The organism is Rugosimonospora africana (genome assembly GCF_016862975.1).
GTDB lineage: Bacteria > Actinomycetota > Actinomycetes > Mycobacteriales > Micromonosporaceae > Rugosimonospora > Rugosimonospora africana.
On sequence record NZ_BONZ01000023.1, the window covers coordinates 57,672 to 115,342 of the forward strand.

The 57,671-nt window shown below is 71.2% G+C and carries 48 protein-coding genes (1 of these 48 only partly in view); 27 read left to right on the forward strand and 21 right to left on the reverse strand.

Features of this window, described 5'->3' with window-relative positions; all coding sequences use genetic code 11:
• Positions 1 to 286: 286 nt before the first annotated feature.
• On the reverse strand, positions 287 to 2,434 hold the full coding sequence (locus Raf01_RS12685; protein ID WP_203918025.1) for a beta-glucosidase: 2,148 nt from the start codon (positions 2,432 to 2,434) through the stop codon (positions 287 to 289).
• Between the two features lie 185 nt (positions 2,435 to 2,619).
• Here Raf01_RS12685 and Raf01_RS12690 point away from each other — a divergent pair, with 185 nt between their 5' ends.
• Complete coding sequence (locus Raf01_RS12690; protein ID WP_203918026.1) at positions 2,620 to 3,741, forward strand: toprim domain-containing protein; 1,122 nt, start codon at positions 2,620 to 2,622, stop codon at positions 3,739 to 3,741.
• Here the strand turns inward: Raf01_RS12690 and Raf01_RS12695 are convergent.
• The 5 genes from Raf01_RS12695 to Raf01_RS12715 all read right to left on the reverse strand — a co-directional run bounded on the left by Raf01_RS12695 (position 3,695) and on the right by Raf01_RS12715 (position 8,438).
• Positions 3,695 to 4,372: a thymidylate synthase gene (locus Raf01_RS12695; protein WP_203918027.1), complete on the reverse strand. Its 678-nt coding sequence runs from the start codon at positions 4,370 to 4,372 to the stop codon at positions 3,695 to 3,697. The two genes, Raf01_RS12690 and Raf01_RS12695, sit on opposite strands and share 47 nt — an antisense overlap.
• A gap of 45 nt (positions 4,373 to 4,417) precedes the next feature.
• Positions 4,418 to 5,077, reverse strand: coding sequence for a response regulator (locus Raf01_RS12700; RefSeq protein ID WP_203918028.1), 660 nt, complete (start codon positions 5,075 to 5,077; stop codon positions 4,418 to 4,420).
• On the reverse strand, positions 5,065 to 6,405 hold the full coding sequence (locus tag Raf01_RS12705; RefSeq protein WP_203918029.1) for a sensor histidine kinase: 1,341 nt from the start codon (positions 6,403 to 6,405) through the stop codon (positions 5,065 to 5,067). Before Raf01_RS12705 ends, Raf01_RS12700 begins: the two co-directional genes overlap by 13 nt.
• Positions 6,406 to 6,592: 187 nt before the next feature.
• Positions 6,593 to 7,258: a response regulator transcription factor gene (locus tag Raf01_RS12710; RefSeq protein ID WP_203918030.1), complete on the reverse strand. Its 666-nt coding sequence runs from the start codon at positions 7,256 to 7,258 to the stop codon at positions 6,593 to 6,595.
• A 13-nt stretch (positions 7,259 to 7,271) separates the two neighbouring features.
• Positions 7,272 to 8,438, reverse strand: a complete 1,167-nt coding sequence (locus Raf01_RS12715) for a sensor histidine kinase (RefSeq protein WP_203918031.1) — start codon at positions 8,436 to 8,438, stop codon at positions 7,272 to 7,274.
• Between the two features lie 279 nt (positions 8,439 to 8,717).
• On the opposite strand from Raf01_RS12715, the gene Raf01_RS12720 reads away from it, so the two are divergent.
• Positions 8,718 to 10,910, forward strand: a complete 2,193-nt coding sequence (locus Raf01_RS12720; RefSeq protein ID WP_203918032.1) for an MMPL family transporter — start codon at positions 8,718 to 8,720, stop codon at positions 10,908 to 10,910.
• On the opposite strand, the gene Raf01_RS49490 is transcribed toward Raf01_RS12720, so the two are convergent.
• Positions 10,882 to 10,992 (reverse strand): LuxR C-terminal-related transcriptional regulator, encoded by a 111-nt coding sequence (locus tag Raf01_RS49490; RefSeq protein ID WP_239133562.1) that lies wholly within the window; start codon positions 10,990 to 10,992, stop codon positions 10,882 to 10,884. The two genes, Raf01_RS12720 and Raf01_RS49490, sit on opposite strands and share 29 nt — an antisense overlap.
• 159 nt (positions 10,993 to 11,151) lie before the next feature.
• Here Raf01_RS49490 and Raf01_RS12730 point away from each other — a divergent pair, with 159 nt between their 5' ends.
• Positions 11,152 to 12,318, forward strand: coding sequence for a low temperature requirement protein A (locus Raf01_RS12730; protein ID WP_203918033.1), 1,167 nt, complete (start codon positions 11,152 to 11,154; stop codon positions 12,316 to 12,318).
• A 162-nt stretch (positions 12,319 to 12,480) separates the two neighbouring features.
• The gene (locus Raf01_RS12735; RefSeq protein WP_203918034.1) at positions 12,481 to 13,719 is read left to right on the forward strand and encodes an MFS transporter; all 1,239 of its coding nucleotides are present in this window, start codon (positions 12,481 to 12,483) and stop codon (positions 13,717 to 13,719) included.
• A 122-nt stretch (positions 13,720 to 13,841) separates the two neighbouring features.
• Here the strand turns inward: Raf01_RS12735 and Raf01_RS12740 are convergent, their stop codons facing one another.
• Together Raf01_RS12740 and Raf01_RS12745 are read right to left on the reverse strand one after the other, a co-directional pair.
• Positions 13,842 to 15,179, reverse strand: coding sequence for an extracellular catalytic domain type 1 short-chain-length polyhydroxyalkanoate depolymerase (locus Raf01_RS12740; RefSeq protein ID WP_203918035.1), 1,338 nt, complete (start codon positions 15,177 to 15,179; stop codon positions 13,842 to 13,844).
• Positions 15,180 to 15,794: 615 nt separating this feature from the next.
• Entirely contained in the window at positions 15,795 to 17,363 is a 1,569-nt protein-coding gene (locus Raf01_RS12745) for an alpha/beta hydrolase domain-containing protein (RefSeq protein WP_203918036.1), read from the reverse strand.
• A 305-nt stretch (positions 17,364 to 17,668) separates the two neighbouring features.
• Between Raf01_RS12745 and Raf01_RS12750 the strand changes: the two genes are divergently transcribed.
• A complete protein-coding gene (locus Raf01_RS12750) occupies positions 17,669 to 18,343 on the forward strand; it encodes a TetR/AcrR family transcriptional regulator (protein WP_203918037.1) in 675 nt (224 codons plus the stop codon).
• Between the two features lie 139 nt (positions 18,344 to 18,482).
• Here the strand turns inward: Raf01_RS12750 and Raf01_RS12755 are convergent, their stop codons facing one another.
• The 5 genes from Raf01_RS12755 to Raf01_RS12775 form a co-directional block, all read right to left on the reverse strand.
• Entirely contained in the window at positions 18,483 to 19,976 is a 1,494-nt protein-coding gene (locus Raf01_RS12755; protein ID WP_203918038.1) for an alkaline phosphatase family protein, read from the reverse strand.
• 283 nt (positions 19,977 to 20,259) lie between these two features.
• Positions 20,260 to 21,381, reverse strand: coding sequence for a nitronate monooxygenase (locus tag Raf01_RS12760; RefSeq protein ID WP_203918039.1), 1,122 nt, complete (start codon positions 21,379 to 21,381; stop codon positions 20,260 to 20,262).
• Between the two features lie 210 nt (positions 21,382 to 21,591).
• Entirely contained in the window at positions 21,592 to 21,870 is a 279-nt protein-coding gene (locus tag Raf01_RS12765) for a cellulose binding domain-containing protein (RefSeq protein ID WP_203918040.1), read from the reverse strand.
• Positions 21,871 to 22,131: 261 nt separating this feature from the next.
• On the reverse strand, positions 22,132 to 23,082 hold the full coding sequence (locus tag Raf01_RS12770; RefSeq protein WP_203918041.1) for a BtaA family protein: 951 nt from the start codon (positions 23,080 to 23,082) through the stop codon (positions 22,132 to 22,134).
• A gap of 94 nt (positions 23,083 to 23,176) precedes the next feature.
• Positions 23,177 to 23,476 (reverse strand): STAS domain-containing protein, encoded by a 300-nt coding sequence (locus tag Raf01_RS12775; protein WP_203918042.1) that lies wholly within the window; start codon positions 23,474 to 23,476, stop codon positions 23,177 to 23,179.
• A 432-nt stretch (positions 23,477 to 23,908) separates the two neighbouring features.
• Between Raf01_RS12775 and Raf01_RS12780 the strand changes: the two genes are divergently transcribed.
• Positions 23,909 to 24,526, forward strand: a complete 618-nt coding sequence (locus Raf01_RS12780) for an HD domain-containing protein (RefSeq protein WP_239133563.1) — start codon at positions 23,909 to 23,911, stop codon at positions 24,524 to 24,526.
• Between the two features lie 22 nt (positions 24,527 to 24,548).
• Entirely contained in the window at positions 24,549 to 25,094 is a 546-nt protein-coding gene (locus Raf01_RS12785; RefSeq protein ID WP_203918043.1) for a GNAT family N-acetyltransferase, read from the forward strand.
• Here Raf01_RS12785 and Raf01_RS12790 read toward each other — a convergent pair.
• Positions 25,039 to 26,250: an MFS transporter gene (locus Raf01_RS12790; RefSeq protein ID WP_203918044.1), complete on the reverse strand. Its 1,212-nt coding sequence runs from the start codon at positions 26,248 to 26,250 to the stop codon at positions 25,039 to 25,041. The two genes, Raf01_RS12785 and Raf01_RS12790, sit on opposite strands and share 56 nt — an antisense overlap.
• A gap of 265 nt (positions 26,251 to 26,515) precedes the next feature.
• Here Raf01_RS12790 and Raf01_RS12795 point away from each other — a divergent pair, with 265 nt between their 5' ends.
• The 4 genes from Raf01_RS12795 to Raf01_RS12810 all read left to right on the forward strand — a co-directional run bounded on the left by Raf01_RS12795 (position 26,516) and on the right by Raf01_RS12810 (position 30,986).
• Positions 26,516 to 27,451: a MurR/RpiR family transcriptional regulator gene (locus Raf01_RS12795; protein WP_203918045.1), complete on the forward strand. Its 936-nt coding sequence runs from the start codon at positions 26,516 to 26,518 to the stop codon at positions 27,449 to 27,451.
• A 239-nt stretch (positions 27,452 to 27,690) separates the two neighbouring features.
• The gene (locus Raf01_RS12800) at positions 27,691 to 29,010 is read left to right on the forward strand and encodes an extracellular solute-binding protein (RefSeq protein WP_203918046.1); all 1,320 of its coding nucleotides are present in this window, start codon (positions 27,691 to 27,693) and stop codon (positions 29,008 to 29,010) included.
• Between the two features lie 75 nt (positions 29,011 to 29,085).
• A complete protein-coding gene (locus Raf01_RS12805) occupies positions 29,086 to 30,060 on the forward strand; it encodes a carbohydrate ABC transporter permease (RefSeq protein WP_203918047.1) in 975 nt (324 codons plus the stop codon).
• Positions 30,060 to 30,986, forward strand: coding sequence for a carbohydrate ABC transporter permease (locus tag Raf01_RS12810; RefSeq protein ID WP_203918048.1), 927 nt, complete (start codon positions 30,060 to 30,062; stop codon positions 30,984 to 30,986). The genes Raf01_RS12805 and Raf01_RS12810 overlap by 1 nt, the downstream gene beginning before the upstream one ends.
• On the opposite strand, the gene Raf01_RS12815 is transcribed toward Raf01_RS12810, so the two are convergent.
• Positions 30,976 to 32,181 carry an ROK family transcriptional regulator gene (locus tag Raf01_RS12815; RefSeq protein WP_203918049.1) on the reverse strand — a complete coding sequence of 402 codons (1,206 nt, stop codon included), beginning with the start codon at positions 32,179 to 32,181 and terminating at the stop codon, positions 30,976 to 30,978. The two genes, Raf01_RS12810 and Raf01_RS12815, sit on opposite strands and share 11 nt — an antisense overlap.
• 358 nt (positions 32,182 to 32,539) lie before the next feature.
• Between Raf01_RS12815 and Raf01_RS12820 the strand changes: the two genes are divergently transcribed.
• The 6 genes from Raf01_RS12820 to Raf01_RS12845 are packed head-to-tail and all read left to right on the forward strand — an operon-like array spanning position 32,540 to position 39,254.
• Entirely contained in the window at positions 32,540 to 33,469 is a 930-nt protein-coding gene (locus tag Raf01_RS12820; RefSeq protein ID WP_203918050.1) for an ROK family protein, read from the forward strand.
• A 40-nt stretch (positions 33,470 to 33,509) separates the two neighbouring features.
• Complete coding sequence (locus Raf01_RS12825) at positions 33,510 to 35,195, forward strand: ABC transporter substrate-binding protein (RefSeq protein WP_203918051.1); 1,686 nt, start codon at positions 33,510 to 33,512, stop codon at positions 35,193 to 35,195.
• 54 nt (positions 35,196 to 35,249) lie between these two features.
• The gene (locus Raf01_RS12830) at positions 35,250 to 36,239 is read left to right on the forward strand and encodes an ABC transporter permease (protein WP_203918052.1); all 990 of its coding nucleotides are present in this window, start codon (positions 35,250 to 35,252) and stop codon (positions 36,237 to 36,239) included.
• A gap of 3 nt (positions 36,240 to 36,242) precedes the next feature.
• Entirely contained in the window at positions 36,243 to 37,181 is a 939-nt protein-coding gene (locus Raf01_RS12835; RefSeq protein ID WP_203918053.1) for an ABC transporter permease, read from the forward strand.
• A complete protein-coding gene (locus Raf01_RS12840) occupies positions 37,159 to 38,163 on the forward strand; it encodes an ABC transporter ATP-binding protein (RefSeq protein WP_239133564.1) in 1,005 nt (334 codons plus the stop codon). Before Raf01_RS12835 ends, Raf01_RS12840 begins: the two co-directional genes overlap by 23 nt.
• Entirely contained in the window at positions 38,160 to 39,254 is a 1,095-nt protein-coding gene (locus Raf01_RS12845; RefSeq protein WP_203918086.1) for an ABC transporter ATP-binding protein, read from the forward strand. The genes Raf01_RS12840 and Raf01_RS12845 overlap by 4 nt, the downstream gene beginning before the upstream one ends.
• A gap of 118 nt (positions 39,255 to 39,372) precedes the next feature.
• On the opposite strand, the gene Raf01_RS12850 is transcribed toward Raf01_RS12845, so the two are convergent.
• Positions 39,373 to 42,258, reverse strand: coding sequence for a glycoside hydrolase family 2 protein (locus tag Raf01_RS12850; protein WP_203918054.1), 2,886 nt, complete (start codon positions 42,256 to 42,258; stop codon positions 39,373 to 39,375).
• A 394-nt stretch (positions 42,259 to 42,652) separates the two neighbouring features.
• Between Raf01_RS12850 and Raf01_RS12855 the strand changes: the two genes are divergently transcribed.
• Entirely contained in the window at positions 42,653 to 45,058 is a 2,406-nt protein-coding gene (locus Raf01_RS12855; protein ID WP_203918055.1) for a GPP34 family phosphoprotein, read from the forward strand.
• A gap of 12 nt (positions 45,059 to 45,070) precedes the next feature.
• Here the strand turns inward: Raf01_RS12855 and Raf01_RS12860 are convergent, their stop codons facing one another.
• Complete coding sequence (locus Raf01_RS12860) at positions 45,071 to 45,274, reverse strand: hypothetical protein (protein ID WP_203918056.1); 204 nt, start codon at positions 45,272 to 45,274, stop codon at positions 45,071 to 45,073.
• A gap of 267 nt (positions 45,275 to 45,541) precedes the next feature.
• Here Raf01_RS12860 and Raf01_RS12865 point away from each other — a divergent pair, with 267 nt between their 5' ends.
• The 3 genes from Raf01_RS12865 to Raf01_RS12875 all read left to right on the forward strand — a co-directional run bounded on the left by Raf01_RS12865 (position 45,542) and on the right by Raf01_RS12875 (position 48,941).
• The gene (locus tag Raf01_RS12865) at positions 45,542 to 45,934 is read left to right on the forward strand and encodes a hypothetical protein (protein WP_203918057.1); all 393 of its coding nucleotides are present in this window, start codon (positions 45,542 to 45,544) and stop codon (positions 45,932 to 45,934) included.
• Between the two features lie 189 nt (positions 45,935 to 46,123).
• Positions 46,124 to 47,731 carry an ABC-F family ATP-binding cassette domain-containing protein gene (locus tag Raf01_RS12870; protein ID WP_203918058.1) on the forward strand — a complete coding sequence of 536 codons (1,608 nt, stop codon included), beginning with the start codon at positions 46,124 to 46,126 and terminating at the stop codon, positions 47,729 to 47,731.
• 256 nt (positions 47,732 to 47,987) lie between these two features.
• Positions 47,988 to 48,941, forward strand: a complete 954-nt coding sequence (locus Raf01_RS12875) for a DUF6745 domain-containing protein (RefSeq protein WP_239133565.1) — start codon at positions 47,988 to 47,990, stop codon at positions 48,939 to 48,941.
• 70 nt (positions 48,942 to 49,011) lie between these two features.
• Here the strand turns inward: Raf01_RS12875 and Raf01_RS12880 are convergent, their stop codons facing one another.
• Complete coding sequence (locus Raf01_RS12880; RefSeq protein WP_203918059.1) at positions 49,012 to 49,278, reverse strand: acylphosphatase; 267 nt, start codon at positions 49,276 to 49,278, stop codon at positions 49,012 to 49,014.
• Between the two features lie 179 nt (positions 49,279 to 49,457).
• On the opposite strand from Raf01_RS12880, the gene Raf01_RS12885 reads away from it, so the two are divergent.
• Positions 49,458 to 50,315 (forward strand): sulfite exporter TauE/SafE family protein, encoded by an 858-nt coding sequence (locus tag Raf01_RS12885; protein ID WP_203918060.1) that lies wholly within the window; start codon positions 49,458 to 49,460, stop codon positions 50,313 to 50,315.
• Positions 50,316 to 50,361: 46 nt separating this feature from the next.
• Here the strand turns inward: Raf01_RS12885 and Raf01_RS12890 are convergent, their stop codons facing one another.
• Positions 50,362 to 51,891 carry an MFS transporter gene (locus tag Raf01_RS12890; RefSeq protein ID WP_203918061.1) on the reverse strand — a complete coding sequence of 510 codons (1,530 nt, stop codon included), beginning with the start codon at positions 51,889 to 51,891 and terminating at the stop codon, positions 50,362 to 50,364.
• Between the two features lie 125 nt (positions 51,892 to 52,016).
• On the opposite strand from Raf01_RS12890, the gene Raf01_RS12895 reads away from it, so the two are divergent.
• The 5 genes from Raf01_RS12895 (at position 52,017) to Raf01_RS12915 (ending at position 56,671) form a co-directional block, all read left to right on the forward strand.
• Positions 52,017 to 52,748, forward strand: a complete 732-nt coding sequence (locus Raf01_RS12895; RefSeq protein WP_203918062.1) for a TetR/AcrR family transcriptional regulator — start codon at positions 52,017 to 52,019, stop codon at positions 52,746 to 52,748.
• A 383-nt stretch (positions 52,749 to 53,131) separates the two neighbouring features.
• Positions 53,132 to 53,959 (forward strand): aminoglycoside adenylyltransferase domain-containing protein, encoded by an 828-nt coding sequence (locus tag Raf01_RS12900; RefSeq protein WP_203918063.1) that lies wholly within the window; start codon positions 53,132 to 53,134, stop codon positions 53,957 to 53,959.
• 236 nt (positions 53,960 to 54,195) lie between these two features.
• Positions 54,196 to 54,819 carry a hypothetical protein gene (locus tag Raf01_RS12905; protein WP_203918064.1) on the forward strand — a complete coding sequence of 208 codons (624 nt, stop codon included), beginning with the start codon at positions 54,196 to 54,198 and terminating at the stop codon, positions 54,817 to 54,819.
• A 113-nt stretch (positions 54,820 to 54,932) separates the two neighbouring features.
• Positions 54,933 to 55,457, forward strand: coding sequence for a SigE family RNA polymerase sigma factor (locus Raf01_RS12910; RefSeq protein WP_203918065.1), 525 nt, complete (start codon positions 54,933 to 54,935; stop codon positions 55,455 to 55,457).
• Positions 55,454 to 56,671, forward strand: a complete 1,218-nt coding sequence (locus Raf01_RS12915) for a hypothetical protein (RefSeq protein ID WP_203918066.1) — start codon at positions 55,454 to 55,456, stop codon at positions 56,669 to 56,671. The genes Raf01_RS12910 and Raf01_RS12915 overlap by 4 nt, the downstream gene beginning before the upstream one ends.
• A gap of 67 nt (positions 56,672 to 56,738) precedes the next feature.
• Here Raf01_RS12915 and Raf01_RS12920 read toward each other — a convergent pair whose 3' ends face one another.
• On the reverse strand, positions 56,739 to 57,671 hold the final stretch of the coding sequence (locus tag Raf01_RS12920) for a heavy metal translocating P-type ATPase (RefSeq protein ID WP_203918067.1). 1,428 nt of this gene lie beyond the right edge of the window; only the last 933 of its 2,361 coding nucleotides appear in the window; the start codon falls outside the window, past its right edge; the stop codon is at positions 56,739 to 56,741.

Consider the following 57,671-nt stretch of genomic DNA (forward strand, 5'->3'; position numbering starts at 1 on the left):
CGGCCTCCGCAAGGTCCAATGTGGACACATACGCGCTGGTCAGCCGCTGCACCTTGTGACCCAGCCGCTACGCCGGCCGGTCGTCCACGCGTACCACATACTCCATTCAGGACAGTAGCGCGAGCAGCCGGACCCGTAGTTGGCCGATGCGGTCTCGTGTCGGCATGGCTAGGCGGTGACGTCGCCATCGGCGACCACCCGCGGCTGTGGCCCCGACACAATCGGCCGGCCGGAGGCGCGTCACGGGCCTGGCCGCGAGTCGAGGCCCGGCCGGACTCGCGAGGGGTCAGGGCGTGGCCGGCATGGTGACCGACGCGTGCAACGGCAGGTCCGCCGAGCTGTCGCCGACGCTGAGCGGGTACGTGCCGGCGACCGTGCGCCACGCCTGCGCGGACGAGTTCCAGACCGTGAACGCGTCGCGGTCCAGCGTCAGGCTGACCGTCCGGGTCTGGCCCGGGTCCAGGGACACCTTCCGGAAGGCCCTCAGCTGGTTCGGCGGTTCACCGGCGGCAGGCGGGTAGCTCAGGTAGACCTGGACGACGTCGGCGCCGGCCCGGTCGCCGGTGTTCGTCACGTCGACCGTGACCGTCACGTCGTGGTGGTCCGCGGCGGGGGAGACCGTCAGCTGGCCGTACCGGAACGAGGTGTACGACAGCCCGTACCCGAACGGGAACAGCGGCCGCACGTGCTGGGCGCCGTACCAGCGGTAACCCACCCGCAGCCCTTCGGTGTACGACACCGTGCCGTCGACGCCCGGAAACTGCGCCCGGCTGCCCAACGGCCCGGTCGCGTCCGAGGCGGGGAACGTGACCGGCAGCTTGCCCGACGGGTTCACGTCGCCGAACAGTACGGCCGCAAGAGCGTTGCCGGCCTCCTCGCCCGGGTACCACGCCTCCAGCACCGCCGGTACCGCGCCGAGCCACGGCATCAGCACCGGCCCGCCGCTGTCCACCACGACCACGGTATGCGGGTTGGCTGCCGCCACCGCCGCGACCAGTTGGTTCTGGTTGCCGGGCAGGGCCAGGCTCATCCGGTCGCTGCCCTCGGACTCCTGGTCGCTGACCACCACGACGGCGACATCGGCCGCGGCGGCCCGTTGCACGGCGGTGCCGGTGTCGCTGCCGTCGTAGGAGGTCACGGTGACCGCCGAACCGGCGCGCCGCCGGATGCCCTGCGCCGGGGTGACCGTGTACAGCGGGTTCACGTGCGAGCTGCCGCCGCCGGCAGGCGGCGGCGACTGCGCGCAGCGGCCGATCACCGCGATCGAGTGCACGGTCGCCGGGTTCAGCGGCAGCTGCTTGCCGGAGTTCTTGAGCAGCACCGTGCCCTGCTCGCTGACCGCCCGGGCGACCCGACCGCCGGCCGCCGCGTCGATCGGACCGGGCCTGACCGGGTGGTCGAACAGGCCGAACCGGATTTCCGTGGCCATCCGGCGCTCGATGAGGGTGCTCAGGCTCGACTCGCTGACCTTGCCGTCGAGCACCGCCTGCCTCAGATCGCGGTGGTACGGCCCGGCGGCGGCCAGCTCCAGATCCTGCCCGGCCTGTACCGAGCCGACGGCGGAGTGCGTGGCGCCCGCGTCGGACTGGACGAACCCGCCGAATCCCCACTGGCCGCGCAGCACGCGGTTCAGCAGGGGCGCGTTCTGGCACATGAACTCGTCGTTGACCGACGGGTACGCGCACATGACCGCCGCCACGTCGCCCTGCTTCACGGCTGCCTCGAACGGTGGCAGGTAGATCTCGTGGAGCGTGCGGTCGTCGACCTTCTCGTTGATGGTCAGGCGGTCGGTCTCCTGGTCGTTGGCGACGAAGTGCTTGACCTCGGCGAGCACACCCTGCGACTGGATCGCGTGGATGTTCGCGACGGCGAGTTGCCCGGCCAGGTACGGATCCTCGCCGTAGTTCTCGAAGGCCCGGCCGCTGCCCGGTACCCGGACGATGTTCACGCTCGGCGCTTCCAGCAGGCTGTACCCGGAATTCGCCGTCTCCCTGCCCTCGACCGTGCCGTACCGGCCGGCCAGGTCCGGGTCGAAGCTCGCGGCCAGGGCGACCGGCGCGGGCAGTGCCGTCGCGCTGGCCTGCTTCGGTGTCGTTCCGCTGCCGAGCCCGGCCGGCCCGTTGGCGATCCGGAAATCCGGGACGCCCAACCGGGGGATGCCGGGCACCAACCGGGCGATTCCCCCGCCGCCCCTGCCCGCCGCGCTGGTACTGACTTGCGAGAGCTTCTCGTCGAGCGTCATCCGGGCGACGAGCTGCCGGGCGCGCAGCTGCGGCGACTCCGTCGTGCGCAGCCACGGGCGGTCATTCGAGGAGGCGCCGTTCGACGAGGTGGCGTCGGACGAGGTGACTCGGTCGATGACGACGCCACCCGCGGCCAGGACGAGACACCCGGCCACGACCGGGACGAACCTGAGGTACGTGCTCTTTTTCATCCTGGCCGCCTCGCAGGTGTCCGGGGTGAACCCGATTCGCGGTTCCCGCCTGGCGGACGGACTCCGAACGCTGTCGAGGGACACACTAAGGGGCGTGTCTGGGAGCCGCCGGCCGCCGGGCTCCGGTAGCCACCGCGTCACCGCTGACGGTGGGCGCCCGCGCGGCCGGGTGGGAGCATGGGGGAATGCCAGCCATGGCCGGTGGCTACGACTCGAATGGACCGGGACCGGCCCGGCGGTTGCTTGCCGCGCACCGGGCGGCCACCGACTTCTATCGCGGGCACCTGCTGGACGAGCCCCGTGCGACGGCGTACCTGGACAGTCGCGGCATCGCCCCGGCCGTGGCCGTCGCGCGACCGTGGACGGTCGGGTACGCGCCGCGGGGCTGGACCGGCCTCCGGGACCACCTGCGCGGCATCGGCTTCACGGATGCCGAGTTGCTGGCCGCCGGGCTGATCACGACCGGCCCCCGGCGCGGCCCCATCGACGCGTTCCGCGACCGGGTGGTGTTTCCCATCCGCGACTCCGACGGGTACGTGGTGGCCTTCATCGGCCGGGACCTGTCCGGCCGGCCGGGTACCCCGAAGTACCGCAACACCGCCACCACACCGATCTACCGCAAGAGCGAGCTGCTCTACGGGCTGGCCGAGCAGTTCGGCGGTGGCCGCCGGCCGGACGCCCTCCTCATCGTGGAGGGGCCGGCCGACGTGGTCGCGGTGGCCGGGCTGTCCGCGACTGGGTCGGTCGATGCCCACCGGGATCCCGCCGACCGGTATTGCGCCGTCGCCCCGTGCGGTACCGCGCTGACCGCGGCACAGGTCGCGCTGCTCGCGTCGGCGGTGGAGCCGGGTACCCCGGTGGTGTGCGCCTTCGACGCCGACGTGGCCGGTGCCGCCGCGACGGAGCAGGCGTACCGGCTCCTGCGCGACTGGCCGGGCCCGGTGGAGGCGGTCGTGTTGCCGGACGGCGCGGACCCCGCGTCGGTGGTGGCCGGCGGGCCGGCCGGTGCCCTGGCCACCCTGCGGCGGGCGCGGGTGCCGCTGGCCGACCTGATCCTGGACCGCCGCCTCGCACCGCACCTGGCCCGCCTGGAGGCCCGGCTGACCGAGCTGGCCCGCCTCGGCCGCGACCCGTCGTCCGAGTCCCGGCAGCTGGGCGTGGACGCGGTGCACGCGCTGGCCGCGCTGCTGGCCGAGGTCGCCGACGCCGAACCGCTGCACGCGGCACAGTTGCTCGCCCGGATGAGCGTCCGGCTGGACCTCAATCCCCTGACGGTGTTCGAGGCGGTCTACCCGCCGTCGCCGTGATCCGCCGCATCAGGTCCAGTTCGGTGTCGTAGATGTGCGCCGACTTCACGGTCATCGTGAGCGTGCCGATCCCGGCGCCCAGCTCGCCGGCCACGCGGCTGTGCAGCGCGGCCAACTCGACGAGGTTGGCGTAGCCCTTCGTGCCGAAGTCGATACCGTGCGCGTACACGGCCAGTTGCAGCCGGCCGTCGACGATCCAGAAGTCGAGCAGGCTCACGCACGGGACGTAACTGGTGTCGGTCAGCGGCTGGAACGTGGTGATCGTCGCGTCGCGCGCCCACGGGTTGGCGGCCAGCCGGTCGATGACCCACCGGACCTGGTCGCGGCCCGAGCGGGCGTAGTCGTACAGGCGGGTCGCGTAGCTGTCGGCGTCACCGAGTTCGGCCACCCGGGAGTGGTCCGTGAAGTTGGTGTGCATCCAGGCCAGGCGCTCGGGGTCGGCGTGGGCCGCGATGATCGGATCGTCGGCGCTGGGGGAGCGGACGTCGAGGGTCGCCCGGAACACCTCGGTGAGAGGCGCGCCCTCCCAGTTCCCCGGGACGCCGTCGGCCAGGATCTCCGTCGCGATCCCGAGCCATGCCTCGCCCAAGGTTGTCACGTCGATCCGTACCGGTCCGTCGATCTTGCCCATGAAGGAAATGTACTGGCAAAGCGGCACCACGAGCGGTGCGGGGGCTCACGCCGTGGCCCGCAGGTACGCCAGTACCGCCAGCACCCGGCGGTTGGCGTCCTCGGTCGGCGGAAGTCCGAGCTTGGCGAGGATGTTCCCGACGTGCTTGACCACCGCCGCCTCGGTGACGAACAGCCGCCGCGCGATGGCCGCGTTCGAGTGTCCCTCGGCGACCAGGGCCAGCACCTCGCGTTCCCGGCCGGACAGCTCCGCCAGCGGATCGCGGGGCCGGCGCAGCAACTGCCGGACCACCTCCGGATCGATGACGGTTCCGCCGTCGCACACGGTACGCAGCGCCGTGACGAACTCCGCCACCTCGACCACCCGATCCTTGAGCAGGTACCCGACGCGCCGCCCGTCGCCCGCGTCCAGCAACGCCGAGGCGTACTCGTACTGGATGTACTGGCTGAGCACCACGACGGCCAGCCCGGGGTGCCGCGCCCGCAGGCCGACGGCGGCGCGCAGTCCCTCGCTGGTGAAGCCCGGCGGCATCCGGATGTCGGTCAGCACCAGGTCCGGCCGGTGCTCCTCGACGGCCTCGACCAGCGCCTCGGCGTCACCGACCGCGGCCACCACCTGGAAGCCGAACCGCGCCAGTACGCCGGTGAGCCCCTCGCGCAGCAGGACTCCGTCCTCGGCGAGGACCACCCGGGTCACCGGTTCCACGGCAGTTCCACCCGGACCACGGTGGGGCCACCGGCGGGGCTGGCCAGCAGCAGCCGGCCGCCCACCGCGGCGGCCCGGTCGGCGAGGCCGGCCAGCCCGCTGCCCGCGTCCGGATCCGCTCCGCCGCGACCGTCGTCGCGGACCTCGACGACCAGGAGGCCGCCGGCGCGGGACAGGTTCACCGCCGCGCTGGTCGCCCGGGCGTGCCGCACCACGTTGGCGAGCGCCTCCGACACCACGAAGTACGCCACGCTCTCCACCCCCTCCGGCGGCCGTTCGGTGAGTACGCCCAGCACGGTCACCGTCACCGGTACGGCCGAGCCGCCGGCCAGCTCCCGGATCGCGGCCGGCAGCCCGAGATCGGTGAGCACCTGCGGGTGGATGCCGTGGATGAGGTCGCGCAGCACCACCATCAGGTCCTTGGCCTGCTCGTGCGCGGTGGCCAGCGGTGCGGCCGCGGGCGAGCCCTCAGGCAGGTCGAGACGGGCCATGCCCAACTGGAGCGTGAGGCTGGTCAGCCGGTGCTGGGCGCCATCGTGCAGGTCGCGTTCGATGCGCCGCCGCTCGGCGTCGAACGCGTCCACCAACCTGGCCCGGGACCGGGCGACCTCGCGCAGTGCCTCGTGCCCCCCGTCGCCGAGCAGGGCCCGCGCCACCGTGCCGTGCACCCCGGCCAGCAGCCCGAACACGTACGGGACCAGCGGCAGCACGACGAGGCCGGCAATCGCGTACGGTGCGGCCTGGCTGGGCCTGGTGACCGTGGCCATCCAGATGGTGATCTGGTCCCCGGAATGGCCGACCAGCCACGGGCTCGCGACGAGGATGAGGTCGAGGAACACCGCGAACGCCACGACGCCGTACCCGACCGGGACCACGAACGCGAGGAACGCCGCGTACCCCAGTTCCCGCCAGGTGGCCGGCTCGGCGTACCGGGTACGCAGCCACGCGGCCAACCCGGGCGGGGCCGGCCGGTGCCCGGACGGGACCGGGTGGGCGTCGATGAGGACCAGCCGCCGGCGCTCCAGGGCGGCCAGCGGTACGGCCAGCGCCGGCCCGAGCGTGGCGACCAGCACCGCCCCGACGAGTACTGCCGCGACGAGCGTCGGTACGCCCACCGCTCCGGTGCTCCGGTGTTCGCTGGCCGCCCGGGCGAGCAGGGCCAGCCAGGGCAACGTGACGCAGGACATCGCGACCGACACCGGTGCCGCGACGGCGACGGTGCTCGCCAGGTAGGCCAGCGACCGCCAGGGCCAGGCCGAGATCAGGTATCCGCTGTGGCGCAACGCTCTCAGCAGCTGGCCCGGCCGCTCGGGTTCTGTGGTGGACATGCGGCTCACGCTAGCCAGCGGGAAGCGGCCGGCCCCAGCCATCGGGCCGTACTCCTCGGGTAGGGCTGGCCATACCTTTCCGGCGGGCGCCGGAAAGGTCGCCCGGGCCGGGTCGCTCGGGCCGGGTCGCTCGGGCCGGGTCGCCCGGGTCGGGTCGCCCGGGTCGGGTCGCCCGGGGCCCGCCCGCTCAGGTCAGGTCGTGATCGCGGGCGTAGCGGATCGCGGCGGCGCGGTCCGGCGAGCCGGTCTTCGCGAAGATCCGGTTGATGTGGCTCTTGACGGTATGCGTGGTCAGATACAGCTCGGCCGCGATGCCGGGGTTGGTCATCCCCCGGGCGATCATCGACAGGATCTCCGCCTCGCGCTGGGTCAGCCCGTCCGGCGGCTGCGCGGGTGGTTTCCGGGTACCCGCCGTCGCGCAAGCGACCAGCGCCGCGTGGACGGCCGGGTCCAGGACCGTCAGCCCGGCGGCAGCGCTGCGCAGGGCGTGGGCGATGTGCGTCCGGTCGGCGTCCTTGGTCAGGTAGCTGCGGGCGCCCTCGCGCAGCGCGGCCAGGACCGACACGTCGTCGGCGTAGGTGGTGAGCACCACGACCGCGACACGGGGATACTCCCTGACCAGGCGGCGGGTCGTCTCGATGCCGTCGAGCACCGGCATGCGCAGGTCGAGCAGGATCGCGTCCGGGCGCTTGTCGGCCACCACCCGGATGGCCTCCTCGCCGTTGGCCGCCGACCCGACCACCTCGATGTCCGGGAGCAGATCGAGCAGGACCACCAGCCCCTCGCGCACGCTTGCCTGGTCGTCGGCGACAACGATCCGCAGCGACTCGACGGCGCTGCCCGGCGCGGTCACCGAGGCACCCCGGTCACTGAGGCACCTTCGCCACGACCACCCACTGCGTACCGGTCCGACCGGCGCTCAGCGTGCCGTCCAGCAGGAGCAGGCGCTCCCGCATCCCGGCCAGCCCGTACCCGCCGTCGACCGTGCCGAACCCGGGCTGCGGCGTCCCGGCGCCGTCCAGCCGGTTGCTCACCACGAGGCTGGTGGCCCGGTCGGCATAGGCGAGGCGGATCTCCACGGGCTGGTGCGGGGCGTGCTTGGCCGAGTTCACCAGCGCCTCCTGGGCCACCCGGGCGATCGCCAGCCGGGCGTCCGGTGACAGCTCCCGGGGCTGGCCGGTGACCTCCACCAGCACCCGGGCGCCGTGCCGGCGCTGGTGGTCGCTGCTCAGCACGACGAGTCCGTCGGCCAGCGGCGGGATCTCGCCGCGCAGTGCCTGCACCGCCCGGCGGGTCTCGGTGAGCCCGTCGGTCGCCATCCGGCGGGCCTGCCCGAGCACGTCCACCGCCCGGGACACATCGTGCTGGTCGGTCAGGGCCGCCTGGGCAACCTGGATGTTGACCGCGAGGGCGCCGAGCGAGTGGGCGAGTACGTCGTGGATTTCCCGGGCGATGCGGGCCCGCTCGTCCAGCGTCGCGACCAGCGCCTGCTCCTTCCGCAACTCCTCGGAGCGGGCGAGCAGCGCCGCCGCCTGCTCGGCCGCGACCCGGTGCGCTCCCCGGTTGAACCCGAGCAGGAGACCGAGCAGGAGCAGGCAGGGAAACTGGACCGTGATCCACGGGCTGGCGTCCTGGGGCAGGCCGGCCGCCTCGGTTCCGGCCGTCCCGAGCACGACCAGGATCCAGCCGACCGACAGGCGCAGATTGGTGCCGGCCGAGATCATCGCGATGACGCTGAGGTAGATGAGGGCGTCGGCGGACGGTACCGCCGCGGCCACCGTGGCGCACAGCACCGTGATGGTGCCGAGCAGGTAAGGCAGCAGGAAGGCGTAGCGCTCACGGGTCGCCGTCGACAGTTCCACGAGACTGGCCGCGGCCATCAGCACCGCCGTCGTGGTGAACGCCACGATCTCCACGGCGATCGCGGTGCGGCCCGGCCAGTCGGCGATGAATGTCACGACCCCGACGATGGCCAGCGCGAGTATCCGCGCAGACACGTTCGCGACCCGTAGCACCTGCCGAGTATCCGTCACCGGAAAAGCGCACCCACCAATCAGAACCGCACCCGCCGTCGCCGGAATCGAATGAGCCAGCCGACGGTAACCCGGACCGCGCGATCGCGGCACCGGCCCGAGGGTTGGTCACGGCATGAATTCTGGTACCAGAAAACGGTCGGCGGCTCATACCGGCGGCGGCCGGAGACCGGCTCGCGGGGTGACGCCACGGCGCACGGGCGGCGGCAGCGTGAACGAGCACCCACGCGAACGAGCACCCACGCGAACAAGTACGCACGCGAACGAAGGAGCCGCCAGATGCAGCCCGCCGCCGACACCACCGAACCCGGACGAACCGCCGTGCCCCAGCGGGAGCCGACCCCCGGCCGGTTCGTCCGGGCGCTACGTCGGTGGCGCTGGCCGGTACTCGCCGGCTGGGTGGTCGCCGCCGTCCTGCTGTTCCCGTACTCGAACGGCCTGTCGAGCGCGACCCACGACACCGCCGCCGCCAACCTGCCGTCCTCGGCGCCCTCGACGCGCGTCGCCGAACTCCAGGAGTCGGCCGAGCGCGGGCAGCCACACAGCGACCAGGTGACCGTCGTCTTCGTCCGCGATACCGGACTGACCGCCGCCGACCTGCGGACGATCGAGTCGGAACGGGAGGCGGTGACCGGCCTCGCCGGCCCCATCGGCTCTGGCGGCTCTGTCAGCGCTGGCGGCGCTGCCGGCCGGGGCGACCTGGGCGCGGCCGGGCCGGTGCAGCGGTCGGCAGACGGGACGGCCGCGGGGTTCACGGCGGATGTCACCGCGTACCCGGCAGATCTGACCGGCTCCGACACCGACGCGGTGAAGGCCGTCCGCGCCGCGGTGGCCGGCTCGGCCGGTGACGGGCTGCGGGTCGCGGTGACCGGATCGGCCGCGGTGACCGCCGACAGCGGGATCGGGAACCAGAGCACGCTGCTGCTGACCTCGCTCGCGATCGTGCTGATCATCCTTCTGATCGTGTACCGCAGTCCGCTGCTCTGGGTGTTCCCGCTGCTCGGTACGCTCGCCGCGCTCATCCTGGCCAAGGCTGTCACCCACGCGCTGGCCGGCGCCGGGCTCACCGTGACGTCGCTGTCCACCGCGATCCTGACCGTCCTGGTTCTCGGAACGTCCACCGACTACGCGATGCTGCTGATCCACCGGTACCGGGAAGAATTGCGGTTGCACCCGACCCCGGCGGAGGCGATGGGCGTCGCGCTGCGCCGCACGCTGCCCGTCGTGGGCGCGTCCGCCGCGACAGTCGTGGCCGCCATGCTCTGCCTGCTGGCGGCGCAGTCCGCCGCGCTGCGCGGTCTCGGCCCGGTCGCCGCGGTGTCCGTCGTCTCGGCACTGCTCGCCCAGGTCACCCTGCTGCCCGCGGTACTGCTCGTCGTCGGGCGTCCGGGATTCTGGCCCTCGGTACCGCGCCGGGCCGCGGCTGGCCGGGACGAGTCCCGGATCTGGGCGGCCGTCGGTCGCCGGGTGGCCCGGCGCCCGCTGCCGGTCGCCGGCGCCGCGCTCGCCCTGCTCGGGGTGGCCTGCGTGGGACTGGCCACCCTGCACACCGACAACGATCCGGTAGCCGCGGTGAAGGGCCACCCGGGCAGCGTGACCGGGGCGCGGATGCTCGCCGGGCACTTCCCGCCGGGAGCCACCGCGCCGCTGCTCCTGCTGGCACCGCCCGGCGAGGCCGGTACGGCGGCCGCAGCGGCCGCGGCCACCGCGCACGTCGCGTCGGTATCGCCTACCAGTCCGGTCGGCGGGTACTCCGGCTACACCGTCGTCATGTCCGTCCCGCCGTACGGCGCCAGCGGGTACGCGACCATCGCGGACCTGCGCCACCGGTTGGAACGCGTCGCGCCCGGCTCGCTGATCGGCGGCGGCCCCGCGGTCCAGTACGACACCGACCGGGCCGCCCACCGCGACGCGATCGTGCTCATCCCGCTCATCCTGGCGGTCATTCTCGTCATCGTCTCGGTACTGCTGCGGGCGATCGTCGCGCCGCTCATCCTCGTGGTCACGACGGCGCTCAGCTTCGCGGCCTCGCTCGGGCTGTCCAGCCTGCTGTGGCGCGCCCTCGGTTTCTCCGGCATCGAGGCGCAGCTTCCGCTCTACATCTTCGTCTTCCTCGTCGCGCTCGGGGTCGACTACAACATCTTCCTGGTCGCCCGCATCCGTGAGGTGGGTCGGCGGGCCGGCATCCGGGAGGGCACCCTGCGCGGGCTCAGCGTCACCGGAGGCGTGATCACCGCCGCGGGCGTTGTCCTCGCCGCCACGTTCGCGGCCCTCGCCCGGCTGCCGTTGGTACCGGTGGCCGAGGTCGGAATCGCGATCGCGGTCGGCGTCCTGCTCGACACGCTGCTGGTACGTACCGTGCTCGTACCCGCGGGGCTGCTGGCCATCGGCGAGTCCGTCTGGTGGCCGTCGCGGGTCGGCCGGGACGGTACACCGTCCGGCGTCAGGCCAGCAGCCTCACCAGCTCGGTAGGCGAGCGCACCCCCAACCGGGTGAAGATGTTGCGCAGGTGGTGGTCGACCGTACGCGGGCTCAGGAACAGGCGCGCGGCCACCTCGCGGCTCGTCGCGCCGTCCGCGACCAGCAGCAGGACTCCATTTACGGCAGGAGGAGGCCCTTCTCCGCAGGAGGATCGGCCGACCGCGGGGGACAGCGGCCCGTCGCGTGTTACGACTGCCTAGGAAGGGCCGCGCTCGTCGGAACGGATCGGATCATGTCGGAGGACGCATCCCCGCTGATGCGGGCTCCCGAACAGGTGCGGCAGGCCAGCTTTCTGGAACTGTTCTTCGACCTGGCCTTCGTCTTCACGCTCACCCGGCTGTCCTCCGAGCTGCTGCGGAACCTGAACTGGGCCGGCGCCCTCCGGACGCTGATCCTCCTGCTGCCGGTCTGGTTCATCTGGCGGTTCACCTCGCTGGTGACCGCGCGGTTCCGGCCCGATCACCAGAGCGTCCAGATCGTGGTCATCGTGCTGATGCTCGCCAGCCTCGGCATCGCGGTGGCGATTCCCGGCGCGTACCTCGACCGGGGCCAACTGTTCGCCTCGCTGTACGTCATGATCAGCCTCGGCGGCCCGGCGTTCCTCCTCGCAGTCCGGTTCCCGCACGCGCTGCGGCGGCTGGGCTGGGGGTGCGTGTTCGCCGCCGCGTGGGTCGCCGGCGCCTTCGCGGCGACCGGCGTGGCGCGCGTCGCGCTCTGGGCGGTCGCCGCCGGCCTGGAACTGGTGGTCACGCACGCCGGGTTCCCGGTGCCGCGGTACGGCCGGGTGCCGCCCTCCGAGGTGCCGGTCACCAGCGAGTACACCTCGGAACGGCAGCGACAACTGCTGATCATCGCGCTCGGCGACTCGATCCTGGTGATCGGCGGGGAGTACAGCTCGGGCGGGTTGCCGGCGCATGCGACGGCGGGATTCATCGTGGCGTTCGTGGCCACCGTGGCGCTCTGGCGCATCTACATCTACCGGGCGGGCGGGATGCTGGCCACCGAGGTCGAGGCGTCCCAGCGGCCGGGGCACACCGTCCGTACGTCCGGATACGCCCACCTGATCATGATCGCCGGCATCGTGACCACGACCGTCGGCGACGACCTGGTGATCAGCCACTCGACCTCGCACATGCGACCGGCCTGGCTCACCGCCCTCCTCGGCGGCCCGGTCCTGTTCCTGGCCGGGCGCGCCCTGCTGGAACACGTCGTCTTCGGTCGGGTCTCGTGGTCCCGGCGGATCGGTCCGCTGGTGCTGGCGGTGTTGTCCCCAGCGCTGCTCCACACGACTCCGCTGGTCGCCGGCGCGGTCACGGCGCTCGTGCTGGTCGGGATCGCGGTCGCCAACGTGTTGTCCTGGCGTGGCCGCCCACTGCAGACCCGGTCGCTGCGCCGGTAGCCCTCGCCGGTAGCTCCCGCCGCTGGTAGCCCCTGCCGGTGGCCCTCGCCGTCGGTAGCCCCGCGGTAGCCCTGCCACCGGAAGCCCCCGCCATCGGTCGCCCTCGTCACGGTGCCGCCGCCGGTCTTGCAAACCGTACGTACGTATTGTTAGATCGAGGGCATGATCGCGACTCTGATGCCGGCCCGTGGAACCCCACGCATCCTCGTGATCGCCACCCTGGTGAACACGTTCGGCAACGGTGCCTACCTCACGACCAGCGCGCTCTTCCTCACCCACTCCGTCGGGCTCAGCCCGGCCCAGGTGGCGATCGGGCTGAGCACCGCCGCTCTCGCGGGCATCGTGCTGACCACGCCGATGGGCTACCTGGTGGACCGGGTCGGTCCGCGCGGTCTCCAGGTGGCCGCCCTGCTCACGTCCGCGGCCAGCTTCACCGCGCTCACGCTCGTCCGCGACCTGTGGTCCTTCATCCCGCTCGCGTGCCTGATCGCGGTCGGCGACGCGACGGCCAAGGCGTCGAACAGCGCGATGATCGCGGCGGCCGTGCCGCCGGACCAACGGGTGCGCACCAGAGCCTTCGTCCGCTCGGCGAACAACGGCGGCATCGCCCTCGGTACCCTCGCCGGTGGGGTACCGCTGCTGTTGGACAGCCGCGCCGGTTACCTGGCCGTACTGCTTCTCAACTCGGTGACCTACCTCGTCGCGGCGTTCATCGTGACCCGCGCGAACCGGACCGCCCCGCCCGACGCCCCGGTGGGCGGACCCCGGATGGTGACACTGCGGGACCGGCCGTTTCTCGCGTTCGCGTTGGTCGACGGGCTGGTGATGGCTCTGCTCAACGGGATTCTGAGCCTGGCGCTGCCGCTGTGGCTCGTCGGGTACACCCACGCGCCGACCACCCTCGTCACGGCCGCGTTGCTGGTCAACACGATCGGCTGCGTGACGATGCAGGTGTGGGTGTCACGCGGTACCCACGGCGCCGCCGACGCGATTCCGGTGAGCCGGCGCGGCGCGTTCCTCGTGGCGGCGTCGTGTGTCCTCTTCGGACTGACCGCCGGCCGGTCGTCGTGGCTCGTCGGTGTCCTGGTGCTGTTGGCGGCGGCGGTGCACGTACTCGGCGAGCTGTGGCTGTCGAGCGGCTCGTTCGCGGTCGTGTTCGGCCTGGCTCCGGACTGGGCTCAGGGGCAGTATCAGGGGGCGTACCAGACCGGTCGGCAGATCGGGAACATGGCCGCGCCGCCGTTGCTGACCGCGCTGGTCGTCGGGTCGGGCGTACCGGGCTGGATCGGGATCGCGGCCATCTTCGCGGCCGCCGGCGTGGTTTACCCGCACATCATCCGGCGGGGCCTGCGGCGGGTTGAGGCGGGCCGGGTGTATGCCGAGGCGGCCAGCGCGGCGTGACGCCCGCGCGATGACCTGCCGCCGGTCACTGGGTGGCAACGCCGGGCGCGGACCGACCGGGTCCGGCGCGGTGCCGGACCCGGTGCGGTGTCACTGGCGGATCGTGTCACTGGTGGGTCGTGTCACTGGCAGGTCAGCGTCGGGGTGCCGTTGCTGCCGTTCCAGTTTCCGGTGAACCCGAAGCTGGTGCTGGCGTTGGCGCCCAGGGTGCCGTTGTAACTGACATTGCGGGCGGTCACGCTCGACCCGCTCTGGGTGTAGCTCGCGTTCCACAACTGAGTGATGGTCTGACCGTTGGCGAACGTCCAGGACACCTGCCACGAACTGCGGGGAGCGGAGCCGTTCGTGACGGTCACGTTGGCCTGGAAGCCGCCCTGCCACTGGTTCACGACGGCGTAGGTGGCGGTGCAGCCGCCGGCCGGTGGGGTGGGGCCGGAGGAGGTCGGCGGCGGGGAGGTCGGCGGCGGAGTCGTCGGCCGCGTGGTGGGCGAGCTTGAGGTCGGAGGTGTGGTCGGGCCGCCGCCACCGGTGCTGTTGAGGCCGAGGAAGCTGATGGCGTACGCGACCATGCCGCTGCGCGGCAGTTCGTGTCCGGCGCCGGAGACGCTGATGCCCTCGACCGGTGCCATGGTGCCGTTGTTGCCGTACCGGGTGCGGGTCCAGCCGGACTGCGGCGAGTCAGTGGACACGGGTGTCTGGCTGACCCCGTTGAGGTTGGTCCACTGCTTGATCTCCTCGCCGAAGTTGGTGTAGTTCAGCGTGGTGTCCGCGGTGCCGTGCCACAGTTGCATCCGCGGGTACGAGCCGCTGTAGCCGGAGTACATCGAGCGGGCCAGGTCGCCCCACTGCTGGGCGGTCTTGGTGATCTGCCCGCCGGAGCACTGGCTGTTCCAGGTGTTGGTGCTGCTGCCGGTCGCGAAGCATCCGGCCGGTACTCCCATGAACGCCGAACCGGCCTTGAACACATCCGGGTACTCGGCGGCCATCACGTCGGTCATCATGGCGCCGGACGAGACGCCGCTGACGAACACCCGGTTGGGGTCGACGTTGTAGTGCTGCTTGGTGTAGTTGACCATCGACATGATGCCGACCGGGTCGCTGCCGCCGCCACGGGTGAGCGCCTGTGGCGAGTACACGTCGAAGCACTGCCCACTGCGGGTCGCCTCGGGGAACACGATGATGTACCCGTACTGATCCGCGGCGGTGACGTAGTCGTGGAAGTAGCCGCTGTAGAGCGCCGAGGCGGTACCGGTGCAGTAGTGGATGGCGACCAGCAACGCCGGACGGGCGGCGACGTTGTTCGGTACGTAGATGTACATGTTGAGATTGCTGGGGTTGTTGCCGAAGCCGGTGACCTGAGTCAGCGAGGCCGCCGCGGCCGGCCTGGCGCCCAGCAGCACAGCGGTGGCGACGATGGGCAGGATCGCCGCCGCTGCCAGGGCCTTCAGGGTTCTCCTCATGGGTGTCCTTTCGTATTGGATGGCACCGCGCGGGACCGCCGGTGCGGCGGGCGGCGTGTCGGCGCCGCGTGACACGACTGCGGTGGGCCGCAGCGCGCTCCCGCGTCCGGAATGCCCCGCGAAGCGATGCCGCCGGGCGGATGGCCGGAAACGGCCGAGCCGCCCGCTCGGTGAGGCGCTGGTGATGACGATCCGTCCGGATGCGACGCCCGAACCGGCGGCTTCCGTGGTTGCCCTCCACGCGCCGCCGTCGACCCTGGACCGCCAACGGATTGAAACATTCGCCAGTATCGACCGAATCTTTTCGGTACGCAAGATGCGATGCGCCGGACGGTCGTGGGCCCGGTACCGTTGGTGCTCGAAACCCGGCGATCCCTGGTCACCGCCCGGGATCGGGGAAGCGGACCGGCGCCGTACCCCCGGCACCACCGCGCTCGGCAGCGGCCGGGAGAGGCGGTCCGTGCCGTGCCGGCACGGCGCTCGCGCCTCGAATGTATCGAAAAACTTCCGATAGCTATCGGAAAGAGATTTCGGTGAGGAAGCGGGAACCGGCCCGGCTCCCGATGGCGCCGGAAGCCGGGCCGGGCTGAGTCTCAGCCGATTGGGCCGGGGGCGTCACACGTGTGTGTGGCGTGCCTGATCGGTGAACGCGTGGCCGTCCTCCGGCAGCACGTAGCCCTGGTCCTCGAGCAGCCGTACGTCGTCGGCGACCAGTTGCCGGTAGTCGCGGTCGCCGGTGTACAGCAGGGCCAGCTGGTCCGGGGTGAAGTCCCGGTGCGTCCCGTAGAGCACGCAGAAACTGCTCAGCGGGTTGTCCAGGCTCGCCGGCGCGTTGATGCCGTCGTTGAGCCCGACCGGGACGGTGACGTCCGGCAACCGGATGCCGCCCTGTGCCAGGCCGTTGACGTCGCGCGCCAGGTTCGCCGGCGGTCCCGGATCGATGATGGCCAGGGGCGGTGCGGTCCTCGGCGGGGTGCCGCCGCGTACCCACCGGTCGAGCGCGGCGTACGCGGCGTGGAACACCGTCCACGACGCGACTTGGCTCGGCCCCGGGTTGACGCAGTCGAACGGCGCGGCCGGGCCGAACTCGCGGGTCTGGATGCCGCCGAGTGTCGCCCGGAAGTCCCGCGCGTCGGTGCTGACCGCGTATGCCGGTACGTGCGATGCTCCGGCGATTTCCCAGGTACGCAGCGTCGATGAGTCGGGAACGGTCTGGCTGGGCACTCCCGAGCCGCGGTAGATGTCGTTCTCCGTGAAGACACGGATTGCCTTGGTTCCGACTCCGGCTCGCGGCGGGAGCGAGCTGTCCGACAGCGCGAACAGGAAGCCGTCGTAGACGTGGTACAACGGCTGGACGGTGTTGTAGTAGATGCCCAGGAATCGGCCCGACTGCGAGGCGCCACCGGCGTACACGTCGCGGATGCGCAGGTCGGCGAGTGGATCGCGATGGTCGGTGCCCTTCGCCAGTTCGCCGATCTGGGTGTAGATGTCAAACGACTGCGAGTCGTCCAGGACAGTGCCGCCGGCGGTCACGTCCAGCGAGCCGTACCGTTGCGGACTCCACTCCTTCAGCCCCTGCCCCGATGTCGGGCCCGACGGGGCACCGTTGACCCCGACCGCCTGGACCGAGGCGCCGATCCACGTCCAACCGTGCCTGACGAAGTAGTCGCCGCTGGTGCCCCACTCGGTGTCGATGTCGTGGCCCGCGGTGACGTTCTGCCAGTCCACCACGGCGATCCCGGCAGACTTGCGCGGGTTGACCGGCCGGCGCACCACGATCCGGGTGGTGTACGTCGTCGTGCCGATGGGCGTCGCGTTCTGCCGCTGCTGATCGGCCGTCGGGTTGGACGGGTAGCGGGTCGCCGTACCGGTGATGAAGAATTCCTGTTCCTCGTAGCCGGCGCGGTTCAGGTCGTACGGCGTGGAGTAGAAGACGTAGTCGTGGCTCGGGTCGCCGGGCCGGGCCTTGGACGGGATCGGCCCGCTGATGGATGCCGGGCCGGCGCCGGGATTCGTGGTGGTCGGTGTGCCGTCATGGTTGCCGGCGGCCGGGTTGCCGCGGGACGAGGGTCGTGCCGGATCGGCGGAGGCGGGCGCGGCCGCCGGGATGGCGAGCGCCGCGACGACCGCGACGATGCCCGGCGCGAGCAGCCGGGTGTGACGACGGATTCTTCGAGGGGACACGGACTGTTCCTCCTTGAACGTCGAAGCGGCCGGCAGGCCGCTGCCCGCTGGGGTTGGCCTCGGTTCGATGGGCCTCGGTTCGATGGGCCTCGGTTCGGTGGGCCTCGGTTCGGTGGGTTGCCCTCGGTTCGGGGGAGAGGCGGAGGACACGCTGCGGTCGACTTTACGCATGAGTAAAGTCGACTACCTTGGATACTTCAGCCCCGCTCGCGGGCTGTCAAGCGCGCGGCCGTCGAGTGGCGGCCCGTCAAGTGGCGGGCCGTCGGGCGGGGGTTCAAGAACCGGCGCTCGCCTACGATCGCATCGTGAGTCCGCCAGCCGAACCCGAGACACCGCCGGCCGAACCCGAGACGACCCCGGCCGTGTCCGAGGCACCCCCAGCCCGCTACCGGCACGACGACGGCACGATGCTGGACGCGGCCTGCGTCGTGTTCGCGGCCGAGGGGTTCAGCCGGGCCAACATGGACGTCATCGCGGCGCGGGCGGGCACCACGAAGCCGACCCTGTACGCGCGGTTCGGCCCGAAGGAGAAGCTGTTCGCGGCGGCCGTGCGGCGCGAGCACGAACTGTTGAACGCCCGGGTGACCGTCGCGTACGCGGGTGGGACCGACGAGCCGTTCCACGAACGCCTGCACCGCTGGACGGCGGCCTACTTCGATTTCGTCAAGGAACGCCCGGACGGCTTCAAGCTCACCTTCGAGGGGGAACGCCACGCCGCCGCGGCGGCGGTCATCGAACGCGCGACGAACGAGCGCATCGACCGCATCGCCGAACTCGTGGCGGACGTGTCGGGCCGTCCGGCCGGGCCGGGCCCGCGCATCGTGGCCGCGATGATCGTCGGCATGCTGCGCTGGTGCGTCCGGGAGGCCGTCGCGCACCCCGGGGTCGACCTGGACGACGCGGCGGCGCTGTGCGAGTCCATGGTGTACCGGGCGGTGCGCGGGCTCGACCTGGCTCTCATGGACGCTGTCGGCGCGTAGGTCGGGGCCCGGCCCCCACGGAGGGTCTGAGACCGGAGGGCCTGAGACCGGAGGGCCTGAGACTGGAGGGCCTGAGACTGGAGGGTCTGGGGCCGCCGGTGGTGGGCCGGTCGCCCGGCCCACCACCCGACGGTCGGTGTTACTTCACCTGCTTGCGGTGCCCCGGCTCCTGCCGCGGCATGCTCTGCTCAGTGGTCGGTACGGTGGGCAGCGGCAGCTTCGCCACCTCGTACTGGGCCAGGTTGTACTGGCCGGTGGTGTCCGGCAGCGCCGGCGCCTGCGGGGTCGCGTCGTTGAACCGGAACGCCGAGGTGAGGTCGCCCACCGTCCGGCGCCGCCAGTCGGTGATGTTCGTTTCCATCACGCCGGTGATGCGCTCCAGGAAACGCAGCTGCGATGTGTGGTCGAACAGTTCCGTGGCGACCCAGCCGCCGACCGTCCAGGGCGAGACGATGACGCACGGCACCCGGAACCCGAGCCCGGTCGGCAGCCCACCGCCGTCCACCCCGGTCACCGAGGTCTTGAACACGAACTCGTCCGGCGTGCCGGGCTTCGGAGTCGGCGGCAGGACGTGGTCGAACAGGCCGTCGTTCTCGTCGTACGACAGGATGAACACGGTCTTGGCCCAGACATCCGGGTTGGCCGCGATCGCGTCGACTTTGCTGGCCACGAAGCTGGCGCCGGCCGCGGGCAGGTTGGCCGGGTGCTCGTCCATGTTCGACGGGGGTAGCAACCAGCTGACCGTGGGTAGCTTGTCGTTGAGGGCGTCGTACTCGAACTGGCCGATCGGGGTGGTCGCCATGCCCTGGTCGTACAGGGGCGTGCCGGGCTGCGCGTTGAAGTACTGGGCGATGTGCTGGATGGACGCCAGGCCGGTGGTACCGCCGGGCTGGTGGTAGATCTTCCAGCTGACGCCGGCCTCGGACAGCCGCTCGGGGTAGGTCTTGAAGGAGTACTGGCCGTTGGGAGCGCTGGTGGTCAGCGACGGCCCGCCGGCGACGCCGTTCGGATCGATGGTGCCGGCCATCCACATGTGCCGGTTCGGGCCGGTCGGGCCGAGGACCGAGCAGTGGTACGCGTCGCAGATCGTGAACGCGTCGGCGAGGGCGTACTGGAACGGGATGTCCTCCCGGGTCAGGTACCCCATGATGTACGGCCCATTGTCGCCGTCGGCGGCCATGTGCGCGGGCACCCAGTTGTCCATCTTGCCGCCGTTCCACGCGGCGTGCTGCACGGCCCACTCATGACTGGTGGACGGGATGGCCTGGGCAGCACTGATCCGGGTGTTGAGCCGGTACGGGAGAAGGTATCCGTCCGGGTTGGCCGGGTCGGGCTGGTAGTACACCGGACGACCGTTCGGAAGCCGGATGGCGTGCGGGTCGCTGAAGCCGCGGACGCCGGACAGCGTACCGAAGTAGTGGTCGAAGCTCCGGTTCTCCTGCATCAGCATGACCACGTGTTCGATGTCCTTCAGGCTGCCGCGCTTTTTCGGCGGTGAGGCCAGAGCCTTGCGGACGTTGACAGGCAGCGCCAGCGACGCAGCCGTCGCACCGCCAGCCGCGGCGGCGGAGCCGAGCAGCCGGCGGCGGGTCACGCCTGCCGAGTCGCCGGAGGTTGCCGAGGTGTCGCTCATCGAGTTCCTCTCGTTGACGGAGCGATGTGCGGCTTGAGCCTGTGCAGCGTTGATGGCACCCGTCCCGGTCGCTGCGTGAAGCAGGTGTGAATCTCGGTTGAAACCCTTGTCGCCGCCGGGGTGAACGCCAGGCGTTCGGGTACTGGTAACGGGCCGGCCGCCAGGAGGTCACCGGTACGCGGTGCCAGATCCGTATCCGCGATCCCGAGGTCTGCGCCGCGTGGCTACGCCGGCGCAGCGGACCGGCGGCACACGTTCTATCGCTGGCGGCGAGGGCCGGCGCTCACAGGTCCGAGGCGAGGCGGGCCAGTATCCGCGCGGCGGGTTCGGCTGTGGCGTGACGGTACCCGGTTCCGGCCCAGAGGTTGACCAGCTCCGGGTCGCCGGCCGCGGCGGCGGCCTTGCGCAACGGGCTGGTGAGGTGGTGCAGCGCCGGGTAGCCGATCGGTGCGAGGTCGCCGTACCGTTCGATGAACCGGTTGCGCAGTCCCCGCGCCGGCCGTCCGGTGAAGGCGCGGGTCAGGACCGTGCCGCCGTCTGAAGCACATGGGGAGCCGGGCTGCGCTCCCCCTGATCCACGTTGGGGGTGCTCGCCTCCGCCACAACCCGGCTCCGGCTGCGCTCCCCGGGATGCGGTCGCCAGGGCGGTCCGGTGCGTCGCGGACGCCCCGCTCTCGTCGCTAAGCAACAGGACGGTACCCACCATTGCGGCCCGTGCGCCGGCGCGGACGGCGGCGGCGACGGCGGCCGGAGTGGCGAGGCCGCCGGCGGCGATCAGCGGCAGCGGGACCGCCTCGCGAATCTGAGCGACAAGGTCTGTCAGCGGCACCTGGGGTGGCGGCGCGGCCGGGGTGAGCGTGCCCCAGTGGCCGCCCGCAGTGCTGGACTGGACGACGAGTACGTTCGCGCCGGCGTCCGCGGCGGACCGGGCTTCCTCGACCGACGTGACGGTCTGCGCCACGACCGTCCCGGCCCGGCGGAAAGCGGCGACCACCTCGGGCTCGGGGATGCCGAAGGTGAAGCTGACGAGCGGCACGGGATCGGTGAGCAGCAGGTCCACCTTGGCGCGCCAGTGGTCGTCATCCTCGACCGGCTCGGCGCCGGCCAGCGAGAGACCGTAGCGGTCGGCCTCGACCTGGATGGCCCGCGCGTACCGCCGGAACGCCGGTGCCTCGACGGGCAACGGGTTGGGGGCAAACAGATTGACGCCGAACGGTACGCCCTCGGACCGTACGGCGGCGATCTGGGCGGCTGCCGTCTCCAACGTCGCGTACCCGGCCGCCACGAACCCGAACCCACCGGCGCGGGCGGCCGCGAGCGCCAACGCCGGAGTGCCGGGCCCGCCGGCCATCGGAGCGGCGAGGACCGGCAGCGTGAACCCGAGGTCGTCGAGCGCGTCGGCCATCCTGGTGCCTCCCGGGGTACGGACTGATTCCTCGATCGTCGACCCGAATGCGGGCGAATTCCACGTTCGGCGGTTGAGCCATGAATCACTTTCCCGGCGGACCGGCACCCCCGAAACGCCGCGAGGAACGAACGAGTGAGGCCGGGGCACCACGAGTGCCCCGGCCTCACCGCGCCCCGGCCCGCCCGGATCGGGCCGGCGGATGCGGGTTCAGGGACTGGAACAGGCCAGCGACGTGGGCGTGGCGTTGCTGCCGTTCCAGTTGCCCAGGAACCCGAACGTGGTGGTGCCGCCGGCGGGTACGGTGCCGTTGTAGGACACGTTCCGTACCGTGACGCTGGCACCGCTGGAGGCGTAGGAACCGTTCCAGAGCTGGCTGTTCGTCTGTCCATTGGGGAATGTCCAGCGCACCGTCCACCCGTTGATCGCCACGGCCATCGCGCGCACCACGGCCGTCGCCGCGACGACCGCGATCCGCCGAACTCTCATGTCCGACCTCCCTCACGGCTGGGCCAGGTCCGCCGTTCGCTCGACGGGCGCGGTGAGGCACCCGCGACCGCTGGGAAAGGCAATCATAGGCATCGATGTTATCGGAATTCTTCCGGTAGGCAAGGTGCGGCGATCTCCGCTGCTGATGGCGTACGCGGGCGGGCCGAGCGCGATCTCGTCGCTCGGTGGCGCGATCACCGGTTCCGGTAGGATTCCGTTAGCCGATCGCGCCGGAGGGCTTCGATTTGCCGGAGGCGCAGGTCAGGTTTCGACGGCGACGACCGCACCCCACAGCGGGCACCGGTCGCCGAGCGGGCGGCCGGGCAGCGGCGACCGGTCGTGGAAGGACCGCAGGATGACCGGCCCGCCCGGACGCACCGCGTGGCGCAGTGCCTCGCGCATCCCGGCGGCGAATGCCGGCGACGGCCCATCGAGCACGTTGGACAGGCTCACCGCGTCGTACCGGCCGGCCGGAACCTGCCGCAGATGCTCGACGACGTCGGCGTGCACCCACTCGATCCCGGTCACCGGCCCCGGCCCCGCGTCATAAGGCGCCGTGTCACCCGGCCCTGTGTCACCCGGCCCCGTGTCATCCGACCCCGTGCCACCCGGGCGCTCGCGGCCCAGCAGCAGGCGCCACGCCCAGGGGTTCGTCGCGTTCGGGTACCGGGCGACGCAGGCCGCTATCCGGCGGCGGAAGACCACGTCGAACCGCGACGGGATCACGTCGCGCAGGCCGGGTCGCAGGATGCCGGCCAACGGCCCGGCGGGTCGCAGGCCGGCGGCCATCAGGGCGCGCAGCATCGGCCGGTCCAGCTCTTGTCGCCACCATCGGGCCTGCTCGACCGGGTCGGTCAGCTCCAGAAACCTGGTCATCGCGGGCGGGCGCCAGGCCGGCACCGCGGCCGCGGCGGCGCGGCCGATTCGCATGAGCCGTTCGGCGGTACCGGTCAGGGTCGGCCCACCGGCGAGCCGGTCACGGGCGTACCCGAGCTGGGTCGCGCTGATGTCCACGGCGGTCACCCGGTGGCCGGCCCGGGCCAGGGCGGCGGCGGTGTCGCCGGCCGACGCGATGACCAACGCCCGGCTTCCGGGCGGGAACAGGTCGAGTTCGACGGCGTGATCCTCGTACATCCGCCCGAACATCACCTGTGGCCGCCGGCCCGGGGTGAGCCGGCCCGCCTGCCAGGGGCTGTCGGTCGCGGGCGTCACCCGTCGATGGTACGGCGCGCCGGCAGGCGCACCGGCCAGCACGGGGGCGCCGGCCAGCGCGGCCCGGCGCTACGGCACCGGGCGGGGGAGCAGCTCAGGCGAGCAGGCCGTGATCGGCCAGCTCGGCCGCGATGCCCCGGCCGGGGTTGCGCAGCGTCAGGGTGAGCTTCATGTCCGGGGCCGCCTCGTGAGCCGCGATGAGCGCACCCACCGCCGTCGGGTCGATGCTGGTGACCCGCGCGAAGTCGACCACGATGCGGGGGCGCCGCTGCCGCATGAGAGCGTTGATCAGCTCGCGGCGCAGCTGGTGGCTCGCGGTTTCGTCGATGTGGCCGCGCAGCGCGATGACGACGCTGTGCGCGAAGGTACGGGAGCTGACGGTGGGGGCCACCATCGCTGCCTCCGATTCGAGGGGTTCGTGCCGGCTTGAAGAGCCTGCTGACAGACCCAGCTGACCGGCTGCGCCGCGCCCAGGCGGCGACCGGCGGCGTTGTCGGCTCGCCCGGATACAACACCGGTATCCGGGCAAACCTCAGCCTTGCCGGACGCCCCTGGATCCCGGCTCGCTCGGCCAGAGGTCTGCCACCAGGCTCTACGCTACGGCCCGGTACCGATCCGGTACCAGACTCGGCGGGCTTCGGGATGGTCACGATGAGTACCCAGCGGGGCGAGCGGCAGCCGTTGCGTACCCGTCTGGTGTTCTCTGCGGCACTTATCGTGATTGCCGCGGGCGAGCGGGCGACCGCGATGAACTTTGTGTGAACACGGCCGCGATGGTGTTTCTGGCCCTTGGCCGCGCAACTGGGGGCGCCCTAGCGTCGGTGGCGTGGCGACAATCCTTGAGAATTCGAGGGTCCGCGTGGCGCAGGCGCTGGCGGAGGAGTTGCTGGGCGGGTGCGGTGACCGGTGGCGGCACACCATCGGGGTCGCCCACCGCGCCGAAGAGCTCTCCGCCACGGTCGAGCCGGGGGAGCGGGACGCTCTCGTGGTGGCGGCGTGGCTGCACGACATCGGGTATAGCCCGGCCGCCCTGGACACCGGGTTCCACCCGCTGGACGGCGCGCGGTACCTGGACCGGCACGGTTGGCCGCGGCGCATCGTCGCGCTGGTCGCTCACCACTCCGGCGCCGAGCCGGTGGCCGCCGTGCGGGGACTGGGCGAGCAGCTGAACTCGTACCCGGACGAGCGGTCCCTGGTGACGGACGCCCTGGCGTACGCCGACCAGACCGTCGGGCCGCAGGGGCAACGGCTGCCCATCCGCCAGCGGCTCGCGGAGGCTCTGGCCCGCCACGGCGCCGGATCGCCGCAGGCCAGGGCACACGCCGTGCGCGAGCCGCGGCTGCTTGCCATCGCCGAGCGGGTGGAGCGCCGGCTGGCCGAACTGGTGTCGGCACAGGCCCCGTCGTCACAGGCCGCGGACAACCGCCGGGCCACACCCCGCTGACCGTGCTCTAACCTGGGCCGGAATGGACCCGATCGAGCCCCAACTCATCCGTACCGACCGGCTGACCCTGCTGCCGCTGAGGGTGGAGCACGCCGAGGAACTGGCCGTGGCGCTGTCCGATCCGGCACTGCACACGTTCATCGGCGGCGAACCGGCCGACCCGCGGACTCTGCGCGCCCGCTACGAACGGTGGGTGGCCGGTTCGCCCGATCCGGCCGTCTCCTGGTGCAACTGGGCGGTTCGGCTGCGCGACGAGGACCGTCTGGTGGGTACGGTCCAGGCGACCATCACGGGTACCCCGGACTGTCGTACCGCCGAGATCGCCTGGGTCGTCGGCACCGGATGGCAGCGTCGCGGCATCGCCACCGAGGCGGCCCGCGCACTGGTCGGGTGGCTCACCGGGCTGCCCGTGCGTACCGTCGTCGCGCACATCCATCCGGATCACCGGGCATCGGCCGCCGTCGCCACGGCCGCCGGGCTCGCGCCCACCCCGGTCTACCAAAACGGCGAGGTCAGGTGGGTGGGACCGGCTGGCTCGGCGCCGGCTGGTTCGGCGCTGTCGCGGTGACGCCCGGCGTCGCCGGCGCCTTCGGGCGCATCAGCCCGCCGCCCAGCGCGATGAACGCGGGCAGCGCGGCCACGATGGTGAACGCGGCCGGCAGCGACACGGCGTCGGCGATCCCGCCGATCGCGGCGGGGCCGATCAGGTTGGCCGCGTAGGAGACGGTAGCCACGCCGGCGATGGCCTGCCCGGGATGCGGCCCGATCCGGCCGGCGGTCGCGAAGGCGAGCGGGATGGCCGTCGCGATCCCGATGCCGAGCAGCGCGAAGCCGCAGAACGCGGTGACCGTGCCGCGCCCGGTGACGATCAGCACCCCGCCGGCGACGCCGATCAGGCCGCTGGCGCGGACGGTGAGCACCGGCCCGAGCGCGCGGATGACCCGGTCGCCGCACAGCCGCATGGCGGCCATGACACCGGCGAACCCGCTGTACGCGGTGGCCGCCACGGCCTGGCTCGCTCCGGCGACCCGGTTGAGGTAGATGGCCGACCAGTTGATGCCGGAGGCTTCGGCGAACCCGGCGCAGAACGCGACGAGACCGAGCAGCAGGATCGTCCCGGTCGGCAGGGAGAACCGCCTCGGCGGGGGTACGTCGGCTCGCGCGTCCGACCGCCGGTCGCCGGGTAGCGCGTTGCCGGCGAGTACGGCGAGCGCCGCCAGAACCGCCGCGACGACCACCAGGTGCGGCCGGTACCCGATCCCGGCCAGCGCCGCGAGCGCGCCGATGCCGGATCCGATGAAGCTGCCGACGCTCCACAGCCCGTGCAGCCCGGACAGGATGGGCCGGCCGACCCGGGCCTCGATCGCGACCGCCTGCGCGTTGATGGCGACGTCCGCCGAGGCCGCGGCGGCGCCGTAGACGAGGAACCCGGCGGCCAGGCCCCACAGCCCGGTCGCGACGGCGGGCAGGACCAGCGACGCGGCCCACAGGGTGAGCAGCGCGCGGGTCGCCGACCGTACCCCCAGCCGGTGGATGACCCACCCGGTGAACGGCATGGTGGCCACCCCGCCCACCGCCGGCATGAGCAGGGCGACGCCCAGCATCCCCGGCGAGAGGTGCAGGTTCCCGGCGACGGCCGGCATCCGCGCGGCCAGACCTCCGCCGACCGCACCGTGGATTCCGAACGCCGCGGCGATCGCCAGCCGGTCCCGGGACATGCGCATGCCGCTCCTCCGAGGGGTTGTCCCGGCGGATGCCGAGTCACTGGGTCCGAGGCTACGGCCGGCGCGGGCCAAAGCCGATCACCCGGGCCCGCGATCGAGCGGGGATGGAGCGCCGGCCGCCCCGCCCCTTGCGTCCGCATCGATCGCGGTATGTACGGGCGTCCGCAGATAACAGTTCGGAAACCTTGCAGTTTTCCTTGACACCGGATCGACCAGTAAGAATTCTTATCACTTACCGTAAACAATCTTTCCTGAAGGGTCGTCGATGGACGAGGTGATGCCGACCGCGGTACGGGGCGCCGCGATCGATACCCGACCGTCCGGCGACGGCGTACTGGTCCGGCTCCGGGCCGGGCTGCCCGAGTTCACCGGCGCCCTGCGGCGCGTCGCCGAACAGGTGCTCGCCGATCCCATCGCGGCCACCCGGGCCACCATCGTCGAGTTGGCCGAGCGCAGCGGCACGTCGCCGGCGACGGTGACCAGGTTCTGCCGGGCGCTGGGCTTCGAGGGATACGCAGACCTGCGGCTCGGGCTCGCCGGTGAGACCGGGCGGGCGGCCCGCGCGGCCGGCTGGACGGTCGACATCGGGCGGGAGATCCAGCCCGGCGACCCACTGGAACGGGTCCTGCGCCAGATCATGGCGGCGGACACCCGCGCCATGCACGACACCGCGTCCCTGCTCGACCTGCGCGCGGTCGCCTGGGCGGCGGACGCGGTCACCGCCGCCCGCCGAGTGGACATCTACGGCGCCAGCAGCAACGCGTTGGTCGGCGCGGAACTCCAGGTCTGCCTGCACCGCATCGGCGTGCCCGCCTGGTGCTGGAAGGACATCCACGACGGGCTCGCCAGCGTTGCCAACCTGAGCGTCGGCGACGTGGCGATCGGCGTCTCGCACACCGGGCAGACCCGGGAGACCATCGAGGTGCTCGCGGAAGCCGGCAGCCACGGCGCCACCACGGTCGCGCTGACCAGCTTTCCCGGCTCGCCGCTGGCCGAGGTCGCGGACCTGGTGCTGCTGACCGCCGCGCAGGCAACGCCGTTTCGCCCCGACGCGCTGTCCGCCCGCCACCCGCAACTGGTCGTACTCGACCTGCTCTACATCGCCGTCGCGCAGCGCCTGCACGAGCGCGCGCACACCGCCTTCCAGCTGACCGCGCGGGCGGTGGCCGCGCACCGCGCCGGCAAGGAGGCCGGCACGTGACCCGACTTCCCCTCCGGGCGGACGCGATGACGCAGACGCAAACGGCACGGATGCAGCGCCACCGGCGCAGTGCGACCGGCGCAACGCGACAGGCGCAACGCGACAGGCGCAACGCCACAGACGTCGACGCTGACCGTCGACGCCGCACCACCGCCGGGCGTCGTGCCCGCCGTGATGCGGCCAGTACCACCTGACAACCGACAGATTCTCACCACCAGGTAGCTATCCGAGGAGGAAGCGTGAGGCGAAGGATCGCGGTCGCCGCGGCTCTCGCGGCGACGCTGCTCGGCGCCGCGGCATGTGGCGGCAAGAGTGCGTCCTCCAGCGATTCGCTGGATGGCAAGGGCAAGACCCTCAAAGTCTGGCTGATGGTCGACGCGCAGACCGGCTGGCCGGGCGTGGTCGACGCGGCGAACGCCAAGTTCAAGGCCGACACCGGCGCCAACGTCACGATCGAGTACCAGCAGTGGACGAACCATCTCACCAAGCTGGACGCGACGCTGGCCGGCAAGGACGTCCCGGACGTCATCGAGCTGGGCAACACCGAGGCGGCCAAGTACGTGTTCAACGGCGGCCTCGCCGACATCACCGCCAAGAAGAGCGGCTTCGACAACAGCGCGAACTGGCTGACCGGCCTGTCCGCGCCGTGCGAGTCCGACGGCAAGCTCTACTGCGTGCCGTACTACGCCGGTGCCCGGGTGCTCATCTACCGCACCGACATGTTCTCCGCGGCCGGGTTGCAGCCGCCGAAGACGTACGAGGATCTGGTCGCCGACGCCCAGAAGCTGAAGTCGCAGCATGCCTCGGACCCGAAGTTCTCCGCGTTCTACATGCCGGGTGCCTACTGGTACGCGGCCATGTCCTGGGTCTACGGCTCGGGCGGGCAGATCGCGCAGAAGGGCAGCGACGGCAAGTGGAAGGGCACGCTGGAGGACCCGGCCGCGGAGGCCGGCCTGCAGAAGTGGGCCGACCTGGCCAAGCAGTACTCGAAGGGTGACCCCACCAAGAACGAAAGCGACCAGGACCCGGTGTTCGCCCAGGGCGACAGCGCGATGCTCTACGGCAACGGCTGGGAACTCGGCGCTGTCCAGTCGCAGCACAAGGACGCCAACGACCCGAACTCGCCGATGGTGGACACCGCGGTGAAGGGCAAGGTCGCGGCGGTGCCGCTGCCCGGCTTCTCGGACGGCAAGTCTCTGCCCAGCTTCCTCGGCGGCTCCATCGTCGGCGTGGCCCAGAAGAGCAAGAACCAGGGCCTGGCCGCCGAATGGATCAAGGACTTCACCAGTACCAGCTCGCAGCAGGCGTTGCTGGCCAAGGGCGCCCTGCCCAACGCCACCAACCTGCTCGACGCGGCCGCCGCGGTGGCCGGCAACGAGGCCAGCGCCACGGCGGCCAAGAGCAGCTGGTTCACCCCGAACGCCCCGACCTGGGCGGACGTGGAGAAGGGCAACATTCTCCAGCAGGCCCTGGTGGACATCGTGACCGGCAAGAAGTCGGTGGACGACGCCGCGAAGGCGGCCGACGAGCAGATCACGTCGGCGCTGAACGCTTCCTGACCCACTGCCGCGGTGCCGCCCGCCACCGGGCGGCACCGCGGCGGAAACCGGCCGACAGGCGAGGGGAGTAACCCGATGGTCTCGGTCGAACCGTCGACCCGAGAGCCGCTCGATCGACGCGTGAACATGCCGGTGTCCGCCCTCGCGGGCCGGCGCCGCCGGGGGCGGCAGGCCACGCCGTACGTGCTGGCACTGCCCACACTGATCGTGATCGCCGCTCTGCTGGCGTACCCGATCGTCAAGATGATCATGTTGTCCTTCCAGCACCTCACCCAGCGAGACCTGTTCACCGGCGAGTCTCCGAGCTGGATCGGCCTGGGCAACTACACGGCGGTACTCAGCGACAGCTTCTTCTGGACCGTGGTGGTGCGCACGGTCGTGGTCGCCGCGGTCTGCGTACTGCTGTCGGTCGGACTGGGGCTGGCCGTCGCGTTGCTGATGCGTCGGGTCACACCGTGGGTACGCATCCTGATGACGGTGGCCATGATGCTGGTCTGGTCGATGCCGCAACTGGTGTCCACCCAGGTCTTCGGCTGGCTGGTGGACGCCGACTGGGGCGTGCTGAACTGGGCGCTGGACAAGATCCCGGGCGTGGACTACACGAACCACAGCTGGTGGGTGAACCCGGTCCAGGGCTGGACCGTAATCGTCATCCTGGTTGTCTGGGGCGCCATCCCGTTCATCGCGATCAGCTTGTACGCGGGCCTGTCGCAGGTACCGCGGGAGCTCGTCGAGGCGGCGGTGATGGACGGCGCGGGGCCGTGGGCGGTGTTCCGCAGCGTGACGTTCCCGATCCTGCGCCCGCTGGTGGGCATCGTGACCACGCTGTCGGCGATCTGGGACATGGGCATCTTCACGCAGATCTACGTGATCCGCGGCAGCAAGCCCGAGTTGGACTACTACAACCTCGCCATCTACGCCTACCAGGAGGCGTTCGCCAAGAGCCAGTACAGCCCCGGAGCGGCGATCTCCATCCTCACGGTGATTCTCATGCTCGGCCTGATGGCGTTCTACGTACGGCAGATGTTCAGGATCGGAGATGCTGACTGATGGGCGCTCCCACGCTGCGGGTGTCGCAGCACCGTTCCCGGCCCGGTACGCCGCCGGCCCGGCCGCCGCGGCGCCGCCGGAACACCGCCGATCCGCACGTCGGGCGCAGCCGCACCGGAAGCCTGGTGGCCAACGCCGCCGGCCTGCTGTTCGCGGTGGTCATGGCATTCCCGGTGTACTGGGCGATCAACACCGCGTTCAAGCCGGTCAACGAGGTGGAGACGTTCACGCCGGAGTTCGTGCCGCGGCACCCGACGCTGTCCAACTTCGCCTCCGCGCTGAACGCCCCGAACTTCCTCACCGACCTGAAGAACAGCGTGATCGTGACCGTCTGCGCGGTGGTGTTCGGGCTGATCATCGGATTCCTCGGCGCGCTGGCCATCGCGCGGTTCCGGTTCTACGGCCGGCGCGCGCTGATCCTGGTGATCCTGATCGTGCAGATGATCCCGTTCCTGTCGCTGCTCATCCCGCTGTACCTGACGATGAACGGGCTGAATCTCACGAACAGCCTGACCGGCGTGGTCATCGTGTACATGGTGCTGGTGCTGCCGTACACGGTCTGGATGCTGCGCGGGTTCATCATCGGCGTACCCCGGGAGCTGGACGAGGCGGCCCTGGTCGACGGCTGTACCCGCTGGCAGACGTTCTACCGGATCATCCTGCCGCTGACTGCTCCGGGACTGGTGGCCGCGTCCATCTACGGCTTCATCCAGACCTGGAACGAGTTCATCATCATCAACACCCTCAACGACTCCGGCAAGTGGAACCTGATGGCGTGGCTGGCGAGCAACCAGACGCTGCGCGGCACCACGTGGGGTCCGTTGATGGCCGCGGCGACGCTGACCTCGCTGCCGGTGGTGGTCTTCTTCCTCATCATCCAGCGCAACGTGGCGACCGGCCTGACCGCCGGCGCGGTCAAGGGCTGACCGTCACCGTCTCCCAGGTGCGTTCGAGGCCGGCGGCGAGGCAGCCGTCCACCACCGCGTCCGCGCCCAGGGCGCTGACCCGCAGCTCGGGCAGGACCGGGGCGAGCCGGCGCAGTTCGCGCTCGACCGGGGCGATGAGGCCGGCGGCCTGCCCGACGCCGCCGCCGAGCACGATGAGGTCGGGGTCGACGACCGCGATGACGGAGCAGATCGCCCTGGCCACCAGTACCGCCTCGTCGGCGACGACCCCCGCGGCGCGCACGTCGCCCCGCGCCGCGGCGGCGAACACCCGGCGCGCGGAGACCGAGCCCCGCAGGCCCGCATCGCGCGCGGCCCGGACGATGCCGGCCGCCGACGCGGCGGACTCGAAGCCGCTGCGCCGCCGGGCGTCCCGCGGGTCCCTGGCGTCGCGCAGGCCGCGGGTGCCGGTGGCGCCGTCCAGCGGCAGGTAGCCGATCTCTCCGGCGGCGCCGTGGACGCCGCGGTGCAGCCGGCCGTCGAGCACCAGCCCCATGCCGATGCCGGTGCCGATCCACACGAACGCGAAGCTGTCCACGTCGCGCCCGTGGCCGTGCGCCCGTTCGGCCAGCGCGGCGGCGTTCACGTCGTTCTCGACCATGAGTGAGTCGCCGAACGCCTTGCGCAGCTCGGCGAGGATCTGCGGCTTCTCCCAGCCGGCCAGGCCGCTGACCAGGGTGAGGGCGTCGCGCCGGGGGTCGTAGACGCCGGGACTGCCCAGCACGGTCTGGGTGATGTCGGCGGCGGTGATGCCGGCCTCGGCGTACAGGCTCTCGGCGAGCCGGACGAGTTCGGTGACCCGGGCGTGCGCGCTTCCGGCCCGGGTGCGCGCGAACGACCGGGCGCGGATGCGGCCGGAGAAGTCGCCGATGGCGCCCCGCAGGAACTGCTTGCCGACGTCGAGGGCGAGGACGAAGCCGGCCTCGGGGTGGACCTCGTACAGCAGGGCGGCCGGGCCGGGGCCACCGGTACGCACGCCGGAGGTGCGCACCAGACCGGCCCGTTCGAGGTTGGCCAGCGCCAGCGACACAGTGTTCTTCGAGAGGCTGGAGATGCGGGCCAGGTCCGCGCGGGAGATGTGGCCGGCGGTCCGGATCTGGTCGAGGAGCAACTGCTCGTTCATCGCCCGGATCAATCGCGGACGGGCGGCCGAACCGCCCCCGGCCTGTGTGCTCACGCCGGCCCCTCGCGTCCCGCGAGGGCCCGCCGTTTACGCAAGCTGCTGAGCCTCATCGTTCGCTCACTGCGTTCGCTCACCACGACCCCTCGCGTCCCGCGAGGGCCCGCCGTTTACGCAAGCTGCTGAGCCTCATTGTTCGCTCACCACGTTCGCTCACCACGACCCCTCGCGTCCCGCGACGGCCCGCCGTTTACGCAAGCTGCTGAGTCTCATCGTTCGCTCACTGCGTTCGCTCACGCCGCCCCCTCGTTGCCGAGCTGAGATCTGCCAGCTGATCCAGGCCCTTGCATGCGTCTGGTCGATAGTCTACTTTCCTAACAAACACCGGTCCATGACCGCCCGGGAGGAGCAACGGATGCACTCACCGGTCGTGCTGGGGCTGGATTTCGGCGGGACGAAAATCGCTGTCGCGGTGTGCGAGATGACCGGGGCGCGGCTCGGCTCGGCGACAGTCCAGACCCTGGCCGAGCGAGGCGCGCGGGCGAGCCTGGACCGCGGCATCCGCGCGGCGCGCACGCTGCTCGCGACCGCCGCGCCCGGCCGGCCGCTGGCCGCGGTCGGCGTCGCCACGTTCGGCATTCCGGGTGAGGACGGCGTGGCGCTGGCGCCGACGGTTCCCGGTTGGAGCGACCTCGCCCTGGGCCGCGAACTGCGCGAGGCGTTTCCGGGCGCGCGGATCAGCATGGGTACCGACGTGAAGGCCGCCGCCGCGGCCGAGGTCGCCTGGGGCGCGCTGGCGGGCGTCGATCCGGGCATCTACCTGAACCTCGGCACCGGGCTGGCCGTGGCGATCGTCGCGGGCGGCACGGTGCTGTACGGCAGGCACGGCGCCTCCGGCGAGATCGGGTACAACCTGCGGTCGCGCGGCGACGTCGGGCTGTCGCTTTCCGACCGCACACCCTTGGAGGACGCGGTCAGCGGCGTGGCCCTGCTGCGGCAGGCATCGGCCGTGCTGCCGCGGGCCACCGGGGCGGTCGACGTGTTCGAGCGGGCGCCCGACGACCCGCGGATGGCCCGGCTGCTGGACGACTTCGTGGCGGAGCTGTCGTTCCACCTGGTCAACCTCGCCGTCGCGGTCGATCCCCAGCGGATCGTCGTCGGCGGCGGCATGGCGAGGTCGTGGGACCGGATGCACGCCAGCCTGCGTGGGGCGTTGGACGCCGCGGTGCCCTTCCCGCCCGAACTGGTGCTGGCCGAATTTCCCTTCGACGCGCCCCTGATGGGTGCCCTCGCCCTCGGCACGGCCGCGGCGCGTGACGCACTGAACGAAGGCGCTGTGGCATGAGCGCCGTGGCATGAGCACAGATCAAGAAGGGATTGCTCCGATGAGACGCACCAAAGCGCTCGCCGTCATCGTGGCACTGGGACTGGCCCTGACGGCGTGCGGATCGCCGAAGACCAAGACCAGTGGCAGCGATGCCCCTGACGATATCAACGCACCGCGCAAGCAGGGTGGCACCGTCACCATCGCCAACGAGCAGGGCCAGACCTGGACCTGCCAGTTCAACCCGTTCAACCCGTCCAACAACGTGGAGTCGGTCGGGTTCGTCTACGAGCCGCTGGTGTTCGTCGACCTGCTGAACAACCAGGCCGAGACTCCGATGCTGGCCTCGTCGTACCAGTGGAGCGCGGACAAGAAGTCCATCGTCTTCACGATCCGCGACGGGGTGAAGTGGAGCGACGGCCAGCCGTTCTCCGCCGACGACGTGGCGTTCACGTTCAACCTCATGAAGCAGTTCCCGGCCATCGACCTGTACGCGCTGTGGACCGGCGCCGGACTTCAGTCGGTGACCGCCAGCGGCAACAAGGTCACCATGTCCTTCGCGCAGGCGGCCCAGCCGTACTTCTTCAACTTCGCGGACCAGGTCGGCATTGTGCCCAAGCACATCTGGTCGACCGGCGAGCCGGCGTCGCACCCGGACACCTGGGCCGACCCGGACCCGGTCGGCACCGGGCCGTACAAGGTGAGTCCGTGCTCGGCCAACAACATCCAGTACGTGGCGAACACCAACTTCTGGCAGGCCGGCAAGCCGTACATCCAGAAGGTGGAGTACCCGGCCTACCTGGACAACGGGCCGGCGAACCTCGACCTGGCCAACGGCAAGGCCCAGTGGGGCAGCCAGTTCATCCCCGGCATCAAGCAGTTCTACCTGAACAAGAACAAGAACAACCACACCTGGTCGCCGCCGATCACGAACGTGGCCATCTTCCCCAACCTCGACCCGTCGCACGCGGCGACCAGCAAGCTCGCCGTGCGCCAGGCGATCGCCTCGGCCATCGACCGCAAGCAGGTCGCGCTGATCGGTGAGGGCGGGCAGCAGCCGGCGGCCAACCAGACCGGCATCGTGACGCCGACGTTCCAGAAGTACTACGACGCCTCGGCGGTCTCCGCGGCCGGGTACGACAAGCCAGACGTGGCCAAGGCGACCCAGCTGATGCAGAGCGCGGGGTACTCGAAGTCGAACCCGCTGAAGCTGACCATCATTACCATCACCGGGTACACCGACTGGGACGCGTCGCTCGCGGTCATCAAGCAGGAGCTGGCTCCGATCGGAATCGACCTGACCATCTCCGACCTGGCGCAGCAGACCTTCGACGACCGGCTCTACAACGGCGACTTCGACCTCGCGTACTACGGCGAGCCCAGCAACGGCCCGTCGCCGTACTACGAGCTGCGCGAGATCATGTACTCGAAGAACTCGGCGCCGCTGGGCAAGCAGGCCAACAGCAACTACGAGCGATACCTCAACCCCGACGCGGACAAGCTGTTCGACCAGTACGCGACGGCTGACGAGACCACCCAGGTCTCGCTCGTCAAGCAGATGGGCGCGCTGATGCTCAAGGACGTGCCGGTCATCCCGACCACCGAATCGGTCGACTGGTTCCAGTACAACACCACCGACATCGGCGGATGGCCGACCGAGCAGAACCCGTACGCCCAGCCGTCCGCGTTCAGCATCCCGGACGTCGAACAGGTGCTGCTGCACCTGTACTCGAAGGCCGCGCAGTAATCCACCGTCGGATAAGGATCGGACCATGGCAGTGAGCACGAGGAGCTGGTCGCCGTGAAGTTCCTGTTGCGACGTCTCGGGTTCTTCGTGCTCACGCTGTGGGCCGCGTTGACCCTCAACTTCTTCATCCCCCGGATGATGCCGGGCAGCCCGCTGAACGCATTGCGTGCCCGCACCCACAACAAGCTGTCCCCGGCCGCGCTGCAGCAGATGCTGACGGCGTACGGGTTCAAGCCCAACCAGAACTGGTTCGTGCAGTACCTCGACTACCTCGGCAACATGCTCTCCGGGCACTGGGGCATCTCGATCGGGGCGACGCTGGGCACCCCGGTGTCCAAACTCATCGGCCAGGCGCTGCCGTGGACGCTCGGCCTCGTCGGCGTGGCCACCATCCTCGCCTTCGCGCTGGGGTCGCTGATCGGCACCGTCTCGGCCTGGCGCCGGGGCGGGAAGGTGGACTCCATCCTGCCGTCGGTGTTCGTGGTCACCTCGGCGCTGCCGTACTTCTGGGTGGGGCTGCTGCTGATCCTCGTGCTGTCGCTGTGGACGGGCGGGCTGCTGCCCAGCGACTTCAACTACGACAACAGCCTGCAGCCCTCGTTCACCCTGCCGTTCATCGGCAGCGTGCTCAGGCACGCGATCCTGCCCGCCGGGACGATCCTCATCACGTCCATCGGCGGCTGGATCCTGACCATGCGCAACAACATGATCACCACACTGGCCGAGGACTACGTACGGATGGGCCGGGCCAAGGGCCTGCCGAACCGGCAGATCATGTACGGGTACGCGGCCCGCAACGCGTTGCTGCCCAACCTTTCCGGGTTCGCGATGTCACTCGGCTTCGTCATCTCCGGCTCGATCCTGGTCGAGTACGTGTTCAACTACCCCGGCCTGGGATACCTGCTCTACAACGCCGTACAGAACACCGACTACCCGCTCATGCAGGCGCTGTTCATGCTGTTCACCGTCGCCGTGCTGCTCGCGGTGCTGCTGTGCGACTTCGCGACCGCGTGGCTGGATCCGCGCGCCCGGGCGAAGGGATAGACCATGACCTCCTTACTGGTCCAGCCGACCGGGGCCGCACAGGCGCCGACCCAGACGCGACGGCGCGGCAGGGGCGGGATTCTCGTCGCCGTACTGCGCAACCGCAAGGCGAGCATCGGACTGGGCATCTTCGTGGTGTTCTGCCTGCTGGCCGCGGTACCCCAGCTGTTCACCTCGGTACGCGACCCGAACAAGCTGGCGTTCACGCCGTCCGAGACGCCGTCCGGGGCGCACTGGCTCGGTACCACCGCACTGGGGCAGGACATCTGGGCCCAGCTCGTCTACGGCACCCGCCAGTCGCTGGTCATCGCGGTCGCGGCGGGCCTGTTCGCGACCGTGCTGTCGGTGCTGATCGGGGTGTCCGCGGCCTATCTCGGCGGGGTCGCCGACGACGTGCTGTCGCTGCTGACCAACGTCTTCCTGGTCATCCCGACGTTTCCCCTGATCATCATCCTGGCGACGTACGCCGGCAAGGGCACCCTGCTGGTGGTGCTCATCGTGCTGGTGGTGACCGGCTGGTCGTACGGCGCCAACCAATTGCGTGCGCAGGCACTGTCCCTGCGCAACCGGGACTTCCTGGAATCCGCCCGGGTACGGGGCGAGCGGCGCTCGTACATCATCGTGTTCGAGGTACTGCCGACGATGACGTCGCTGATCGTGGCGAACTTCCTCGGCGCCGCGCTGTACTCGGTGCTGACCGCGGCCGGACTCCAGTTCCTCGGCCTCGGCGACCCGAACTCGATCAGCTGGGGGACCATGCTCTACTGGTCGCAGAACCAGCAGGCGCTGCAGACCGGACTGCCGTTGTGGTCCATCGCGCCGGGTGCCTGCGTCGCCCTGCTGGGCGTCGCGTTCGCCCTGATGAACTACGCCTTCGACGAGATCAGCAACCCGGCCCTGCGACCGGTGAGGAGGCCACGTGTCAGGCGCGTCCATTCTTGAGGTCCGGGATCTGTCCGTCATCTATCCCGGGGCGGGCGGCACGGTCAGCGGGCCGGTCGGCGCCGTCGACCGGGTCTCCTTCGACGTCCACGAGGGTGAGTTCGTCGGGGTGGTCGGCGAGTCGGGGTGCGGCAAGTCGACGATGCTGTTCGCGATCGCGCGGCTGCTGAGCCCGCCCGCCTCCATCACCGGCGGCAGCGTCACCTTCCGCGGCGACAACCTGGTCACCATGGCCGACCGGCAGCTGAACCTGCTGCGGTGGCGGAACCTCTCGGTGGTCATGCAGAGCGCGATGAACGCGCTGAACCCGGTCACCTCGATCGGGGCGCAGTTCAAGGACGCGCTGGAAGCGCACGGGAAGTTCACCGCGGCACAGGTCAGGGAGCGCTCGGTCGAGGTCATGGACCTGGTCGGCATCGACCCGGTGCACCTGAAGAGCTACCCGCACCAGCTCAGCGGCGGCATGCGGCAGCGCGCGATGATCGCCATGGCGCTGCTCTTCACGCCGGAGCTGGTCATCATGGACGAGCCGACCTCGGCGCTCGACGTGGTCGCCCAGCGCTCGCTGATGCTCCAGATCAAGGAGTTGCAGCGCCAGCTGGGCTTCGCGGTCATCTTCGTCACCCACGACATGTCGCTGGTGAGCCACTTCTCCGACCAGTTGCTGGTGATGTACGGCGGCCAGGTGGTCGAGGTGGGACCGACGCGTATGGTCTTCGACACCCCGTCCCACCCGTACAGTCGCGGGCTGCTCGACGCGTTCCCGTCGGTACGGGGACCGAAGGTCGAGTTGACCGGGATACCGGGCAGTCCACCCGATCTCGCGCAGCCGCCCGAGGGATGCCGGTTCAATCCCCGGTGCCCCGTGGTCGAGGGCGACTGCCACAGCGTCGAACCCGAGCTGTACCAGGTGGGCACGGTCCGTTCGCGGTGCCTGCGCCACAACCCGGAGCGGGCCGGCACGGTGGAGGTGTCCTCGTGAGCGCACCCACCCAGCCGGTACCGGCGCAGCGCACCCCGGCCGGTGAAGAGCCGGCTCCGCTGCTGGCGACCCGCGGCCTCACCAAGCATTTCAAGGTCGGCGGTGCCTTCTCCGGCCGGAACCTGCACGCGGTGGACGGCGCCGACATCGTCATCAACCGCAAGGAAATCGTCGCGCTGGTCGGGGAGAGCGGCAGCGGGAAGAGCACCATCGCCCGCCTGCTGGCCCGGGTCTACCAGCCGACCTCGGGCGAGATCCTCTACCAGGGCCGGCCGCTGTCCTCGATGCGCGGCCGGCGCCAGGTACTGGAGTACCGCGGCGACGTGCCGATGGTGTTCCAGGACCCGTTCAGTTCGCTGAACCCGGCCTACCGGGTGTCGCACGGCATCATGCGCGGCCTGAAGCTGCATCGCCACGAGCTGAACCGGGCGCAGCGCTTCGAGGAGGCGGTAAGGGTCGTCGAGGCGGTCGGGCTCACGCCGGCCGCGGACATCCTGGACCGGTACCCGTACGAGCTGAGCGGCGGCCAGCGGCAGCGGATCGGCTTCGCGCAGGCGCTGGCGTATCGGCCGAAGCTCATCCTCGCCGACGAGCCGGTGTCCATGCTGGACGTGTCGATCCGGATCGGCCTGCTGAACGTGATGGCGAAGCTGCGGGCGGACGAGGACGTGTCGTTCCTCTACATCACGCACGACATCGCGAGCGCGCGGTACGTGTCCGACCGGCTGATGGTGATGTATGCCGGGCACGTGGTGGAGTCCGGCCCGACCGAGGCGGTGCTGGCCGACCCGAAGCACCCGTACACGCAGCTGCTGCTGTCGGCCGTACCGGACCCGCGGGCACCGCTGGAGGTGACGGCGGAGGCCGCCAAGGGTGAGCCACCGCGGGTCATCAACCCGAGCCCGGGATGCCGCTTCCGCTGGCGCTGCCCGCTGGCGATCGACGAGTGTGCCACGACCACGCCGCTGCTACGCCCGCTGGCGCCGGCCCACGTCGCCGCGTGCCACGTGGCGACGGCGGATCCGGACCCGACCGCGGGCACGGATTCCGTCGCAGGCTCGGATTCGGGTGGGGAAGCGGCACCGGAGTAGCTCAGTTCACACGACGGCGCCGCGTCCATGGTGGACGCGGCGCCGTCGTTTCGGGTGAGGTCGCCGGTGCCCGATCGGGGGCGGGCACCGGCGGACGCGGTGGTTACCCAGCCAGTGGTTACCCGGCCACGTCGATCCTCGGCGCGTTCCAGCCCGAGACGCTCACCACCGGCGTGGCACCCTTCAGGTCCGACGCCCGGTAGCTGACGGTCAACGTCTGCGACTCGCCAGGCCACAGCGTGATGTCGTTGTCGCTCCACAGGGCCGAGCCGACCTGGTTGTCGCCGGGCAGTTCCTTGCCGGAGTGGGTACCGCGGCGAAGGTCCGCCCGGAGGAAGAAGCCGACCGTCGGCGTCTTCGAGGTGTTGGTGACGGTCACCGTGGCGACCCGGTCGGCGCCGTCCGGACCAGGCTGGCTCCGGGTGCTGACCTTTGCGCTGATCCTGCTGGTGGGCAACGACTTCAACGCGCTGAAGTCGGCGTACTGCGACATGGTGGCCTGCGGGTTGCCCATGGTGGCCGGCCAGTCGACCACGTCGGCCTGGCTGGACACCCAGTACACGTTGCGGTCCACCACCTTGCCGCCCTGGCTGAGCTGAAGCTCCACAAAGGACGTCTTCGCCGCGGCGGGCGGAACCGTGGCAGCCGGCACCTTCGCCGTGAGCACCGCGTTGCGTACCTGCTGGCTGGCCAGGCTGATGCCGCCGGCCCGCTGGTCGTCGAGCACGTTACCGGCCAGGTCGTAGACCTTTTCCTGGACGGACAGGCCGCTGGCCGCCTTTCCGGTGAGGTTGTCGACGGTCACCGTGTTGTCGTCGTACCCGTAGAGCACGTGCAGCCCCTCGTTGGCCTTCTTCGCCCCGAAGAAGCTGCCCGGCTGGTCGCCGTCCTGGTTGTAGAGGTCCCACAGCAGCGTCGGCCAGCCCTTGTTGACCTGCCAGTAGATGGTGCCGGTGGCCGGAGTGGGCTGGTTGGTCGAGTGGGCGACGAACGCTTCGAACTGGGAACGGGTGTTCTCGTAGTTCTGGACCTGGGCCTCCTCGACATAGCTGTCCAGGTCGGACCAGGCACCGTACCGGTTGGTCATCGCCTGGTCGAAGGTGTAGAGCGTGCCGAAGGCGTAGCCGCCGTGGTCGGGTTCGTAGTTGGCGTGGTACTGGTTGTACGCCGGATCCTGCCAGAGGGCGGCCTGCTCGGTCGGCGACATGAACCGCCGGATCGAGTCCAGCGTCGGCACCGTGTCCCCGGCGCTCTGCTCGCTGTCCAGGCCCCAGGAGCCGCCCACGTTGGTACGGGACGAGTCGCCGGGGTCGAAGTTGCTCGTGTCGTACCAGTAGCTCGGCGGCACGTAGTCGTACGGCCCCTCCTTCTCGCCGGCCTGGCCCAGCGTCGGCGTGCTCTTGTACTCCGCCGAGGCGATGATCGGGACGTCGAAGTCGGCCTGCTGGAACGCCTGCAGCGACACGGCCTCCTGGGTCGGCCGGGGCTGGTTGTCGCTCCAGCTGAAGGTGAACACGCTGGGGTGGTTACGCTCGTTCTCGCCGATGGTCTTCGCGGACAGCGCCATGATGTCTAGCGCGGCCTGGCTGATGGTGCGCCCGGCCTGCCACGCGTCGCAGCACTGGAAGCCGGCGTCGATGAGCATGCCGGCCGCGTCCGCCTGCTGGTAGAAGTTCTCCGGCATGAAGTGCCCCTCGAGCCGCAGGGTGTTGATGCCGAGGTTCTTCAGGATGGCGAACTGGCGGGCGATGTCCGTCGCCGAGTAGTGCAGCAGCAGATCCTCGGCGAAGCCGCCGCCGCGGACCACGAAGGGGCGGCCGTTGATGGCGAAGCTGCGCACCCCGTCGGGCGCGATCGGGGATGCGCCGACCAGGGAGGAGGTCACCGTACGGATGCCGAACGTCTCGCTCGTCTGATCGAGCGCGTTTCCGTGCTGGGACACGGAAGTGCCCAGCGTGTAGAGCGGCGACGGGCCCATCTGGTACGGCCACCACACCTGCGGGTGCGCGACGGTCAGGCTCGGGTACGCGCCCGGGTCGAACGAGACGGTCTGAGTGGTGTTCGCCGGTACCGTCACCGACTGGCTGACCACGATCGGCCGGCCGTGGTTCGGCGGTGTCACCGTCGCGCGCACGACGCCGGTCTGCGCCGCCGCGGTGTGGTTGGTGACGTCGGTCTTCACGGTCAGCGAGGAACTGCTGAGATCGGCCGCGTTCGACTGCGTGACGTGAGCGTTGCTCTCGCTGAGCGAGGCCGCGACGTCGAGCTGGATCGGGAACTGGATGCCGGTGTTGTTGTCCGGCGGGATCTGGTTCCAGTCCACGTCGTCGACGGTGAACATCTTGCTGGGATCGTTCGGGTAGACCTCCAGCGCGAGCGAGTTCCGGCCGTGGCGCAGTACGCCGCTCACGTCGAAGGTGAACCGGGTGTACGCGCCGGTGACCGTGTCCTTCGTGGCCACCTCGGTGCCGTTGACCCAGACGTCGGCCGCGCCCACGACACCGTTCACGACGAGGCTCGCCACCTGCCCGGAGTGCAGGTTGGCGGTGAAGTCGGTGCGGAACCACCAGGGCACCGCGAACTGCGGCACGGTCACCGGCCCGTTGTCGTCGGTGTACCCGAAGCACTTGCGCATGTTGTCCGAGTAGTACACGTTGGGGCACTTGCCGTTCTGTACCAGTGCCTCGATCTCGGTACCCGGCGCGTCGCCGTCATCCGGCCGCACGGACAGCCAGTGTGTGGTGGAGAACCCGGGGGCGGAGATCTGCGCGCCGCTCTCGGTGGCGGTGTCGCTGCTGACCACCTTCCAGCCGCCGGTGCCGAGGTCGTTGGGGGAGCGGGTGACGTGGGCGGCGGATGTCTGAATGCCGGATGCCGCGCCGGCCGGGACCGCCGCGTTGGCGGCGCCGGGCCCGCCGAGGGCGGGTGCGCCGAGGGTCGCGGCGACCGCGAACAGGGTCAGTAGTCGGAGTGGTGTGCGAGAGCCAATGCGCCGTTTGACCATGGGCCATCTCCTGAACGCATGCGGGGGCGCGGGCGGGCGAGCCGGCCGGAGCGCGCCGTGGACCGAACTGTGCCGTGGGGATCGAAGTGTGCCGAGGATCGGACTTACCGGGTTGAGAATGGTCAGACAGTCTTCCTGATAGAACATAACAGATACCGGCGGCGCTGGGCAGAAGCGCGACGCGCGTTCTCGTTGCCGACCCGGGTCCGTGCTCTTTCCCGGCCCGAGTCTGCGCTCTTTCCCGGTCGGTGTCCGCGCTTTCCCGGGTCGGTGTCCTGTGTGGACAATCGCCCACGCAATGGTCCTATGTGGCGGGAGGCCGCGATTGGGTGCGATCGGAGCGCTCGGCGTGCGGCCGGTTGAACCGGTTGACCGCAGGTGACACCCTGTCGCCGTGGAGCGGGTACCGAGAGCCGTCACGCTGCGCGCCATGCTCGCGGTGGCGCTGCTCGCCGGCTTCTACATGTTCGGGCTTCTGCTGTTCGGGTGCCTGGTCTGGATCGCGGTGGAACTGTTCACGGCGTTCGGCGGTACGGTCGGTCACGACCTGGGCTACGGAGCCGGTGCGCTGCTCGTCGCGATCGCGTGGCCGCTGTGGCAGTTCGCGCGGGCCGGTGAGGAGCCCCCGATGGGGGCACCGGTGAGCGAGCGGCAGGCGCCCGAGCTGTGGGCGACGGTACGGGAGCTGGCGGCCGCCGTGGGGACGCGAGTGCCGGACGAGATCCGGCTCTACCCGGAGGTCAACGCGGCCGTGCAGGAGGACGCCGGCCGGGTGGGGTTGCGGCGCGGCCGGCGGTACCTGTACCTCGGCGTGCCGCTGTTGCGGTCACTGACCGTACCGCAGATTCGCGCCGTTCTCGCGCACGAGCTCGGCCACTACGCCGGAGGCCACACGGTCTTCGGCGCGGTCGCCTACCGCGGCGGTCAGAGCATCACGCGCACTCTGAAGCGGATCGGCCCCCACCGTGCGGCCGGCTTGCTGCTGGGCGCGTACGCGGCGCTGTACTTCCTGGTCGCGATGACCGTGCTGCGCCGGATGGAGGTGGAGGCGGACGCCGCCGCGGCCCGCGCCGCCGGGGTGGACGCGACCCGCGAGGCACTGACGACGCTGACCGGGTTGGTGGGCGCGTGGGACGTGGCGATCGACAGCTGGGTCCGGGCCGCGCGGGATCGCGGCGTGACGCAGGACGAGGCCCTGAACGCGTATGACGCTCAGGTCGCCTATGAGGCGCAGTCGTTGGATGGGCGGTTGGCGGACGGTGAGCGGGCCGAGGAGGCCGCGGCCGGCGGCGTCGGGACGCCCTGGGACTCGCATCCTCCGCTCGCCGAGCGGCTTCGCCTGCTCGCCGAACTGGCGCCGGATCCCGCACCGAGTCCCGTGCCGGATTCCGTGCCGTGGCCCAGGTCCGAGGTTGTCGCGGAGCCTGCGGTCCTGGCCGCCGCGCCGCGGTCCGCCCCCTCGGTCCCTCCGCCGTTCGACGAGCCGGCGATGGTTGACGGTCCGGTGGCGGTCGAGGATCGGGCGGCGATCGACGATCCGGCGGCGGTCGAGGATCGGCCAATGGTCGAGGATCCCTCGGTGGCGGGGAACCTCGTCGCCGACCCCGGGGCGGTGTTCGCCGCGCTCGCCGAGGACCGGTTCGTGGACGTGCTGGCCGCCGCGGCGCGGGCCGCCGCCGACGTCGACGCCGACGCGCTGTTCGCCGCGTGTCGGCAGGCGCTGCCGGGGGCGTCGCGCGAAGGCTTGGGCCTCGTGCTGGACGTGTTGTCGGTCGGCCGTGGAGAGGACGTGGCGTCGGCGCTCGCGGCTGACGTCGGTGAGGAGCCCGCCGACAGCGACGCGGAGGCAGGCGACGAGCCGGACGCGGCGGCCGTCCTCGCGGAGAACGTCAGCCTCGCGATCGGTGCGCAGCTGGTCTTTGCCGGCCTGGCGCGTTGGGACTTCGGGTGGTCGCGGCCGCTGGTGCTGCGGTCGACCGGTGACGACGAGCCGGTGGTACCGGATGTGCTCGTGGCCGACGCCTGCGGCGACCGGGAGGCGGTCGGGCGGCTGCGGGAGTACCTCCGCGGACTGGGCGTCGACGAGGCGACCACAGCGCCCTGGGCGATCCGGGGCTGGCGTGCCCTGGACCCGGGCGAGCTGCCGAGCGCGCTACCCGGATCGGAACGCCTGTCGCGGCTGCTGCTGCCGGACGAGCTGCTGATGCTCATCCGGGCGTACGCCGGCCGGAATCCGCCGACCAGCGACACACTCCGCGCCGGAGTGTCCGCCGCGGTACTGGCCGAGCTGCGCCTGCGCGGGAGGCTGGCGGTCGCCGGGGACCGGTCCGGCATGGTGTACGTGCGCGACGCGCAGCCGACCGGGGAGCCGTTCCTGGACGGCGTGCTCGCCCGGATCGGGGCCGGCGGGCAGCAGCCGGCGTACCGGTGGCTCCAACTGCTCGGTCGCGACGTGTACGCGACGGCCGGCGACCGGCTGGGGCAGCTGCAGCGGCGTTGGGTCTACAACGACACCGGGCGGCTGGTGTTCGAGCGGGCCGAGGACGGGATGGCGGAACGCGTCCGCCGCGACCTCTCCGACGCGCTGCGCGCGGGTGAGAGCGACAGCCACGCGGCGCTCCTCGGCATGCTGCTGTGGGCCACCGAGGCGAGCCGGCCGGTGCTCGGCCGGTCCGCGCTGGCGCACCGGTTCTGGCTCGGACGGCAGGCCGCCCGGGATCCGCTGATGGTGGCGGTCCGGACGGTGACCGGCCTGCACACCGACTTGCCCCGCCCTACCGGTATCTACACCGGCATGTAGAGCAGAGGCGGGTCAGCGGGCGAGGCGCTCGGCCTCCGCGTGCCACCAGGCTGGCGGCGAGGGCGCGGTGACCCGCGACGTCGGCTGGTCCGGGTGCAGCCCGAGCGGCCACAGGGCGTGAGCCCGGACGCGCACCGAAAACCAGCCGCGCCAACGCCCGTCGGGAGCGGGACCGCAGGCGAGGTCGATGCGGACGTCATCGTCGCGCAGCGGCATCCAGTCGATGCCCCGGTCGCGCAGTCAACCGCGCAGTGCCGCCGCGGGACTCGGGCACCCGGGGACGTTCTCGTACTGCGCGATGGTCACCCACTCCGGCTGCGACGCGTCCATGACCCTGAGGGTACCGCGTCGCGGCCGGATGACCGGCGCCAAGTACCGCGGGCCGGTCGGACCTGGGCGTCCGAGGCGGACATTCGAGTGCTAATCTTCGGCGCGCTTTTGGTGGATCGCGACATTTCGATTACCCGGAACGAGGGGACGCACGTGACAACCTGGGACAGCGTGGTCGAGTACGTTCGGTCGAATTACAAGATCGCTGGCGAGGACACCGGCAAGGTCAAGCTGATCTTCGAGGTCGGCGACATGCGTACGCAGGTGGTGTTTCTGTGGCGGGAGACGCTGGAGAACGGGGCCGAAGAGTGGCTCCAGATCGAATCCCCGGTCGGCAAGGCCGACAAGATGGACCTGCGCGCGGTCCTGGAAGAGGTCGGGAACAAGGTGTGCGGCGGCGCGGCGCTGATCGACGACCACCTGTTCATCCGCCAGTCGATGCCGCTGGCCAACCTCGACATCAACGAGTTCGAGCGTCCGCTGGCGCTGATCACCTCCACGGCGGACCGGTTGGAGCGCCAGTTCGTCGGGGGCGACGAGTTCTGATTTGGTACGCGGGCGTGGGCGGCGCGGTCTTCGACCGGCCGCCCACACTCGTACCAGCGGGAAAAAGGGAGGCGACGCGGCCCGGCGGTGAGTTACGCTGGAGGGGATGTGAGTCACTGACACCCCCGCGCCCGCGACCGAGGCACAGCCCGGCGGGCGAAAGCATCTCTTCCGTCGGTGGTGTCCTCCATGTCCGTATCAGCTCTGCTTGCCCATGACCTCGTTCGCACGTTCGGCTCCCGCCGGGTGCTCGACGGTGTCTCACTCGTCGCCTCGCCCGGCCACCGGATCGGGCTGATCGGCGAGAACGGCACCGGCAAGTCCACCCTGCTGCGGCTGCTCGCCGGAGCGGACGAGCCGGACTCCGGCACCGTCGTCCGCCCACCGGATCTGGGCTTCCTGCACCAGGAGATGCCGTTCGAGCCGGCCTCGACGATCGCCGACGTGGTCGACGACGCGTTGCGTGAGGCGCGCGAGATCCTCGCCGCACTCGACCGGCTCACCGGCGCGCTCGGGTCCACTGTGGAGGGTTCACCGGCCTATGCCGAACTGCTCAGCGAGTACGGCGAGCGGTTGGACCGCGCGCAGGAGACCGACGCCTGGGACGCCGACCGTCGCGCGGGGATCGTCATCGCCGGGCTCGGTCTCGGGGAGCTTCCACGAGACCGTACGCTCGCCTCGATCTCCGGTGGACAGCGCGCCCGGCTCGGGTTGGCCGCGCTGCTGATCCGCCGCCCGTCGGCGCTCCTGCTCGATGAGCCGACCAACCACCTCGACGACGCTGCCGCGGTCTTCCTTGAGGAACAACTGCGCAGCCTGCCCGGGGTGGTGGTGCTGGCCAGTCATGACCGGGCGTTCCTCGACGCGGTGTGCACCGACCTGATCGACCTCGATCCGGCGGTGGAGGGGCCGACCCGGTACGGCGGGAACTACAGCGCGTACCAGGCGGAGAAGCGCGCGGAATGGGAACGCTGGCAGCGGCGCTTCGCCGAGGAGCAGGAGGAGATCGCCGACCTGCGCCAGTCGGTCTCGGTGACCGCACACCAGGTCGCACCCGGCCGGGCACGGCGCGACAGCGAGAAGATGGGCTACGGCCACACCACCGGCCGGGTACAGAACCAGATTTCGCGGCGGGTACGCAACGCCACCCGGCGACTCGACGAACTGGAGCGCGAGCAGGTCCGCAAACCGCCGGAACCGCTGCGGTTCCGGGCTTCCACGCTCACCAGTACCGTGACCGATGGCATCCTGGTGTCGTTGCGAGACATCCGGGTCCCGGGTCGGCTCTCGCTCGACCGCCTCGACGTCTCGGCCTCCGACAGGCTATTGGTTACCGGCCCGAACGGCGCCGGAAAGTCGACGCTTCTCGGGGTGCTGGCCGGGCGGTTGGACGCCACCGGCGACATTCACGGGCGGCGGGGACTGCGAATCGGCCTGCTGACACAGGACACCGACTTCGATCGGCTGGACCGTACCGCCCGGGAGACCTACGAACAGGCGCTGGGCCCGCAGCGGGCCGAGACGGTACCGCTGCGTTCCCTCGGCCTGCTCGCGGCCCGCGACCTGGCCCGGCCGGTCGGCGACCTGTCGGTGGGCCAGCGCCGCCGGCTCGCCCTGGCGTTGCTGATCGCCGATCCACCCGAGTTGCTTCTGCTCGACGAGCCGACGAACCACCTCTCGCCGCGGCTGTGCGACGAGCTGGAGGAGGCGCTGGGCACCGGTCCGGGCGCAGTCGTGGTGGCCAGCCACGACCGGTGGCTGCGCGCCCGGTGGGCGGGCCGGCGCATCGAGCTGTGAACCCGAGGGAACGTCGTGGACCGTGCCGACCTACGACCAGTCTGGCTCGGCGCGTCTGACGCCGTGCGACGACCCAGACCAGTCGTGTCCTAGGACGCTTGAGGGGGAGTGACCCACGGCGCTCGGGGTGGTGGAGAAAGCCGGTGTGATGGAGAAAGCCGTGGCGTGGGGAGATGGGTTGCGTTCGCCGCACCGGTGCTGTCATCATCGACGGCATGATCGCTTCTAACGGGAAGGGCGTGCCCGCCCTCGCGCGGTGACCGCCGCGACGCGGCACATCGCCGCCTCCGACGCTCCCGCTGTCCCCAATTTCCGCACCGGCCGGGCTTTCCCGGCGTCCCAGGGTTTCCCCGCTTCCCGGCAACTGCCCGTTTCCGGCATCCGGGCCACGACCGATGTCGCCGCCCGGCACTGGCGTCGGGCCGCCGACATCCGGCGTGAATGGCTCCACTGTGGACTGTCCACCGATCCCGCCGACCGGGAAGCCGCCGAGCAGGCTCTGGCCACCGTCTACGCGCGGCTGCGCCGGCCACGACCCCGGTTCGTCTGGGTCGACTCGCCACGCCAGGCGCTTCCGCTCGTCGCCGGCCTGCCCACGCTGGACACCCTGTACCAGTGGGTGATCCGGCCACCGCACAGCGGGCCGCCGCCGCTGGCGAGCGACCTCGCCGCCTCGCTGTCGCGGCTGCGCGGCGCGCTCGATGAGCGGATCACCCGACCCGATTTCGAGCCGCCACCGCCCAAACGCAAGAGCACGCAGGAGCCGTGGCCGACTCTGGCGCCGCTCGACGCGCTGCGGGCCGGCGTTCCGTTCCGCGAGGTGCTCCGCCAGGGCGTGCGCGACGCGCTGCGGACCAGCCTCGCCGAGGGGTTCTCCCTGCCGGTGCGCGGAGCACTCGCCGAGCGGGGCACGCCGGCCGTCTGCTGGTACGGGCAGCAGGAGGCGTACTGGATCGGGTACTACGACACGTGGCGCCGCCTCGGACTGGCCCAGTACAGTCCGGCGGACGACAGGCAACTGGACGTGTGGGCCACGCTCGCCCGCTCCTGCGGCTGGTGGTGGCCGGGCGAGACCGTGTGTGTGGTCGTCGAGCGGCCGGCCGCGATCCGGGTGGAGCGGGTGCCGGGCGGGCACCACGAACAGGTGCGACCGCGCCGGGACGACGGCCCGGCGGTCGAGTACCGCGACGGTTGGTGTCCCGACGTGTGAGCGGTTGGTCTGGGTGTTCCCCGGCAGTGCCGGGGAACACCCGCCGCCCCGGCGCTATCCCGATCCGGCGCTACCGGATGGCGAAGCCGTCGATCCCCTCCGGTTGTTCGGTGTGTACCTCGATGTCCTCGACCACGGCCGAGTCGGGGCCGTGGCGCATCCATTCGACCAGCTGACCGACCTGGTCGGCCGAGCCCTCGAAGACCGCCTCGACCCGGCCGTCCGGCCGGTTGCGCACCCAGCCCCGGACGCCCTGCCGTACGGCCAGCTGCCGGCAACTGTCGCGGAAGTACACGCCCTGGACGCGACCGCTCACGAGCACCCGGCTACGAATCACACGCCCAGGCTACGGCCCGCTCACCGACCCCGCGCGGCTCTCCGGCGGACGCCAGCGGTGCGGGCGTACAACGCGGCGTGAGCCGTCCGGGTCGGCGGGTGCGGGGGAGGACCCCGGGCCCGCCGACCCGGTACCGTTGCCATCGAAGGCAATCGTCGTCTGGATCCTTGGGTGCGCCGATGGGACACGAATCGCCGGCCGTGCTGGCATTGCTCGCGCTGATCGGACTGGCCGGTGGGGTGGGCATCACCGCGGTTGGGCCGGGCGGGGTACTGCCCACGATCGGGATGTTCCTGCTGACCGGGCTGTCTCCGGTGGGCGTGGCCGGCACCTCCATCGTGACCCAGGTGGGGACCGGCGTCGTGGGTACCGCCGCGTATGTCCGTTCGGGTCAGCTCCGGCAACCGGCGACCCGCCGGGTGGCCGCGATCCTCGCCGCGGCCTCGGTGGTCGGTACGCCGCTGGGCGTGCTGTGCAACACGCTGGTCAGCGGCCGGGCGTTCGGGTTGCTGCTCGCGGTGGTGGTCGCGGCGACCGGGGTGCTGGTGTGGGTGCGCGAGCTGTCGGCCCGTCGTGTGCCGGCCGGCGACGCTTCCGCCCGCCGGCTGTCCACCGCGGACCCGTCAGCCGGTTCGATGCCGGCTGGTGATGCTGACTCCGGCGACGCCGACCCGGCGGCGCGGTTGTCGCCGCTGGTCGTCGCGGCGGTGGGGTTGGTGGTGGCGACCGGGGCCGGCCTTTTCGGGATCGGCGGCCCGATGCTCAGCGTGCCGCTCCTGGTGGCCTGCGGGCTGCCGCTGCTGCCGGCGCTGGCCGCCGCGCAGGCCCAGTCCGTGGTCATCGCCGGCATCGGGACGGTCGGGTACGTCCTGCACGGCGGCATCGACTGGCCGCTGGCCGTGCTCGTCGGCGTTCCGGAGCTGGCCGGGGTGCTCATCGGTTGGCGGATCGCCCACGCGGTACCCGCCCGCCAGCTCAAGTACACGCTCGCCGCCATACTCGTCGCGTTGGCTCCGTACCTCGCGATCCACGGCTGAGACCCGACCGGCGCCACTCCGCGTGGGGGTGGCGCCGGCACAGTGCCTACAGTGGACTCGCGTCAGGCTCGGGCTGGCGTTCCGGCACCGGTTCGGCGGCCGGCTGGGGCTTCGGCCGGAGCACCGCGGCCGCGAGGACGACGGCGCCGACAGCGCCGACCAACCCGGCGATGGACGCGATCGACATGGCCTTGACGAACGCTTCCCGGGCGACGTGTGCCAGCCCGGCGTCGCCGGTGGCGGCGGCGACCCCCAGGGCCTCGCCGATCGAGTGCCGTGCCGGACCGGTGACATCGTCCGGCATCGCCGCGGAGAACGCCGCGGTCAGCACGCTGCCCAGGATGGCCACGCTCAGCGCCTGGCCGACCTGCTGCACGGTGTCGTTGACCGCTGAGCCGACACCGGCCCGATCGTGCGGCAGCGCGCCGAGCAGGGTGCCGTACAACCCGGGCCCCGCCGTGCCGCTGCCCGCGCCGATGATGACCAGTGCCACGACCAGCTTCCCGTACCCGTCGGCCATGGAGATCGTGGCGAGTACCCCGAAGCCGACCGCCAGCAGCCCGAGCCCGATGGCGGCGGCGGCCCGGACGCCGAACTTCTTGTCCACCACCACACCGATCCCGTTGAACACGATCGCGGCGGCGAGCAGAGGCGCCAGGGCGAAGCCGGCCCGCAGCGGGGTGAACCCCAGAACGAACTGCAGGTACTGGGTCAGCGCGAGCATCACGCCGCCCGCGGCGAACGACAGCAGCACGATCGAGAGGCTCGCGCCGGAGAAGTTCCGGTTGCTGAACAGCGCCATCGGCAGCATCGGGTGCGTGGACTGCCGTTCCCACAACGCGAAGAGGGTCAGCACGACGACCGCCACACCGAACCCGCCCAGCGTCTGCGCCGAGCCCATCCCGTACTTACCGGCGTTGATGACGCCCCAGACCAGGGATGTCATGCCCACCATGGACAGCAGGGCGCCGACCGGGTCCGGGCGCATCGCCGGGCCCCGCGACTCCGGGATGATGGCCAGCGCGGCGATGATGCCCAGCGCGGCGATCGGCACGTTGAGCAGGAACACCGAGCCCCACCAGAAGTGGGCGAGCAGGAGGCCGCCGAGGGTGGGGCCGCCGACCGCGCCGAGCGTGAGCACGGAGCTCCAGATGGCGATGGCCTTCTTGCGTTCCTTGTCGTCGAAGACAGTGGTGAGGATCGACAGCGTGCCGGGCATCAGGAACGCGCCGCCGATGCCCATGAGTGCCCGGGTCGCGATGAGCTGGCCGGGGCTGTGGGCGAAGGAGGCGGCCAGCGATGCGCCGCCGAACACGATCAGACCGATGATCAGGCCGCGCCGGCGGCCGTGCCGGTCGGACAGGCTGCCCGCGGTGAGCAGCAGCCCGGCGAAGACCAGGATGTACGCGTCGATGATCCACTGAATGTCGGAGCTGCTGGCGTGCAGGTCGCTCACCAGCGTGGGGATGGCCACGTTGAGCACCGTGTTGTCGACGACCAGCACGAGCAGGCTCAGGCACAGGACGCCGAGGATCACCCAACGCCGCGGATGAGCCGTGGAAGTCGGTGCTGACATGACAGGACACCCTTCGATCGCACTTTGTCCAGTTCTCTCGAACAAAGTACCACGACCGGCGAACTTTGTTCGAGAGCCGGGGTACGATGCTACCGAGTGTGATCCGTCGGACGGAGAAGAGACGCATGCCAAAAGCCGCCAACCCGATCGCCGGTTCGGTGTGGGTCCGCCCCGGCCGCTCCCGCGGCACTCAGCCGACGCTGAGCCGGGAGCAGATCGTGAAAGCCACCGTCGAGCTGCTCGACGAGCTGGGACTGGGCGGCCTGACCATGCGCAAGCTCGGTGCCAGACTCGGCGCCGGGGCGACGTCGCTCTACTGGTACGTGTCGAACAAGGACGACCTGCTCGAGTTGGCCATGGACGAGGTGATGGCAGAGCTCGAGATCCCGGCCCTGACGGAGGCCGGCTGGCGGGAGCCGGCCGCCGCGCTCTCCCGGGGGTTGCGGTCGATGGTCCTGCGGCACCCGTGGTTCACCGGCCTGCTGGGCAACACGCCCAACATCGGCCCCAACGCGATGCGGGTCACCGACCGCTCGATCGCGATCCTGACGGCCGCGGGCTTTTCGGGCATGGACCTCGGATACGTGAGCCAGATGCTGATCTGTCACGCCCTCGGTGCGGCGACGGTGGAGGCGGGGTGGCGCAGGAACGCGGCGACGCGGGTGAGCGTGTCGGAGTTGGCGGACTCGCTGTCGGAGTACTACGAGCGGGACAACGCCGCGAAGTACCCGAACTACGTGACCTGGTGGAAGGAGAACAGGTCGCTGGACATCGACAAGTTCGAGCACGACAGCTTCGAGTTCGCGCTGGAGCGGCTCCTGGACGGCCTGGCGGTCTGGCGCGACCGCCCGAAGTGACAGCGGACCCGCGGTAGGCGACGTGGCCCGATATCGGAGCGACGTGGGCTACCGTCTTGTGTGTGACGGACAGTGATATCGATGGGAGTCTGTGTCCACTCGCTTTCGCCTCCTGACGGATGAGCCTGAAAGCACCGGGGACGAGCACTGGGACGTGTTCCTGGCGGCCCTGGCTGAGCATCTTTTCGGCGCGGGATGGGCGAGGAGCGCCGGACTGGGCTGAGACACGATCCTTGCGTCAGTTCTGGTTCCCGTTTGACACTCAAGCGGCACGGGTGGACGCCGTCGTCCACGCGCCGGCTGCGTTCAGACGCCGCGGCGTATACGTCTCGCCCGAGGAACTGGAGGTCGCGTGAATTCGGATAGCCCGCGGCTCGATAGGCATGCCGGCGATCAGTGAAGCGGGACGGTGTCCGCTAAGCGTCGTCGAATACGCCGGCCTGGTCTCGACCGTCCTCGCCGCCTCCCGCCCCGATCTGGTCGGGGTGTACCTGCACGGCTCGGCCGTGCTCGGCGGGTTCCAGCCCGGCCGCAGCGACGTCGACGTGCTGGCGGTCGTCGAGCGACCCGGGACGGTCGACGCCCAGCGCGCCATGGGTGAGGCGGTCGCCGCGTCGGCACGGTCGTGCCCCGGCGCCGGCCTGGAACTGAGCGTCATCACGGTGACGACCGCGGCCACCATCGGGTGTGGGCCTGTGGCCGCCTCCGCCGCAAACCGGCTCCGGCCGCAATCAGACGGGTTGGCGGCGTGCCCGTTCGAGGTGCACGTGAACACGACCGCTCCGGACGCGGCCATCGTGACCGGCGCGGACCACCCCGGCGATCCCGACCTCGTCCTGCACTGCGCGGTGTGCCGGGATCACGCCCGGGCAGTCACCGGGCCGCCGCCGGACCGAGTCTTCGGCCCGGTGCCCGCCGAGCGTGTGCTCGCCGCGATGACCGCGGACCTGCGCTGGGCGATCGACCAGGGACACATCGGGTACGCCGTCCTCAACGCCTGCCGTGCGCTGCGGTACGCGGAGTCGGGACTGCTGTGCTCCAAGCGCGACGGTGCCGACTGGTACCTCGCCCGCCATCCCGGCGATCCCGTCGTTCTCGCCGCGCGGGACCACGCCCGGTCCGGCGACCCGGTACCGGTCGCCGAGGGCGCCACCCGCTTCCTGGAACAGACCCGGCGTCACCTGCTGGCGGCGAGCGTCCGTCGCACCTGAGCGGTTTCTGCGCGGGCCGGGATCGAAGCGGCAGGTGTTGCCATCCGGCGGCGGGCTGTGATTGCATCGACGGGCTGGCATGCCGACCCGCAGTGGCTCGTGACGTTCGCGCGGTGCTCGCCGCCCCCGCCCACCTTCGTGCGGCACCCTCCCGGGCGCGACCCGCACCCACCCGTGTACCGCATCACCCGTGTACCGCGTCGCCGAACCCACGAATGCGCGTGCCTGGAGGTACCGTGCAGGACTCACCCGTCACAGCGGAACCCGCCGTACCCGCGCCGCCGACCCGGCGGCCAGCCCGGCGGCGGTGGCCCATCATCGCCCTGGTCCTCGTGTGCCTGACACTGCCGGCCGCGGCGCTGGCCGTACAGAACCCGGGATGGTTCTCCCGGTCGTCCGGCCAGCCCGGAGCCCTGCCCGACCGGCTGCGCATACCGCTCGCCGAGCAGGCGGTCTCCGCGCTGGAGAACGCGCCGCAGATCGAGCACCTCGGCCACGACGAGGACAACGCCGGACCCCGGCGGGTCATGTGCACCGCCGATCCGTTCGGCATCGACCCGCCGGATGCGGCGACCGTGGCCGAGGTGCGGTGGGTCTACGCGCAGCACCTGTGCGTCATCGGGCAACCTGGACTGCCGTGGGACTACGCGACCAAGAGCGCCGGGCCGGTGGCGGTCGGGCTGGGCAACCCGCCGGTGGTACGGCTGCCGGTACCGCAGATCGACTACCGCACCCAGGTACGGCAGCTGATTCCGGCCCGGTACCAGCCGATGGCCTTCGGGTCCTTCGCCCACCCCCAGCTGGTCGCCTCGCTGCGCCAGCGCTACAACCACGAGGTGGCGTCGAAGAAGACGTCCTGACCGGTGCCGCTCCGCCCGCCGGAGCCCCGACCGATGCTGCTCGGCCCGATGCAACCTTCCGCGTGCCCGCACCCGTGAGTTAGGGCAACGGTTACCGGGGAAGCGGAGCGAGTATGCGGGTCGAGGCCGAGCGGGAGTACGGCGACTACGTCGAGGCGCGGGCAGCCAGGTTGGTGCGCTTCGCCTACCTGCTGTGCGGGGACTGGCACCGGGCCGAGGACACGGTGCAGAACGCTCTGACGAAGCTCTACCTGGCCTGGCCCCGCCTCACCCGGACCACCGCAGTGGACGCCTACGTGCGGCGGATCGTGCTGCGGGTGCTGGCCGACGAGGGGCGGCTGGCCCGGTTCCGGCGCGAGCGACCGCACGACACGCTGCCCGAACCGCCCGCGGCACCCGACGCCACGGACACTCTCGGCGAGCGGATCGCGGTCATCGAAGCCCTGCGGCTGTTACCGCCCCGCCAGCGGGCGGCGGTGGTGCTGCGGTTCTGGGAGGACCAGTCCATCGAGCAGGTCGCGGAGGCGCTCGGCTGCTCGATCGGCACGGTGAAGAGCCAGACCACCCGGGGGCTTCAGGCGCTGCGCGGGCTTCTCGGGGACCGGGTTTCCGTATCAAGCGAGAGGAGCGAACGATGACCGGCCTCAATGAGCTGCTGGAGCGGGCTGTCGGCGATCAGCCCGCCCTGTCCGTCACCCGGGAGACTGCCGTGGCCGCCGGACGCCGGGCGGCGCGCCGGCGTAGAACGCTGGCGGTCGGTACCTGTGCCGGGGTACTCGCCGTCGCCGGTGTCGCCACGGTCGCGCTCGGCGCCGGCGGCGGAGGTGGGGGCGGCCGCGCCCCGGCGGGTGGCCCGAACACCATGGGGTTACCGGTGTATCCGGTGCCCGCGCTGCCGGCCGCCGCCGGCGTACCGGGCGCGCTGCAACGACCGGATCTGGTGGGCAGCGACCCGCTGCTGAGCCACTTCACCGTGGACACGTCGGCGTGGCCGCTCAGCGAGGCGACCTACATGTCCAGCGACGGGTCCGAGACCGTCAGCGCCGGTGGCCTGACGATTACGGTGAGCCGGACCCGCGATGCCGCGAGTCTGGCCGCCAATCCGGAGTTGACCCAGTTGTCCGCGTCGCCGGGCTCCGTCGTGCCGAACGGGGATCCGGGAACGACCGGGGATCCCGGGCTGATCGGGAGCCCGGGAACGACGGACCAGCCGGGAAAGACCGAGAAGCCGACGACGGTCGGTGGCCGACCCGCGACCCTGACCACGAGGACCGAGACGGGCGGCAAGTACCGCCACTACGGCCTGCTGTGGCAGCCGGTCGACGGGCTGTGGGTGGGCATGTCGGTGGAGAGCGCGACCGCTGAGGCGGAGCTGTGGAGCGACGTCGACGCGCTGCACCTGGACCGTACCGGACGCTGCGTCGTACCATTCCGGCTCACCGACCTGCCGGCCGGTGCGAAGGTGCTGGGCTGCGTCGCGGGGGTGCCGGTGCCTGGGCAGGCGGATGTGAAGTTCGCGTTCTCCAGCCTGCTGGTCGGCGACGGGCGCGGCGACCAGGCGAGCGTGTCGATCGGCGAGATCACTCGACCGGACACCGGTGGTGACGTGGGCCCGAACTACTCCCCAGCGCCGCTGCCCCCGCCGAACCGCACGGTGAACGGCCACCCGATCTTCTGGTCATCGAGCCGCCCGATGGGGTTCATCTCGGACGACTTCGACGGGGTACCGCTGTCCATCGATGTCCGGGGGAGCTACCGGGAGCCGCAGGCGACGCAGATCCTGGCGGGCCTGAAGCTGAGCGCGAACCTCATCGACCCGAAGACCTGGCCCAGCGACCCGATCGGGCGCTGAGCCAGGCCCGATCCGGCCCAGGCCCGATCCGGCTCAGGTTCCGTCTGGCCTCCCGGTTCCGTCCGGCTCAGCGTGCCGGATGGAACCGGCGCAGCCGCAGGCTGTTGCTGACCACGAAGACCGAACTCAGAGCCATGGCGGCACCGGCGATCATCGGGTTCAGCAGGCCGAGGGCGGCCAGCGGCAGCCCGGCGACGTTGTACGCGAAGGCCCAGAAGAGATTGCCCTTGATGGTACGCAGGGTGGCCCGGGACAGCCGGATCGCGTCGGCGGCGACTCGCAGGTCGCCACGTACCAGCGTCAGGTCGGCCGCCTCGATGGCCGCGTCGGTACCGGTACCCATGGCCAGTCCGAGGTCGGCCTGGGCGAGCGCGGCGGCGTCGTTGACCCCGTCGCCGACCATCGCCACCACGCGACCCTCGGCCTGAAGCCGGGCGACGACGTCCAGCTTGCCGGCCGGCAGTACCCCGGCGATCACCTCGTCGATGTCCACGGCGGACGCCACGGCGGCGGCCGTGGCCGGGTTGTCGCCGGTCAGCAGGACGGGCCGGAGTCCCAGGTCGCGGAGCGCGGCGATGGCGGCCGGACTGGTCTCCTTGACGGTGTCGGCGACGGTGAACAGTGCCCGGACCCAGCCGTCCCAGCCGGCGGCGACCACGGTCTGCCCGGCCGGCAGGCCGGCGGGCACCGCGCCTTCTCCGGTTCCGGCCGGCCGAGCCTCGACGACCGATGGGACTGCGGCGGCCAGTTCGGCGGGCATCGCCAGGCCCCGGTCGGCCAGCAGCCCGGGCCGGCCCACGGTCATCGCGTGCCCGTCGACGGTGCCGGTGACACCGAGCCCGTCCAGGGCCGCGAAGCCGGCCACCGCGGGCAGCGATTCCAGCCGGGTACGCGCGGCGGAAGCGATGGCCTCGGCGATCGGGTGCCCGGAGGCGTCCTCCAGCGCACCGGTCAGCCGCAGCGCCTCGCCCTCGTTGACCCCGTCGGCGACGAGGACTCC

Excerpts from the sequence above, each read along its gene's own strand:
- Raf01_RS12915 (WP_203918066.1), top strand. The coding sequence starts at position 55,454 with ATGACCGGCCTCAATGAGCTGCTGGAGCGGGCTGTCGGCGATCAGCCC.
- Raf01_RS12775 (WP_203918042.1), bottom strand. The coding sequence starts at position 23,476 with ATGGTGGCCCCCACCGTCAGCTCCCGTACCTTCGCGCACAGCGTCGTC.
- Raf01_RS12850 (WP_203918054.1), bottom strand. The coding sequence starts at position 42,258 with ATGGTCAAACGGCGCATTGGCTCTCGCACACCACTCCGACTACTGACC.
- Raf01_RS12810 (WP_203918048.1), top strand. The coding sequence starts at position 30,060 with ATGGGCGCTCCCACGCTGCGGGTGTCGCAGCACCGTTCCCGGCCCGGT.
- Raf01_RS12765 (WP_203918040.1), bottom strand. The coding sequence starts at position 21,870 with ATGAGAGTTCGGCGGATCGCGGTCGTCGCGGCGACGGCCGTGGTGCGC.
- Raf01_RS12690 (WP_203918026.1), top strand. The coding sequence starts at position 2,620 with ATGCCAGCCATGGCCGGTGGCTACGACTCGAATGGACCGGGACCGGCC.
- Raf01_RS12870 (WP_203918058.1), top strand. The coding sequence starts at position 46,124 with ATGTCCGTATCAGCTCTGCTTGCCCATGACCTCGTTCGCACGTTCGGC.
- Raf01_RS12785 (WP_203918043.1), top strand. The coding sequence starts at position 24,549 with ATGGACCCGATCGAGCCCCAACTCATCCGTACCGACCGGCTGACCCTG.
- Raf01_RS12910 (WP_203918065.1), top strand. The coding sequence starts at position 54,933 with ATGCGGGTCGAGGCCGAGCGGGAGTACGGCGACTACGTCGAGGCGCGG.
- Raf01_RS12790 (WP_203918044.1), bottom strand. The coding sequence starts at position 26,250 with ATGCGCATGTCCCGGGACCGGCTGGCGATCGCCGCGGCGTTCGGAATC.
- Raf01_RS12735 (WP_203918034.1), top strand. The coding sequence starts at position 12,481 with ATGATCGCGACTCTGATGCCGGCCCGTGGAACCCCACGCATCCTCGTG.
- Raf01_RS12885 (WP_203918060.1), top strand. The coding sequence starts at position 49,458 with ATGGGACACGAATCGCCGGCCGTGCTGGCATTGCTCGCGCTGATCGGA.
- Raf01_RS12820 (WP_203918050.1), top strand. The coding sequence starts at position 32,540 with ATGCACTCACCGGTCGTGCTGGGGCTGGATTTCGGCGGGACGAAAATC.
- Raf01_RS12705 (WP_203918029.1), bottom strand. The coding sequence starts at position 6,405 with ATGTCCACCACAGAACCCGAGCGGCCGGGCCAGCTGCTGAGAGCGTTG.
- Raf01_RS12825 (WP_203918051.1), top strand. The coding sequence starts at position 33,510 with ATGAGACGCACCAAAGCGCTCGCCGTCATCGTGGCACTGGGACTGGCC.
- Raf01_RS12755 (WP_203918038.1), bottom strand. The coding sequence starts at position 19,976 with ATGAGCGACACCTCGGCAACCTCCGGCGACTCGGCAGGCGTGACCCGC.
- Raf01_RS12890 (WP_203918061.1), bottom strand. The coding sequence starts at position 51,891 with ATGTCAGCACCGACTTCCACGGCTCATCCGCGGCGTTGGGTGATCCTC.
- Raf01_RS12895 (WP_203918062.1), top strand. The coding sequence starts at position 52,017 with ATGCCAAAAGCCGCCAACCCGATCGCCGGTTCGGTGTGGGTCCGCCCC.
- Raf01_RS12805 (WP_203918047.1), top strand. The coding sequence starts at position 29,086 with ATGGTCTCGGTCGAACCGTCGACCCGAGAGCCGCTCGATCGACGCGTG.
- Raf01_RS12740 (WP_203918035.1), bottom strand. The coding sequence starts at position 15,179 with ATGAGGAGAACCCTGAAGGCCCTGGCAGCGGCGGCGATCCTGCCCATC.
- Raf01_RS12795 (WP_203918045.1), top strand. The coding sequence starts at position 26,516 with ATGGACGAGGTGATGCCGACCGCGGTACGGGGCGCCGCGATCGATACC.
- Raf01_RS12900 (WP_203918063.1), top strand. The coding sequence starts at position 53,132 with ATGCCGGCGATCAGTGAAGCGGGACGGTGTCCGCTAAGCGTCGTCGAA.
- Raf01_RS12835 (WP_203918053.1), top strand. The coding sequence starts at position 36,243 with ATGACCTCCTTACTGGTCCAGCCGACCGGGGCCGCACAGGCGCCGACC.
- Raf01_RS12730 (WP_203918033.1), top strand. The coding sequence starts at position 11,152 with ATGTCGGAGGACGCATCCCCGCTGATGCGGGCTCCCGAACAGGTGCGG.
- Raf01_RS12695 (WP_203918027.1), bottom strand. The coding sequence starts at position 4,372 with ATGGGCAAGATCGACGGACCGGTACGGATCGACGTGACAACCTTGGGC.
- Raf01_RS12720 (WP_203918032.1), top strand. The coding sequence starts at position 8,718 with ATGCAGCCCGCCGCCGACACCACCGAACCCGGACGAACCGCCGTGCCC.
- Raf01_RS12860 (WP_203918056.1), bottom strand. The coding sequence starts at position 45,274 with ATGCCGCTGCGCGACGATGACGTCCGCATCGACCTCGCCTGCGGTCCC.
- Raf01_RS12760 (WP_203918039.1), bottom strand. The coding sequence starts at position 21,381 with ATGGCCGACGCGCTCGACGACCTCGGGTTCACGCTGCCGGTCCTCGCC.
- Raf01_RS12685 (WP_203918025.1), bottom strand. The coding sequence starts at position 2,434 with ATGAAAAAGAGCACGTACCTCAGGTTCGTCCCGGTCGTGGCCGGGTGT.